The sequence below is a fragment of the Streptomyces sp. NPDC037126 genome, from assembly GCF_055605965.1.
In genome coordinates, this window is record NZ_JBVJTD010000035.1 from 1 (window position 1) to 54,320 (window position 54,320).

50 protein-coding genes are annotated in these 54,320 nt (G+C 72.4%); 19 read left to right on the top strand and 31 right to left on the bottom strand.

Translation table 11 applies throughout. From position 1 onward, the window contains the following. Nucleotides 1–526 precede the first annotated feature (526 nt). Nucleotides 527–1,552 carry a tryptophan--tRNA ligase gene (trpS, locus tag ACZ7FF_RS40475; RefSeq protein WP_470819177.1) on the top strand — a complete coding sequence of 342 codons (1,026 nt, stop codon included), beginning with the start codon at nucleotides 527–529 and terminating at the stop codon, nucleotides 1,550–1,552. 60 nt (nucleotides 1,553–1,612) lie between these two features. On the opposite strand, the gene proC is transcribed toward trpS, so the two are convergent. The 6 genes from proC to ACZ7FF_RS40505 form a co-directional block, all read right to left on the bottom strand. Then, nucleotides 1,613–2,425: a pyrroline-5-carboxylate reductase gene (proC, locus tag ACZ7FF_RS40480; RefSeq protein WP_470819180.1), complete on the bottom strand. Its 813-nt coding sequence runs from the start codon at nucleotides 2,423–2,425 to the stop codon at nucleotides 1,613–1,615. A 60-nt stretch (nucleotides 2,426–2,485) separates the two neighbouring features. Continuing rightward, nucleotides 2,486–3,280 (bottom strand): ABC transporter permease, encoded by a 795-nt coding sequence (locus tag ACZ7FF_RS40485; protein WP_470819182.1) that lies wholly within the window; start codon nucleotides 3,278–3,280, stop codon nucleotides 2,486–2,488. After that, complete coding sequence (locus tag ACZ7FF_RS40490; RefSeq protein WP_470819184.1) at nucleotides 3,277–4,077, bottom strand: ABC transporter ATP-binding protein; 801 nt, start codon at nucleotides 4,075–4,077, stop codon at nucleotides 3,277–3,279. Before ACZ7FF_RS40490 ends, ACZ7FF_RS40485 begins: the two co-directional genes overlap by 4 nt. A 104-nt stretch (nucleotides 4,078–4,181) precedes the next feature. Then, a complete protein-coding gene (locus ACZ7FF_RS40495) occupies nucleotides 4,182–4,979 on the bottom strand; it encodes a class I SAM-dependent methyltransferase (protein WP_470819186.1) in 798 nt (265 codons plus the stop codon). Between the two features lie 93 nt (nucleotides 4,980–5,072). Beyond that, entirely contained in the window at nucleotides 5,073–5,579 is a 507-nt protein-coding gene (locus tag ACZ7FF_RS40500) for an EamA/RhaT family transporter (RefSeq protein ID WP_470819188.1), read from the bottom strand. A gap of 44 nt (nucleotides 5,580–5,623) precedes the next feature. Beyond that, on the bottom strand, nucleotides 5,624–5,944 hold the full coding sequence (locus tag ACZ7FF_RS40505) for an SH3 domain-containing protein (protein WP_470819190.1): 321 nt from the start codon (nucleotides 5,942–5,944) through the stop codon (nucleotides 5,624–5,626). Between the two features lie 180 nt (nucleotides 5,945–6,124). Here ACZ7FF_RS40505 and ACZ7FF_RS40510 point away from each other — a divergent pair, with 180 nt between their 5' ends. Next, nucleotides 6,125–8,278, top strand: coding sequence for a serine/threonine-protein kinase (locus ACZ7FF_RS40510; protein ID WP_470819192.1), 2,154 nt, complete (start codon nucleotides 6,125–6,127; stop codon nucleotides 8,276–8,278). A 61-nt stretch (nucleotides 8,279–8,339) separates the two neighbouring features. On the opposite strand, the gene ilvD is transcribed toward ACZ7FF_RS40510, so the two are convergent. From ilvD to ACZ7FF_RS40530, 4 genes are all read right to left on the bottom strand, one after another. After that, nucleotides 8,340–10,193 carry a dihydroxy-acid dehydratase gene (gene ilvD / locus ACZ7FF_RS40515; RefSeq protein ID WP_470819194.1) on the bottom strand — a complete coding sequence of 618 codons (1,854 nt, stop codon included), beginning with the start codon at nucleotides 10,191–10,193 and terminating at the stop codon, nucleotides 8,340–8,342. A 189-nt stretch (nucleotides 10,194–10,382) separates the two neighbouring features. Further along, nucleotides 10,383–10,988: a TetR/AcrR family transcriptional regulator gene (locus tag ACZ7FF_RS40520; RefSeq protein ID WP_470819196.1), complete on the bottom strand. Its 606-nt coding sequence runs from the start codon at nucleotides 10,986–10,988 to the stop codon at nucleotides 10,383–10,385. After that, complete coding sequence (locus ACZ7FF_RS40525; protein ID WP_470819198.1) at nucleotides 10,985–11,797, bottom strand: sugar phosphate isomerase/epimerase family protein; 813 nt, start codon at nucleotides 11,795–11,797, stop codon at nucleotides 10,985–10,987. Before ACZ7FF_RS40525 ends, ACZ7FF_RS40520 begins: the two co-directional genes overlap by 4 nt. A gap of 123 nt (nucleotides 11,798–11,920) precedes the next feature. Continuing rightward, nucleotides 11,921–12,853, bottom strand: coding sequence for a Ppx/GppA family phosphatase (locus ACZ7FF_RS40530; RefSeq protein WP_470819200.1), 933 nt, complete (start codon nucleotides 12,851–12,853; stop codon nucleotides 11,921–11,923). 71 nt (nucleotides 12,854–12,924) lie between these two features. Between ACZ7FF_RS40530 and ACZ7FF_RS40535 the strand changes: the two genes are divergently transcribed. After that, nucleotides 12,925–13,773 (top strand): DUF3109 family protein, encoded by an 849-nt coding sequence (locus ACZ7FF_RS40535; RefSeq protein ID WP_470819202.1) that lies wholly within the window; start codon nucleotides 12,925–12,927, stop codon nucleotides 13,771–13,773. 35 nt (nucleotides 13,774–13,808) lie between these two features. On the opposite strand, the gene ACZ7FF_RS40540 is transcribed toward ACZ7FF_RS40535, so the two are convergent. Further along, nucleotides 13,809–15,488, bottom strand: coding sequence for a BACON domain-containing protein (locus ACZ7FF_RS40540; RefSeq protein WP_470819204.1), 1,680 nt, complete (start codon nucleotides 15,486–15,488; stop codon nucleotides 13,809–13,811). 196 nt (nucleotides 15,489–15,684) lie between these two features. On the opposite strand from ACZ7FF_RS40540, the gene radA reads away from it, so the two are divergent. Further along, nucleotides 15,685–17,094: a DNA repair protein RadA gene (radA, locus tag ACZ7FF_RS40545; protein ID WP_470819206.1), complete on the top strand. Its 1,410-nt coding sequence runs from the start codon at nucleotides 15,685–15,687 to the stop codon at nucleotides 17,092–17,094. An 80-nt stretch (nucleotides 17,095–17,174) separates the two neighbouring features. Beyond that, nucleotides 17,175–18,299: a DNA integrity scanning diadenylate cyclase DisA gene (disA, locus tag ACZ7FF_RS40550; RefSeq protein WP_470819207.1), complete on the top strand. Its 1,125-nt coding sequence runs from the start codon at nucleotides 17,175–17,177 to the stop codon at nucleotides 18,297–18,299. A 109-nt stretch (nucleotides 18,300–18,408) separates the two neighbouring features. On the opposite strand, the gene ACZ7FF_RS40555 is transcribed toward disA, so the two are convergent. Then, nucleotides 18,409–19,215 (bottom strand): hypothetical protein, encoded by an 807-nt coding sequence (locus tag ACZ7FF_RS40555; protein WP_470819209.1) that lies wholly within the window; start codon nucleotides 19,213–19,215, stop codon nucleotides 18,409–18,411. Between the two features lie 180 nt (nucleotides 19,216–19,395). Here ACZ7FF_RS40555 and ACZ7FF_RS40560 point away from each other — a divergent pair, with 180 nt between their 5' ends. The 5 genes from ACZ7FF_RS40560 (at nucleotide 19,396) to cseC (ending at nucleotide 23,828) form a co-directional block, all read left to right on the top strand. Further along, complete coding sequence (locus tag ACZ7FF_RS40560) at nucleotides 19,396–20,271, top strand: HhH-GPD family protein (RefSeq protein ID WP_470819211.1); 876 nt, start codon at nucleotides 19,396–19,398, stop codon at nucleotides 20,269–20,271. Nucleotides 20,272–20,554: 283 nt separating this feature from the next. Continuing rightward, complete coding sequence (locus tag ACZ7FF_RS40565; protein WP_067006350.1) at nucleotides 20,555–21,094, top strand: SigE family RNA polymerase sigma factor; 540 nt, start codon at nucleotides 20,555–20,557, stop codon at nucleotides 21,092–21,094. After that, nucleotides 21,082–21,738 (top strand): hypothetical protein, encoded by a 657-nt coding sequence (locus ACZ7FF_RS40570; protein WP_470819213.1) that lies wholly within the window; start codon nucleotides 21,082–21,084, stop codon nucleotides 21,736–21,738. The genes ACZ7FF_RS40565 and ACZ7FF_RS40570 overlap by 13 nt, the downstream gene beginning before the upstream one ends. A 34-nt stretch (nucleotides 21,739–21,772) precedes the next feature. Further along, nucleotides 21,773–22,477, top strand: coding sequence for a two-component system response regulator CseB (cseB, locus tag ACZ7FF_RS40575; protein ID WP_470819214.1), 705 nt, complete (start codon nucleotides 21,773–21,775; stop codon nucleotides 22,475–22,477). A 10-nt stretch (nucleotides 22,478–22,487) separates the two neighbouring features. Beyond that, nucleotides 22,488–23,828 (top strand): two-component system sensor histidine kinase CseC, encoded by a 1,341-nt coding sequence (gene cseC, locus ACZ7FF_RS40580; protein WP_470819216.1) that lies wholly within the window; start codon nucleotides 22,488–22,490, stop codon nucleotides 23,826–23,828. Between the two features lie 67 nt (nucleotides 23,829–23,895). Here cseC and ACZ7FF_RS40585 read toward each other — a convergent pair whose 3' ends face one another. The 3 genes from ACZ7FF_RS40585 to ACZ7FF_RS40595 all read right to left on the bottom strand — a co-directional run bounded on the left by ACZ7FF_RS40585 (nucleotide 23,896) and on the right by ACZ7FF_RS40595 (nucleotide 26,580). Next, entirely contained in the window at nucleotides 23,896–24,339 is a 444-nt protein-coding gene (locus ACZ7FF_RS40585; protein ID WP_470819218.1) for a VOC family protein, read from the bottom strand. Continuing rightward, the gene (locus ACZ7FF_RS40590; protein ID WP_470819220.1) at nucleotides 24,336–24,824 is read right to left on the bottom strand and encodes a helix-turn-helix transcriptional regulator; all 489 of its coding nucleotides are present in this window, start codon (nucleotides 24,822–24,824) and stop codon (nucleotides 24,336–24,338) included. The genes ACZ7FF_RS40585 and ACZ7FF_RS40590 overlap by 4 nt, the downstream gene beginning before the upstream one ends. Nucleotides 24,825–25,008: 184 nt before the next feature. Continuing rightward, complete coding sequence (locus tag ACZ7FF_RS40595) at nucleotides 25,009–26,580, bottom strand: MDR family MFS transporter (protein ID WP_470819222.1); 1,572 nt, start codon at nucleotides 26,578–26,580, stop codon at nucleotides 25,009–25,011. 157 nt (nucleotides 26,581–26,737) lie between these two features. Between ACZ7FF_RS40595 and ACZ7FF_RS40600 the strand changes: the two genes are divergently transcribed. From ACZ7FF_RS40600 to ACZ7FF_RS40610, 3 genes are all read left to right on the top strand, one after another. Then, on the top strand, nucleotides 26,738–27,337 hold the full coding sequence (locus tag ACZ7FF_RS40600; protein ID WP_470819223.1) for a TetR/AcrR family transcriptional regulator: 600 nt from the start codon (nucleotides 26,738–26,740) through the stop codon (nucleotides 27,335–27,337). A 210-nt stretch (nucleotides 27,338–27,547) separates the two neighbouring features. Beyond that, complete coding sequence (locus ACZ7FF_RS40605) at nucleotides 27,548–28,165, top strand: HAD family acid phosphatase (protein WP_470819225.1); 618 nt, start codon at nucleotides 27,548–27,550, stop codon at nucleotides 28,163–28,165. 72 nt (nucleotides 28,166–28,237) lie between these two features. Continuing rightward, nucleotides 28,238–31,276: an NACHT domain-containing protein gene (locus ACZ7FF_RS40610; RefSeq protein ID WP_470819227.1), complete on the top strand. Its 3,039-nt coding sequence runs from the start codon at nucleotides 28,238–28,240 to the stop codon at nucleotides 31,274–31,276. 65 nt (nucleotides 31,277–31,341) lie between these two features. Here the strand turns inward: ACZ7FF_RS40610 and ACZ7FF_RS40615 are convergent, their stop codons facing one another. Next, a complete protein-coding gene (locus tag ACZ7FF_RS40615) occupies nucleotides 31,342–33,867 on the bottom strand; it encodes an ATP-dependent Clp protease ATP-binding subunit (RefSeq protein WP_470819230.1) in 2,526 nt (841 codons plus the stop codon). 429 nt (nucleotides 33,868–34,296) lie between these two features. Between ACZ7FF_RS40615 and ACZ7FF_RS40620 the strand changes: the two genes are divergently transcribed. Next, on the top strand, nucleotides 34,297–34,941 hold the full coding sequence (locus ACZ7FF_RS40620) for an SCO3374 family protein (protein ID WP_470819232.1): 645 nt from the start codon (nucleotides 34,297–34,299) through the stop codon (nucleotides 34,939–34,941). A gap of 48 nt (nucleotides 34,942–34,989) precedes the next feature. Here the strand turns inward: ACZ7FF_RS40620 and ACZ7FF_RS40625 are convergent, their stop codons facing one another. From ACZ7FF_RS40625 to ACZ7FF_RS40670, 10 genes are all read right to left on the bottom strand, one after another. After that, a complete protein-coding gene (locus tag ACZ7FF_RS40625; RefSeq protein ID WP_030751806.1) occupies nucleotides 34,990–35,325 on the bottom strand; it encodes a histone-like nucleoid-structuring protein Lsr2 in 336 nt (111 codons plus the stop codon). Between the two features lie 203 nt (nucleotides 35,326–35,528). Next, nucleotides 35,529–36,062, bottom strand: coding sequence for an amino-acid N-acetyltransferase (locus ACZ7FF_RS40630; RefSeq protein WP_470819235.1), 534 nt, complete (start codon nucleotides 36,060–36,062; stop codon nucleotides 35,529–35,531). A 9-nt stretch (nucleotides 36,063–36,071) separates the two neighbouring features. After that, nucleotides 36,072–36,533, bottom strand: coding sequence for a BlaI/MecI/CopY family transcriptional regulator (locus ACZ7FF_RS40635; protein ID WP_470819237.1), 462 nt, complete (start codon nucleotides 36,531–36,533; stop codon nucleotides 36,072–36,074). 187 nt (nucleotides 36,534–36,720) lie between these two features. Then, nucleotides 36,721–36,900 carry a hypothetical protein gene (locus tag ACZ7FF_RS40640; RefSeq protein ID WP_470819239.1) on the bottom strand — a complete coding sequence of 60 codons (180 nt, stop codon included), beginning with the start codon at nucleotides 36,898–36,900 and terminating at the stop codon, nucleotides 36,721–36,723. 320 nt (nucleotides 36,901–37,220) lie between these two features. Continuing rightward, nucleotides 37,221–37,859 (bottom strand): hypothetical protein, encoded by a 639-nt coding sequence (locus ACZ7FF_RS40645; protein ID WP_470819270.1) that lies wholly within the window; start codon nucleotides 37,857–37,859, stop codon nucleotides 37,221–37,223. A 154-nt stretch (nucleotides 37,860–38,013) separates the two neighbouring features. Continuing rightward, a complete protein-coding gene (locus ACZ7FF_RS40650) occupies nucleotides 38,014–38,811 on the bottom strand; it encodes a type III pantothenate kinase (protein WP_470819241.1) in 798 nt (265 codons plus the stop codon). Nucleotides 38,812–38,816: 5 nt separating this feature from the next. Continuing rightward, a complete protein-coding gene (nadC, locus tag ACZ7FF_RS40655) occupies nucleotides 38,817–39,794 on the bottom strand; it encodes a carboxylating nicotinate-nucleotide diphosphorylase (RefSeq protein WP_470819243.1) in 978 nt (325 codons plus the stop codon). Nucleotides 39,795–39,822: 28 nt separating this feature from the next. Then, entirely contained in the window at nucleotides 39,823–41,532 is a 1,710-nt protein-coding gene (locus ACZ7FF_RS40660; protein WP_470819245.1) for an L-aspartate oxidase, read from the bottom strand. Then, on the bottom strand, nucleotides 41,529–42,521 hold the full coding sequence (gene panC, locus ACZ7FF_RS40665; RefSeq protein WP_470819247.1) for a pantoate--beta-alanine ligase: 993 nt from the start codon (nucleotides 42,519–42,521) through the stop codon (nucleotides 41,529–41,531). The genes ACZ7FF_RS40660 and panC overlap by 4 nt, the downstream gene beginning before the upstream one ends. Beyond that, nucleotides 42,518–43,465: a Rossmann-like and DUF2520 domain-containing protein gene (locus tag ACZ7FF_RS40670; protein ID WP_470819249.1), complete on the bottom strand. Its 948-nt coding sequence runs from the start codon at nucleotides 43,463–43,465 to the stop codon at nucleotides 42,518–42,520. Before ACZ7FF_RS40670 ends, panC begins: the two co-directional genes overlap by 4 nt. A gap of 185 nt (nucleotides 43,466–43,650) precedes the next feature. On the opposite strand from ACZ7FF_RS40670, the gene ACZ7FF_RS40675 reads away from it, so the two are divergent. Further along, a complete protein-coding gene (locus tag ACZ7FF_RS40675) occupies nucleotides 43,651–44,847 on the top strand; it encodes a threonine aldolase family protein (protein WP_470819251.1) in 1,197 nt (398 codons plus the stop codon). Nucleotides 44,848–44,974: 127 nt separating this feature from the next. On the opposite strand, the gene ACZ7FF_RS40680 is transcribed toward ACZ7FF_RS40675, so the two are convergent. Next, the gene (locus tag ACZ7FF_RS40680; RefSeq protein WP_470819253.1) at nucleotides 44,975–45,181 is read right to left on the bottom strand and encodes a hypothetical protein; all 207 of its coding nucleotides are present in this window, start codon (nucleotides 45,179–45,181) and stop codon (nucleotides 44,975–44,977) included. 175 nt (nucleotides 45,182–45,356) lie between these two features. Here ACZ7FF_RS40680 and ACZ7FF_RS40685 point away from each other — a divergent pair, with 175 nt between their 5' ends. Next, nucleotides 45,357–46,460, top strand: coding sequence for a DUF5937 family protein (locus tag ACZ7FF_RS40685; RefSeq protein WP_470819254.1), 1,104 nt, complete (start codon nucleotides 45,357–45,359; stop codon nucleotides 46,458–46,460). A 33-nt stretch (nucleotides 46,461–46,493) separates the two neighbouring features. On the opposite strand, the gene ACZ7FF_RS40690 is transcribed toward ACZ7FF_RS40685, so the two are convergent. Together ACZ7FF_RS40690 and ACZ7FF_RS40695 are read right to left on the bottom strand one after the other, a co-directional pair. Then, nucleotides 46,494–47,165 (bottom strand): response regulator, encoded by a 672-nt coding sequence (locus ACZ7FF_RS40690; RefSeq protein ID WP_470819256.1) that lies wholly within the window; start codon nucleotides 47,163–47,165, stop codon nucleotides 46,494–46,496. 101 nt (nucleotides 47,166–47,266) lie between these two features. Beyond that, nucleotides 47,267–48,472, bottom strand: coding sequence for a sensor histidine kinase (locus ACZ7FF_RS40695; RefSeq protein ID WP_470819258.1), 1,206 nt, complete (start codon nucleotides 48,470–48,472; stop codon nucleotides 47,267–47,269). A gap of 118 nt (nucleotides 48,473–48,590) precedes the next feature. Here ACZ7FF_RS40695 and ACZ7FF_RS40700 point away from each other — a divergent pair, with 118 nt between their 5' ends. After that, entirely contained in the window at nucleotides 48,591–49,622 is a 1,032-nt protein-coding gene (locus ACZ7FF_RS40700) for an SAM-dependent methyltransferase (protein WP_470819260.1), read from the top strand. A gap of 7 nt (nucleotides 49,623–49,629) precedes the next feature. Here the strand turns inward: ACZ7FF_RS40700 and ACZ7FF_RS40705 are convergent, their stop codons facing one another. Beyond that, on the bottom strand, nucleotides 49,630–50,781 hold the full coding sequence (locus tag ACZ7FF_RS40705; protein ID WP_470819262.1) for an NADH-quinone oxidoreductase subunit D: 1,152 nt from the start codon (nucleotides 50,779–50,781) through the stop codon (nucleotides 49,630–49,632). A 31-nt stretch (nucleotides 50,782–50,812) separates the two neighbouring features. Here ACZ7FF_RS40705 and ACZ7FF_RS40710 point away from each other — a divergent pair, with 31 nt between their 5' ends. Together ACZ7FF_RS40710 and ACZ7FF_RS40715 are read left to right on the top strand one after the other, a co-directional pair. Continuing rightward, complete coding sequence (locus ACZ7FF_RS40710) at nucleotides 50,813–51,316, top strand: PH domain-containing protein (RefSeq protein WP_470819264.1); 504 nt, start codon at nucleotides 50,813–50,815, stop codon at nucleotides 51,314–51,316. Continuing rightward, entirely contained in the window at nucleotides 51,313–52,674 is a 1,362-nt protein-coding gene (locus ACZ7FF_RS40715; protein ID WP_470819266.1) for a PH domain-containing protein, read from the top strand. Before ACZ7FF_RS40710 ends, ACZ7FF_RS40715 begins: the two co-directional genes overlap by 4 nt. A gap of 75 nt (nucleotides 52,675–52,749) precedes the next feature. Here ACZ7FF_RS40715 and ACZ7FF_RS40720 read toward each other — a convergent pair whose 3' ends face one another. Continuing rightward, nucleotides 52,750–54,114, bottom strand: a complete 1,365-nt coding sequence (locus ACZ7FF_RS40720) for a hypothetical protein (RefSeq protein WP_470819268.1) — start codon at nucleotides 54,112–54,114, stop codon at nucleotides 52,750–52,752. Between the last annotated feature and the right edge of the window lie 206 nt (nucleotides 54,115–54,320).

Genomic DNA, 54,320 nt, shown 5'->3' on the forward strand with positions numbered 1-54,320 from the left:
TTCCGCTTCCGCGTTTCCCTTTCCGGCGGTTCCGACTCTATCAGATCCTTTCGGGCCTGACCCCCAGTCAGCGGGGCTTGTCCTCCCGGCCGTTGGGCCGTTCCGACGAGTGAGACTTTAGCGGATTCCCGGCTCCCGAGCTAATCGGGGGCCCGCGTCCTTTCGAACACGGATTCCTCATTTCGCGAATACGCACGCCAAAGCATTCGGCGCCGAAGCGTCGATGACGGGTACTTGCGGAATGGCTGTCCGGGGACCGACCGGGGTCGGCGCTCACGTCGGACAACTCGGAGAACTTTACGGATCACGTGGGGGCGTGTCAACTCGGCGGACGGGCGCCCTCGGGAGGCCTAGTCTGACTCCCGTGACCACGCGTACGTGCACCCGGTTCTGGTGGGCCGCCTGACGGCGGCCGCGCTCACGTACGCACTCAACGGCCGCCGCTTCGGCGGCCGTTCTCGTATCTCCTCCAGGACTCCGGGGGCCGGCCGCAGGGCGGCGGTCCCGATCAGGAGGTGGAGTGGAGATGACGCGGGTCTTCAGCGGGATCAAGCCGAGCGGGCACCTGACGCTGGGGAACTACCTGGGAGCCATGCGGCGCTGGGCCGAGGTGGACCAGCACCGGGCGGACGCGCTGTTCTGCGTGGTGGATCTGCACGCGCTGACCGTGGACCACGATCCGGCGCGGGTGCGCAGGCTCAGCCGGCAGACGGCGACGCTGCTGCTGGCCTCGGGGCTCGATCCGGACGTGTGCACCGTGTTCCTGCAGAGCCATGTGGACGAGCACACGAGGCTGTCGTACCTGCTGGAGTGCGTGGCGACCGACGGCGAGACGCGGCGCATGAGCCAGTACCGGGAGAAGTCCGGGCGGGAACGGGAGCGCGGCGGAAGCGCCCGGCTGTCGCTGTTGACGTATCCGGTGCTGATGGCGGCGGACATCCTGGCGTACGGCACGGACGAGGTGCCGGTCGGCGACGACCAGGTGCAGCACGTGGAGCTGGCGCGGGACCTGGCGGTGCGGTTCAACCGGCGGTACGGGCACACCTTCACGGTGCCGAAAGCCACCCGTCCGGACGTGGCCGCCCGGGTGATGGACCTGCGGGACCCGACGTCGAGTATGGGGAAGTCGTACGGCTCGGGGCCGGGGACCGTCTGTCTGCTGGACGAGCCGGAGATCGTGCGCGTGAAGGTGATGGGGGCCGTCACCGACGGCGGCCACGACGTCGTCCTCGACCGGGAGGAGCGCCCGGGGCTGGCGAACCTGCTGGAGATTCTCGCAGCGTGCACGGGCGGGAACCCTGAGTCACTGGCGGACGTTTACGAGTCGTACGGCGCTTTGAAGAGGGACACCACGGAAGCCGTGGTGGAGGTGCTCAGGCCGCTACGGGCACGGCACCGGGAGCTGTGCGCCGATCCGGCGTATGTGGAGGGGGTGCTGCGAGATGGTGCGGAGAGGGCGCGGGCGATGGCCAGGCCGGTCGTGGATACCGCATATAGAGGCATCGGGCTGCTGCCGCCCGTGGCGGCGGGCGCGCTGAGCGCGGCCCGGTAGGCGTTTCCTCGCCGGGGCGGCCCTTCGGCCGAGCGCGGCCGCCCCCGCCTCGGTTCCGGTTCAGTCCTTCTTGCCGGTGGCCAGTTCGCGGCTGCGGTCGCGGGCGGCTTCGAGGGCGGCGATGAGGGCGGCTCGTACGCCGTGGTTCTCCAGTTCGCGGATGGCGTTGATCGTCGTACCGGCCGGGGAGGTGACGTTCTCGCGCAGCTTGACGGGGTGCTCCCCGCTGTCCCGGAGCATCACGGCGGCGCCGATGGCGGACTGGACGATCAGCTCGTGGGCCTTGTCGCGGGGCAGGCCGAGCAGGATGCCGGCGTCGGTCATGGCCTCGACCAGGTAGAAGAAGTACGCCGGGCCGGAGCCGGACAGGGCGGTGCAGGCGTCCTGCTGGCTCTCGGGGACGCGGAGGGTCTTGCCGACGGCGCCGAAGATCTCCTCGGCGTGGGTGAGGTGCTGGGCGGTGGCATGGCTGCCGGCGGAGATGACCGACATGGCCTCGTCGACGAGGGCGGGGGTGTTGGTCATGACCCGGACGACCGGGGTGCCCGCGGCGAGGCGCTCCTCGAAGAAGGAGGTGGGGATACCGGCGGCTCCGCTGATGACCAGGCGGTCGTTGGGGACGTGCGGGGCCAGTTCGTCCAGGAGGGTGCCCATGTCCTGCGGCTTGACCGTGAGGATCAGGGTGTCGGCGGTCTTGGCGGCCTCGGTGTTGGTGACCGGGGTGACTCCGTGGCGGGCGCGGAGTTCTTCGGCGCGCTCGGGGCGGCGGGCGGTGACCAACAGGTCGGCGGGGGCCCAGCCGGCCCGGATCATTCCGCTGAGCAGGGCTTCGCCGATCTTGCCTGTGCCGAGGACTGCGACTTTCTGGCTCATGCGGTTCATCCTTGCACCGCCGCGGAGGTGCCCGCGCGGGTTGTCCGGTGGGCGGAACGCCTACGGCGTACGGCGGCGCAGGGTGGCCGCGCCCAGGGCCAGCACGAGCACCCCGCAGCCGGCCACGATCAGGACGTCCCTCACGAACGTGGCCGTCATGTCCGTGTGGTGGAGGACCTGGTTCATGCCGTCGACGGCGTACGACATGGGCAGGACGTCGGAGACGGCCTCCAGGACGGGGTGCATGGTGGAGCGGGCGGTGAACAGGCCGCAGAGGAGGAGCTGGGGGAAGATCACCGCCGGCATGAACTGGACCGCCTGGAACTCCGAGGCCGCGAAGGCCGAGACGAACAGACCGAGGGCCGTGCCGAGCAGGGCGTCGAGGAGGGCGACGAGGAGGAGCAGCCAGGGGGAGCCGGTGACGTCGAGGCCGAGGAGCCAGACCGCGAGGCCGGTGGCGAGGGCCGACTGGACGATGGCGAGGGCGCCGAAGGCGAGGGCGTAGCCGCCGATGAGGTCGGCCTTGCCGAGGGGCATGGCGAGGAGGCGTTCGAGGGTGCCGGAGGTGCGTTCGCGCAGTGTGGCGATGGAGGTGACCAGGAACATCGTGATCAGCGGGAAGATCCCGAGCAGGGAGGCGCCGATGTTGTCGAAGGTGCGGGGGCTGGCGTCGAAGACGTAGCGCAGGAGGACCAGCATCAGGCACGGAACGAGGATCATCAGCGCGATGGTGCGCGGGTCGTGACGCAGCTGGCGCAGCACGCGGGCGGCCGTGGCGGTGGTGCGGGCGGCGTTGAACACGCCGGCGGGTGCGGCGGCCGGCGGGGGTACGGGCGCGGGGGCGGTGGTGCTCATCGGGTGCTCTCCTTGGTGCGGCCCGCCTCGGCGGCCTGGTCGACGAGGTGCAGGAAGGCGGCCTCGACGGTGTCGGTGCCGGTGTCGGCGCGCAGGGCGTCGGGGGTGTCGTCGGCGAGGATCTCGCCCTCGCGCATGAGGAGGAGGCGGTGGCAGCGCTCGGCCTCGTCCATGACGTGGGAGGAGACGAGGAGGGTGGCACCGCGGGTGGCGGCGAGGTCGTGGAAGAGGCTCCACAGGTCGCGGCGCAGGACCGGGTCGAGGCCGACGGTGGGCTCGTCGAGGACGAGGAGTTCGGGTGTGCCGAGGAGGGCGACGGCGAGGGAGACGCGGCTGCGCTGGCCGCCGGAGAGGTTGCCGGCGAGGGCGTCGGCATGGCTGGTGAGGTCGACGTCGGCGATGACGCGGGCGACGTGGTCGTGGCGGCGTTCGGCGGCGGCTCGGCCGGGGTCGAGGATGCCGGCGAAGTAGTCGAGGTTCTGGCGGACGGTCAGGTCGTCGTAGACGGAGGGTGCCTGGGTGACGTAGCCGATGCGGGTGCGCAGGGTGGGGTGGCCGGCCGGGTGGCCGAGGACGTCGAGGGTGCCGGTGACCTTGGCCTGGGTGCCGACGATGGATCGCATGAGGGTCGACTTGCCGCATCCGGAGGGGCCGAGCAGGCCGGTGATCTGGCCGCGCGGGACGGTGAAGGAGAGGTGGTGCAGGACGGTGCGGGGGCCGCGGACGACGGTGAGGTCTTCGGCGTGGACGGCGGGGGCGGGTGCCGGGTGGGGCGGGTCCGGCGAGTAATTCATCATGCGATGAATAATGTTCCGGGGTGGGGCAGCCGTCAAGGGGCGGCGTGGAAGAGCGGCGGCCGGGACGGCACCCGACCGCCGCTGCCGGCGGAACACCGCGTGGTTCAGGACTTGGTGGCGACGAGCAGGAGCACGTCGTACGTCTCCTCGACGATGCCGTCGGGGAACACCTTGAGCAGCTGGGCGCGCTCCTCCTCCAGGAAGGCGGTCCTGCGCTCCTCGGGCAGGACGAGCAGGAACGAGTGGCTGCCGATGTTGGCGAGGTGGATGTCGACCGGGACGCGGCGGCTCCATCGGACCTCGCGGCGGGTGAAGTCGAGGCGGCCGCTGGGATCGGCCCGCTGGGTGCGCTCGCCCGCCTTGCTCTGTTCGGCGGCGAGGTCGATGCCGACGAAGCGGGCGGCGCGGCCCGCGGCCTCCGCGATCCACTCGACGTCGAGGGCGTCGGTGTTCCACCACAGCGCCAGCGAGCCGCCGGGCCGCAGCACGCGCAGCGCCTCCGGCACCGCGAGCGCGGTGTCGGTCCAGTGCCAGGCCTGGGCGTAGGTGAGGAAGTCGGCGCGGGAGTCGGCCACGGGGAGGGCGTTGCCGTTGCCGCGCACCAGCGGGATGTGCGGCAGCGTCCGGCGGAACTCGGCGGCCATGCCCTCGCCCGGTTCGACCGCGAGGACGTCGGCGCCGCGGGAGTGCAGCAGGGCGGTGGCGATTCCGGTGCCGGCGCCGACGTCCACGACCCGGGCGCCGGACAGGGACCGGCCGGCCACTTCCTCGACGGTGTCGAAGAGGGCGGGCGGGTAGGAGGGCCGGTTCGCCGCGTACTGGGCGGCGGCGGAGTTGAAGGAGTGCGCACGGGCGGCGTGCGCGGCGATCCGGGGGTCGGTGGGCGGCTGCGTGGTCGTCATGCGCCCATGGTGGGCGGCGGGCGGCGGATCGGACAGCGACTTACGGGCGGGCTCCGGCCAGGGACATCGCTTTTCGGCCGACCGCCCCTCTTCCTAGCGGCGGCGCTTCTTCTTGGCGGGGTTGCCCGTGCGGCGGGTGTTGCGGGACTCGTACTCCGCGCGGGCCTTCTCGTACTCCTCGCGGTGCAGCCGCTCGCCCGGGGCCTCGGTGAGGGAGCGGACGAAGTAGGCGAGGAGGGAGCCCACGAAGCCGATGGCGAGCAGGCCGCGCAGGGAGGCCTGGCGCTGGGGGTCGGGGCGCTTGGCGAATCCGCCCCAGGTGTTGCTGAAGGCGAGCGCGGTGCAGACCGCGAACATGACGACGACCAGCCCGGTCACGAACATGCCCGTCTCGGCGATCCGGATGCCCTGGTAGGCGAAGCGCAGGACCAGGCAGGAGGCGGCGGCCGCGGCGAGGGAGCCGGCGGCGGCCGCGGCGCGGCGGGCCGCGTACCCGTGGTCGTGGTGCACCCAGGACGTGCCGAAGAAGCGCAGGGGCTCGGGGCGGGGGCCGCCCGCCGAGCCCGCCGGGGTGTCCGGGCTGCCGGTTTCGTCGCTCACGGGACGATTATGGCTCCCGGGCCGGGGCGGGCCGCCGGTCGGGGTCAGCCGCAGCGCGGGGCGACGTAGCCGTCGCTGCCGGTCTGCACGTAGGCGTCGGAGACGTACTCGCCGTTGCTGATGTTGTCCCAGATGTTCGAGCTGCCGTACGGGCCGGTGACCGTGGTGCCCGGCGACTGGCAGTAGATGTGGACCTTGGCCCCCTCGGGCAGGACGCGGACGAGGTTGTAGCCGGTGCCGGGGCCGCTGCGGACGTTCAGGCGGACGCCCGGGGCCACCGAGTAGTAGCGCAGGGCATCCGTCGTGGCCGCCGCCGTCGCGGTGGCCGCCGTGTCCCCGGTCTCTTCGACGCGCTCGACAGACATCGAGTGCCTCCCCCCGTTGTTCCCATGGCTCTCATGGGTCCCGTTGATTCCCGTGCCCCGCGCGGCGAAACACTCGTGCGCGACTCGCACGCAGACGCTAGCAAGCCGCCTCGGTCTCGTACGAGTCATCGACTAGGCTCCGTGCGTCGCGCGCGCGGACGAACAGCACGGGGGTGGTCCATGGCGCCACAGCGCAACACCGGAGCGGGCGCGGAAGCGGAACTTCCCGAGTACGCCGGTCACTACCGCCTGGAGTCATGCCTGGGGGCCGGTGGCATGGGGGTCGTGCACCTCGCCCGCAGCACCTCCGGGATGAAGCTCGCGGTGAAGGTCGTGCACGCCGAGTTCGCCCGGGATCCCGAGTTCAGGGGCCGGTTCCGGCAGGAGGTGGCCGCCGCCCGGAGGGTGAGCGGTGCCTTCACCGCGCCGGTCGTGGATGCCGACCCGGATGCCGAGCGGCCCTGGATGGCCACGCTGTTCATCCCCGGTCCGACCCTCTCCGAACAGGTGAAGCGGAACGGGCCGATGGCGCCTGCCCAGTTGCGGCGGCTGATGGCCGGGCTCGCGGAGGCGCTGCGCGACATCCACCGGGTGGGGGTCGTGCACCGGGACCTCAAGCCGAGCAACGTACTGCTCGCCGAGGACGGCCCGAAGGTGATCGACTTCGGCATCTCCCGGCCGAAGGACAGTGAACTGCGCACCGAGACGGGGAAGTTGATCGGCACTCCGCCGTTCATGGCGCCCGAGCAGTTCCGGCGCCCGAGGGAGGTCGGGCCGGCGGCGGACATCTTCGCCCTCGGTTCGGTGCTGGTGCACGCGGCGACCGGGCGGGGTCCGTTCGACTCGGACAGCCCCTACGTCGTCGCCTATCAGGTGGTGCACGACGAGCCGGATCTGACGGGCGTGCCGGAGGGCCTGGCGCCGCTGGTGCTGCGCTGCCTCGCCAAGGAGCCCGAGGAGCGGCCGACCCCCGACGAGTTGATGCACGAACTGCGCTCGGTGGCGGCCTCGTACGACACCCAGGCGTTCATACCGGCGCAGCGGACGAGCGAGGGCGGTACCGGCCGGGGTACGCAGACCGATCCCCCGCAGGACGGTTCCGCGCACGAGGTTCCGTCCCAGGGCGGTCCCGCGCGGGACGCGGAGCGGTCCGATGGGTGGCGGCGCGGGCGGGTCGCGGCGCTGGTGGCCGCCTCGGCGGCGGGACTGGCCGTGGTCGGTGCCCTGGCCGCGGTGGGGCTGTTCGACGGCCCCCGGCCGGCCCCCCGGGGCGAGCGGCCGCGGACCGTGTCCGCCGCGTTCGGCTCCTGGAGCGCCGGTCCGGTCGGGACGGGCAGGGGGATGCCGCAGTGCTCCTACGGTGCGGGGAAGTTGCTGTGCGCCCGGCCCGGCGTGGTCTTCGCCCTGTCCGCCGCCGACGGCACCCTGCTGTGGCGGCGGTCCGTCGCCACCCGGACCACGAGCGGGCCGCCGGTACTCTCCGGCGGTCTCGTGCAGCCGTACACGAGCGGCGGTTCGCGGCTGGCGGCCCTCGATCCCGCTTCCGGCAAGGAGGTCTGGCAGCGGCGTCTGCCCGAGGACACCACGATCCACTACGCGGGCGGCACGGCTCTGCTCACGCGTCCCGACGGGACGGTCAGCGGTGTGGACGCGGCGACCGGGAGGACGGCGTGGCAGCGCGCCTTCCCCGGTCAGGGCGCTCCGGCCTTCGTGTCGTTCGCCGGGGACTCCTCGGCGTACACGGCCCGTACCTCCGTCGACGGTTCGAGCACCCGGCTGACGGCGGTGGATCCGCGAACGGGCCGGGTGCGCTGGGACGCCGGGCTGACCGGGACGCTCACTCCGTTCGGCGCGCAGGGCGGCGCGGTGTACCTCCTCGCCGTCGACAGCGTCTACGGCACCACGAAGGAGGTCGTCCGCTACACCCCCGCCTCGAAGGAGACGCGCCGGGTGAGGCTGCCCGTCGCGCTCGACGACGCACAGGCGAGCGTGCGCGGGCACCTCGTCCACCTGCTGGGCACCGGTGGCTCCCTGGTCGCGGTCGACATGGACGCGCGCAGACCGCTGTGGCGCCTGGAGACGTCCGTGAGCCGTGGTTCGGCGCCGGTCGCGGACGGTACCCATGTGTACGTCACCGCGGGCGACGGGCGGCTGCTCGCCGTGGACGAACGCCGAGGGACGCTCGTCGGGCAGACCCGCGCCCGGATGGGGGCGAACGCGTCCCAGGTCGTGGGGGCGCCGGCCGAGCCGGTGGTCGTCGGCGGCCATGTCCTGGCCACGGCGCCCGACGGCACCGTCTTCGCCCTCGACGGGCGTGATCCCGCGGCCTGGTGAGACGGCGAAGGGGCCGCCCCCGGCGGGGGCGGCCCCTTCGGGGTCTTCGGGGTGGGAGCGGTCAGCCCAGCCTGCTCACGTCGCGGACCGCGCCCTTGTCGGCGCTGGTGGCCATGGCCGCGTAGGCACGGAGGGCGGCCGAGACCTTGCGGTCGCGGTTACCCGGGGCGAAGACGCCGTTCAGCGCCTCCTCGCGGCGGGCCAGCTCGGCCTCGTCGACGAGCAGTTCGATCGCACGGTTGGGGATGTCGATGCGGATGCGGTCGCCGTCCCGGACGAGGGCGATGGTGCCGCCGGAGGCCGCCTCGGGGGAGGCGTGGCCGATGGACAGCCCGGAGGTGCCGCCGGAGAAGCGGCCGTCGGTGATCAGGGCGCAGGTCTTGCCGAGGCCGCGGCCCTTCAGGTACGAGGTCGGGTAGAGCATCTCCTGCATGCCGGGCCCGCCCTTGGGGCCCTCGTAGCGGATGACGACGACGTCGCCGTCCTTGACCTCGTGGGTGAGAATCCGCTGGACGGCCTCCTCCTGGGACTCGCAGACCACCGCCGGGCCCTCGAAGGTCCAGATGGACTCGTCCACACCGGCCGTCTTGACCACACAGCCGTCGACGGCCAGGTTGCCCTTCAGCACGGCGAGGCCGCCGTCCTTGGAGTACGCGTGCTCGGCGGAGCGGATGCAGCCGCCCTCGGCGTCGTCGTCCAGGGCCTCCCAGCGCTCGGACTGGGAGAAGGCCTCGGCGGAGCGCTTGCAGCCGGGGGCCGCGTGCCACAGCTCGACGGCCTCGGCGGAGGGCGAGCCGCCGCGCACGTCCCAGGTCTTCAGCCAGTCGGCCAGGGACGGGCTGTGGACGGCGTGGACGTCCTCGTTGAGCAGGCCCGCGCGGTGCAGCTCGCCGAGCAGGGCGGGGATGCCGCCCGCGCGGTGCACGTCCTCCATGTAGTACGTGCGGTTCTTCGCGACGTTCGGGGCGACCTTGGCGAGGCAGGGGACGCGACGGGAGACGGCGTCGATCTGCTCCAGGCCGAAGGGGACGCCCGCCTCCTGGGCGGCGGCGAGCAGGTGCAGGATCGTGTTGGTGGAGCCGCCCATCGCGATGTCCAGGGCCATCGCGTTCTCGAAGGCCTGGAAGGTGGCGATGTTGAGCGGCAGGGCCGACTCGTCGTCCTGCTCGTAGTAGCGGCGGGTGAGGTCCATGACCGTGCGGGCCGCGTCCTCGTAGAGCCGGCGGCGAGCGGTGTGGGTGGCGAGGACCGAGCCGTTGCCGGGCAGGGACAGGCCGATCGCCTCGGTGAGGCAGTTCATCGAGTTGGCGGTGAACATGCCGGAACAGCTGCCGCAGGTCGGGCAGGCGTTCTCCTCGATGCGCAGGATGTCCTCGTCGGAGATCTTGTCGTTCACCGCGTCGGAGATCGCGTCGACCAGGTCGAGGGTGCGGACCGTGCCGTCGACGAGCGTGGCGCGGCCGGACTCCATGGGGCCGCCGGAGACGAAGACCGTCGGGATGTTCAGGCGCAGGGCCGCCAGCAGCATGCCCGGGGTGATCTTGTCGCAGTTGGAGATGCAGACCAGCGCGTCGGCGCAGTGCGCCTCGACCATGTACTCCACCGAGTCCGCGATCAGGTCGCGGGAGGGCAGGGAGTACAGCATGCCGCCGTGGCCCATGGCGATGCCGTCGTCGACCGCGATGGTGTTGAACTCGCGCGGGATGCCGCCGGCCTCCCTGATCGCCTCGCTGACGATCCGGCCGACCGGCTGGAGGTGGGTGTGGCCGGGCACGAATTCGGTGAAGGAGTTCGCGACCGCGATGATCGGCTTCCGGCCGATGTCCGCACCGGGTACACCGGAGGCACGCATAAGGGCGCGGGCGCCCGCCATGTTGCGGCCGTGGGTGACTGTGCGGGACCTCAGCTCGGGCATCGTCGCTCGCTCCTTCAATGACCTTCTGGCGATGAGTCCAGGTGGTTCTGACTCCCTCCGAGACTACGCCGCCGCTCCAAGGACTGGACACGGTTGTCCGGAATGCGGGATGCGCGTTTCACCCCCAGGGGTTCCGGCGCCGGTGGGCGGCCGTGTCCGGGGTGGTGCCACGGCACCGGCCGGCCGGGCTCAGGGAGCCGTCAGGTGGTGCTGCACCACCGGCGCCACCCGCGCGATGATCTGCTCCAGGTCCGCCGAGGCCACCGGCTCCAGCCTGATCACGTACCGGAGCATCGCCGTGCCCACCACCTGGGCGGCGGCCAGCGCGGCGCGCAGCTCCGGGTCCGGCAGGTCCAGCTGGGCGGCGATGCGGCGCATCAGCTGGGCGGCGATCAGCCGGCGCAGGACGGCGGCGGCGGCCTCGTTGTTCAGCGCCGAGCGGACGATGGCCAGCAGCGGCGTACGGGTCGTGGGGTTCTCCCAGACTCCGAAGATGAACCGGGTCAGCCGCTCCCCCACCCCGTCCAGGGGGCCCTCGGCGACGGCGTTCGGCGCGTTCAGCGCGGGGGCGAAGGCGACCGCCACGGCGGCTTCGAAGATCTGTTCCTTGGTGCCGAAGTAGTGGTGGACGAGGGCGGAGTCCACCCCGGCCGCCTTGGCGATCCCGCGGACGGACGTCTTGTCGTACCCGCGCTCCGAGAACTCCGCGCGGGCCGCCGTGAGGATGCGGTCCCGGGTGTCGCCGGACTCGGTGCGCGGCGGCCGGCCCCGCCGGCGCGCCGTGGTCTCGTTCATCGCCGGGGCACCCGCACCGCGGCGGCCAGGTGCTTGCGGGTGAAGGCCAGGGCCTCGGCGAGGTCCGCCTCGCGCTCGGCGCCGGACATCGCACGCCGGGTGTTGACCTCGATGACGACGTGGCCGTCGAACCCGGTCACCGCGAGCCGCTCCAGCACCTCGGCACAGGGCTGGGTGCCGCGGCCGGGCACCAGGTGCTCGTCCTTGGCCGAGCCGCGCCCGTCGGCCAGGTGGACGTGGCCGAGCCGGTCGCCCATGCGGCCGATCATGTCCAGGGCGTCGGAGCGGGCGGTCGCCGTGTGGCTGAGGTCGATCGTGAAGTGCCGGTAGTCGTCGTTGGTGACGTCCCAGTCCGGGGCGTAGGCGAGCATCTCGCGGTCCCGGTAGCGCCACGGGTACATGTTCTCGACGGCGAACCGCACGTCCGTCTCGTCCGCCATCCGCCAGACGCCGTCGACGAAGTCGCGGGCGTACTGCCGCTGCCAGCGGAACGGCGGGTGCACGACGACGGTGGAGGCGCCCAGCTTCTCCGCGGCGGCCTTGGCCCGCTGGAGCTTGACCCAGGGGTCCGTGGACCAGACCCGCTGGGTGATCAGCAGACAGGGGGCGTGCACGGCCAGGATCGGGATGCCGTGGTAGTCCGACAGGCGGCGCAGCGCCTCGATGTCCTGGCTGACCGGGTCGGTCCACACCATGACCTCGACGCCGTCGTAGCCGAGGCGTGCGGCGATCTCGAAGGCCGTCGCCGTCGACTCCGGATACACGGAGGCTGTCGACAGCGCGACGGGGACGTCCCTGGGTTCAGCCACGGATGCCACCTTAAGGGGTTCCGTCGTGCGGGTGTTGGGTGTCCGTTCGCCGTTGTGAGGTTTGCCATTCAGGCGGGCGCGGGTGCGCCGCGGTCTCCCACGCGCCTCCCGGCGGCCCCGGAATCAGGCGCTCCCCATGTGGTCGAGGCGCCTGAGGATCACGCCCTCGCGCAGGGCCCATGGGCATATCTCCAGGTTCTCCACGCCGAAGAGGTCCATCGCGCCCTCGGCGACCAGGGCGCCCGCGAGGAGCTGGCCCGCCCGGCCGTCCGAGACCCCGGGGAGTTCCGCGCGCTGCTCCTCCGTCATGCCGGCCAGCCGCGGGACCCACGCCTCCAGGGACTCGCGCTTGAGCTCGCGCTGGACGTAGAGGCCCTCGGCGCTGCGGGCGGCGCCGGCGATGCGGGCCAGCTGCTTGAAGGTCTTGGAGGTGGCGACGACGTGGTCGGGGGCGCCGAAGCGGCTGAATTCGCCGACCGTGCGGGCGATCTCCGTGCGGACGTGACGGCGCAGGGAGCGCACGTCCTCCGGCCCGGGCGGGTCGCCGGGCAGCCAGCCCGCGGTGAGCCGGCCGGCGCCGAGCGGCAGCGAGACGGCCGCGTCCGGCTCCTCGTCGATGCCGAAGGCTATCTCCAGGGAGCCGCCGCCGATGTCCAGGACCAGCAGCTTCCCGGCGGACCAGCCGAACCAGCGGCGGACGGCGAGGAAGGTGAGACGGGCCTCCTCGGCGCCGGTGAGCACCTGGAGCCGTACGCCGGTCTCGTCGGCCACGCGCGCGAGGACGTCGTCGGCGTTGCTCGCCTCGCGGACGGCCGAGGTCGCGAACGGCAGCAGGTCCTCGACGCCCTTGTCCTCGGCGGCCTGGAGGGCGTCCCGGACGACACCGGCCAGCTTCTCGATCCCGTCGTCGCCGATGGCACCGCTGCCGTCGAGGAGCTGGGCGAGCCGCAGGTCGGCCTTGTGCGAATGTGCGGGCAGCGGGCGCGCGCCGGGGTGGGCGTCCACCACCAGCAGATGCACCGTGTTCGAACCCACGTCCAGGACACCGAGTCTCATATACGGAACGCTACTGCCAGATCGTCCGTCCTCGGTCCCCGCGGCGGGCCCTGGCCACTTACCCTGGACGGGTGCCAAAGACGAAAAAGGCGAAGAGCGACAAATCCTCCAAGGGTTCGAAGGGTTCTTCGCAGGCGAAGGCGTCCCCGTCCAGGAAGGCCCCGAAGGTGAGCGACGAGAAGGGGCTCGACTTCGCGCGCGCCTGGGTGGAGTTTCCGGATCCGGCGGACGACGAGCAGGTCTTCCGCTGCGATCTGACATGGCTGACCTCTCGCTGGAACTGCATCTTCGGCAGCGGCTGCCAGGGCATCCAGGCGGGCCGCGCGGACGACGGCTGCTGCACGCTGGGGGCCCACTTCTCCGACGAGGACGACGAGAAGCGGGTCGCCGGGCACGTGGCGCGGCTCACCCCGGAGATCTGGCAGAACCACGACGAGGGCGTGCGGAGCGGCTGGGTCGCCGAGGACGAGGAGGGCTCCCGGCAGACGCGGCCCTTCCAGGGCTCGTGCATCTTCCAGAACCGGCCCGGCTTCGCGGGCGGCGCGGGCTGCTCGCTGCACATCCTCGCCCTGAAGGAGGGCCGGGAGCCGCTGGAGACCAAGCCGGACGTGTGCTGGCAGCTGCCGGTCCGGCGGACGTACGACTGGATCGACCGGCCGGACGACACCCGGGTGCTGCAGGTCTCCATCGGCGAGTACGACCGCCGGGGTTGGGGTCCGGGCGGCCACGACCTGCACTGGTGGTGCACCTCGGCGACCTCGGCGCACGGCGCGGGCGACCCGGTGTACGTCTCCTACCGTGCCGAACTGACCGAGCTGATGGGCAAGGCCGGTTACGACCGGCTGGTCGAGCTGTGCGAACAGCGCCTGGCCTCGCAGCTGCCCCTGGTCGCACCGCACCCGGCGGATCCCGCGCCGTAGCCCCTGGTCCCCGTGCACCCGGCCGCCCGGCTCCCTCAGCCGTCCGCCGGGCTCGGGGTCCCGTGGTCGGACGGGGCCGGCGACGGGGTCGCCGGGTCGGACGGGGTCGGGTCGGGCGTGTCGGACGGCGGGTCCGTGGCAGGCGGCGGCTCGCTGCTCGGCGGGTCGGTGGAAGGCGTGCCGGACGGTGTCGGGTCGGGGCCCGCGCTCGACGGCGGGGGCGAGGGCCGGGTGGGGGCGGTGCCGTAGCCGTCGATGGTGACCACGGCTCCGGCCGGGGCGATCGCGATCTGTGCGTGCCAGTGACCGGAGGGCTCGCGCAGATGGTCGACGTACACCTTGATCGTCGCCTTCTCGCCGGGCCGCAGGGTCCCGGAGGACCGGCTGAGGTAGAGCCAGCCCGTCGTGGTGGCGGCGGACCAGCGCACCGGCGCGGAGCCGGAGGCGCTGAGCGTGATCAGGGTGGTGTCGCCGTCGTTGGCCGCGCCGACCGTGAGGTGGCCGGCGGCCTTGTCGCCGGCTCCGGCGACGCTGACGACCTCCACGGAGACGTCCGGTCTGCCGCCCCTGCCGAGCCGGGTGCCGGGCTTCAGTCTGGCGTTCCCCGCGTTCTCGTAGCCGCCGGCGGTGTCGCCGCCGATCGCGTCGGGGCCCTGGGCCTCCCGTGCGGTGGCGGAGCGGCCGCCCTCCTCCCCGGCGGGCCCGCCCCGGTAGGCGGCCCAGAGGGCCAGCACGGGGGCGGCGACGACCGTGGCGACGACCGTCGTGGTGACGGCACGCGCGCGAAGACGGTCGCGGCGGGCCGCCCGGTCCTTGGGATCCATCGGGAAGCCGCGCCGGTCGAAGCGGGGTACCTCGGCGCCACGTGCGCGCGAGTGGTGCGCGAGGGCCATGTGCAGGGCCGCGCGGGGCGCCTCCAGGACGGGCAGCTCCGCGGGGGTGACCGTGGCGCCGGGCCAGCGGCCGGGGACGGCGCGCTCGGCGGTACGGCGGCAGCGCGGGCAGTCGTCGACGTGCCGGACCAGCTCGCGGCGCAGGGTGGTGCTGAGGACCATCCGGCTGTCGCCGGTGAGGTGGGCCACGCTCGGGCAACCGCCGGTCTCCACCACCGCGAGGGCGGCGCGGGTGCGCTCGACCTCGCAGGCGGCCGCGGCGAGCAGCTCGCGGGCGGCGGCCGGTCCCATGCCGAGGACGGCGGCGACCTCCTGGGGGGCCAGGTGGTGGCGGACGGCGAGTTCCAGGGCCTCGCGCTGCTCGGGTGTGGTGCCGGCCGCCTCCGGCCAGGCGAGCAGGGCCAGTTCGCGGCGCCGCTGCTCCTGGACCTCCGGGGCGACGGGCGGTTCGTGGGTCTCCCCGGCGGCTCCTGTGCGGCCCGTCGCGTGGGTGGCCTGAGGTTTCTGCTTGGCCTCGGCCAGCTTGCGCAGACACGCCCAGCGGGTCAGCGCGTACAGCCAGGCCCTGCGGTCGGCGGCGGCCTCGGGGACGCGGTGCGCGCGCCGCTCGGCGAGCGCGAGGACGTCGCCGACGGCGGCGGTGGCCGCTTCGTGGTCGCACAGCACGGACAGGCAGTAGGTGAACAGACCGTCCAGGTACGGCTCGTATCGCGCCGGCGGCCGCTGCGCCAGGGTGCGCGCGGCGGCGCGGTCGCGCGCCTCGCGGTGCGCCCGGTGCGCGCCTGGGGTGCGGGTGGTGGTCTCCGGACTGGTGCTCATCACCCGTGCGACCGTAGGCGGCCCTGAAGTGGCCCTTAAGGAACCTTGAGCACTTTTAATCCGTACGGGTGAAACGATCCCTCATAAGGGGACAGGAGGCCTTCGTTCCGCGGCCGGAACCCGCTGCGCATGGCCGATACCGGTCCGCCCACACGCGGCCCCCGCCGGTGTTGTCAGTGCCGCGGGCTACGGTTTCCGCATGGCTGCCCGTACCAAGACCACCAAGGACCGACCGTCGTACCGCTGCACCGAGTGCGGCTGGCAGACGGCCAAGTGGCTCGGCCGCTGCCCCGAGTGCCAGGCCTGGGGCACGGTCGAGGAGTACGGCGCGCCCGCGGTGCGGACGACGGCACCGGGCCGGGTCACCAGCTCCGCGGTGCCCATCGGGCAGGTCGACGGCCGGCAGGCCACCGCCCGCTCGAGCGGCGTGCCCGAGCTGGACCGGGTGCTCGGCGGTGGCCTCGTGCCGGGCGCGGTGGTGCTGCTCGCGGGCGAGCCGGGCGTCGGCAAGTCCACCCTGCTGCTGGACGTGGCCGCCAAGTCGGCGAGCGAGGCGCACCGCACCCTCTATGTGACGGGTGAGGAGTCGGCGAGCCAGGTGCGGCTGCGCGCGGACCGCATCGGCGCCCTGCACGACGATCTGTACCTGGCCGCCGAGACCGATCTGTCCGCCGTCCTCGGGCACTTGGACGAGGTCAAGCCGTCCCTGCTGATCCTCGACTCGGTGCAGACGGTGGCGTCCCCGGAGATCGAGGGCGCCCCCGGCGGCATGGCCCAGGTCCGCGAGGTGGCCGGGGCGCTGATCAGGGCGTCCAAGGAGCGGGGCATGTCCACGCTCCTCGTGGGCCATGTCACCAAGGACGGCGCGATCGCGGGCCCCCGCCTCCTGGAGCACCTGGTGGACGTCGTCCTGCACTTCGAGGGCGACCGGCACGCGCGCCTGCGCCTGGTGCGGGGCGTGAAGAACCGCTACGGCGCCACGGACGAGGTCGGCTGCTTCGAGCTGCACGACGAGGGCATCACCGGCCTCGCCGACCCCAGCGGCCTCTTCCTGACCCGGCGCGACGAGCCGGTGCCGGGCACGTGCCTCACCGTCACCCTGGAGGGCCGCCGCCCGCTGGTGGCCGAGGTGCAGGCGCTGACCGTCGACTCCCAGATCCCCTCCCCGCGCCGCACGACGTCGGGCCTGGAGACGTCCCGGGTGTCGATGATGCTGGCCGTCCTGGAGCAGCGGGGCAGGATCAGCGCGCTCGGCAAGCGGGACATCTACTCGGCGACGGTCGGCGGTGTGAAGCTCTCCGAGCCGGCCGCCGACCTGGCGATCGCCCTCGCGCTCGCCTCCGCGGCCAGCGACACCCCGCTGCCGAAGAACCTGGTGGCCATCGGCGAGGTCGGCCTGGCCGGCGAGGTGAGACGGGTCACGGGTGTGCAGCGCAGGCTCGCCGAGGCGCACCGGCTGGGCTTCACGCACGCGCTCGTACCGACCGATCCGGGCAAGGTCCCGCCCGGCATGAAGGTCCTGGAAGTCGCCGACATGGGGGACGCGCTGCGGGTGCTGCCGCGCTCCCGGCGCCGAGAGGCCCCACAGGAGGCGGAGCAGCGCCGGTAGACTTTGCCCAGGTCTCGCCCGTCCGTACGAACAGAGTGCGGGAACGGGAGCGCGTCAGAACCTGCGACCGGAGGAGTGCAGTGGCAGCCAACGACCGGGCAGCAGCTCCCGGAAAGTCTGGTGGGAGTGCCGGTTCCGATCGCCTGATGCGCGCCTCGCTGAGTGCCGTGGCACCCGGTACGGCACTGCGGGACGGCCTCGAGCGCGTGCTGCGCGGCAACACCGGCGGCCTCATCGTCCTCGGCTCCGACAAGACGGTCGAGGCGATGTGCACGGGCGGCTTCGTCCTGGACGTCGAGTTCACCGCCACCCGGCTGCGGGAGCTGTGCAAGCTGGACGGCGGCATCGTGCTGTCGTCGGACCTGTCGAAGATCCTGCGCGCCGGCGTCCAGCTGGTCCCGGACCCGACCATCCCCACGGAGGAGACGGGCACCCGGCACCGCACGGCGGACCGGGTGAGCAAGCAGGTCGGCTTCCCCGTCGTGTCGGTCTCCCAGTCGATGCGCCTGATCGCCCTGTACGTGGACGGTCAGCGCCGCGTCCTGGAGGACTCGGCGGCGATCCTCTCCCGCGCGAACCAGGCGCTGGCCACCCTGGAGCGCTACAAGCTCCGGCTGGACGAGGTCGCGGGCACGCTGTCGGCGCTGGAGATCGAGGACCTGGTGACGGTGCGGGACGTGTCCGCCGTCGCCCAGCGTCTGGAGATGGTCCGCCGCATCGCCACCGAAATCGCCGAATACGTGGTCGAACTGGGCACGGACGGCCGGCTTCTCGCGCTTCAGCTGGAGGAGTTGATCGCCGGCGTCGAGCCCGACCGCGAGCTGGTGGTCCGGGACTACGTCCCCGAGCCCACGGCGAAGCGCTCCCGCACCGTCGACGAGGCCCTGTCCGAGCTGGACGCCCTGTCCCACGCCGAGCTGCTCGAAATGGGCACGGTGGCGCGGGCGCTGGGCTACACCGGTTCGCCCGAGACCCTCGACTCCGCGGTGTCCCCGCGGGGCTTCCGCCTGCTGGCGAAGGTGCCGCGGCTTCCGGGCGCGATCATCGACCGCCTGGTGGAGCACTTCGGCGGCCTGCAGAAGCTGCTGGCAGCGAGCGTCGACGACCTGCAGACGGTGGACGGCGTCGGCGAGGCCCGGGCGAGGAGCGTGCGCGAGGGGCTGTCGCGGCTGGCGGAGTCGTCCATCCTGGAGCGGTACGTCTGAGCTCCGGCCGGGCACATCACCGTCCGGCCACGCCGGGTGCACCACCGTCCGGCCACCGTCGGGCGCATCGCCGGCCTTCGGTCCCCGCGCCCCTGGCGGGGCGTGGCCGCTAGTCCGCGGACAGCACGAACGACGCCTGGACCTTGCCGAAGCCGGGCGCCTTCGCCTCCAGGAGGTACGTTCCGGGCTTGGCCGAGCCCGCCGGCGGGGTCGCGCACTGCGCCGCACTGGGACTGCGGTCCCACTTCACGGTGTACGTGATGCTTTTGCCCGCCGGCACCCGGAACAGCAGGCTCCCCGCGCCCTTGGGGCAGTCGGACGACGACCAGAAGGTCTTGTCGCCGTCGGCCGGCGTGATGGTCAAGACCGCGTTCTTCGGACCGAGATCGACCTTGCAGTCGCCGGACGAGCTGTTCTTCGCGACGAGTTCGAAGGCGGGCGTCTGGTCCGGCGAGTAGGAGTTGTGCAGGCTGCGCAGGCTCAACGACAGCGCTCCGGACGTGCAGTTGGGCAGGGTGGAGGACGCCGGGAGCGCGTCCCCCGTGACGACGCCGCCGCCACCGGAGGCAGAACCGGATCCGGAGCCGTCACCCGAGCCGGAGGAACCGCCCCCCGAGCCGTCCGAACCGCCCCCGTCGCCGGAACCGCTCCCGCCGGAGTCGCCGCCGCCCGACTCGTCACGACCGCCCGGGTGTTGGCTGTACGCGGGCCCCGACTCGGACGGCCCCGGGGTGATGGTGTGCGCGGGATTCTTGCCGTTGGACTCGTCGGAGCCCTTCTTGCCGCCCCCGCCGCCGGACGTGACGATCCACGTGGTCAGTAGCGCCAGCACGGCGACCACCGACACCAGTACGACCCTCCGTCGCCAGTAGATGGAGGAGGGAAGCGGCCCGACCGGATTGCGCAGAGATCCCACGGACCGAACTGTACGAGAGATCGGCGCGCTCCCTTGCGTCACCCGCCGCGCGCGCACCAACTTTTCCGGATCATCATCCCGGCAACTGCCTTCATGGGCAGGGCTCTTCGCATTCCGCCACGCACGGTGACCACGCCATCACCCACGACGCCCGCCGATGCGTGGCAGGATCGGAAGGCCATGACTGAGAAGCTCCACGCCCCCGTGATCGCCTGGTTCGACATCCACGCCCGCGACCTCCCCTGGCGCCGCCCGGAGGCGGGCGCGTGGGGCGTGATGGTCAGCGAGTTCATGCTCCAGCAGACACCGGTGAACCGGGTGCTGCCCGTGTACGAGCAGTGGCTCGCCCGCTGGCCGCGCCCCGCCGACCTCGCGAAGGAGGCCCCGGGCGAGGCGGTGCGCGCCTGGGGCCGGCTCGGCTACCCGCGTCGCGCCCTGCGGCTGCACGGCGCCGCGGTCGCCATAACGGAACGGCACGGCGGGGACGTGCCGACGGACCACGCGCAGCTGCTGGCGCTGCCCGGCATCGGCGAGTACACGGCCGCCGCGGTGGCCTCCTTCGCGTACGGGCAGCGGCACCCGGTGCTGGACACGAATGTTCGCCGGGTCCTGGCGCGGGCGGTGACGGGAGTGCAGTACCCGCCGAACGCGACCACGGCGGCCGAGCGGCGCCTGGCGCGTGAGCTGCTGCCGCAGGACGAGGGGACGGCCGCCCGGTGGGCCGCCGCCTCCATGGAGCTGGGCGCTCTGGTGTGCACGGCGAAGAACGAGGGGTGCCCGCGGTGCCCGATCGCCGCCCGGTGCGCCTGGCGGCTGGCGGGCAAGCCGGAGCACCAGGGGCCGCCGCGGCGCGGGCAGACGTACGCCGGTACGGACCGGCAGGTGCGCGGCAAGCTGCTCGCCGTGCTGCGGGAGGCGCACACACCGGTGCCGCAGGCGCTGCTCGACCGGGTGTGGCACGAGCCGGTGCAGCGCGCCCGCGCGCTCGACGGGCTCGTCGCGGACGGTCTGGTGGAGCCGCTGCCGGACGGTCTGTACCGGCTGCCGCTGAGCTGACGCACAGCCAAGTCACAGCCTCCGCACCCCTGTTACGAGAACTTCGGCCCCAGGAATCGGCAACAAACCCCTTATAAAGGGACATTACGGCACGTCTTCTTACCCCGATCCCGCGGCCGTTACACAACCGACGGATAGCCGATTGCTAGCCGAAGGCTGGTCCGCACAGCGCCGTGACAACCACTCCGTAGCTTCTTTTCCGTGCCCGGCAGACCACGGGGACAGCGGAACAGCGGGACTTCTGGCGAAAGCCGAAGCAAACGGGGAACGGAGGCGGTTGATCATGGCGCAGGGCGAGGTGCTCGAATTCGAGGAGTACGTCCGCACCCGGCAGGACGCGCTGCTGCGCAGTGCGCGTCGGCTGGTACCGGACCCCGTCGACGCCCAGGATCTGCTGCAGACCGCGCTCGTGCGGACGTACGGCCGCTGGGAGGGCATCGCCGACAAGCGGCTCGCGGACGCCTATCTGCGCCGGGTGATGATCAACACCCGGACCGAGTGGTGGCGGGCCCGCAAGCTGGAGGAGGTCCCGACCGAGCAGTTGCCGGACGCGTCCGTGGACGACTCCACCGAGCAGCACGCCGACCGGGCCCTGCTGATGGACATCATGAAAGTCCTCGCACCGAAGCAGCGCAGTGTCGTGGTGCTGCGACACTGGGAGCAGATGTCCACGGAAGAGACGGCCGCCGCCCTCGGCATGTCGGCCGGTACGGTCAAGAGCACGCTGCACCGGGCGCTCGCCCGGCTCCGCGAGGAGCTGGAGGCCCGCGATCTGGACGCACGCGCGCTGGAGCGTGAGGAGCGGGAGCGTTGCGCGGCCTGACCGGGCCCGGGTCCGAAGGGACCCGCGGTGGTTCTCTGGCGGTGATCGCGGCGGTGGCCTCGATCGCCGCCCTCGGCCTTTTCGTCGCCGCGTGCGGCACGGGCGGCATGGGCGCCCGGGACGAGGGTCCGGCACACGCGTCGGCCGTGGCGGGCGCCGCCGTCGCCTCCCCGGCTCCGAGCGCGACCGGCCGGTACCGGCGAGTGGACGCCGTGGCTCTGCTCAAGCAGGACCCCGCCGTCTCCGGCACGGTCAAGCGCGAGCTGAAGCCGTGCAGCGGCAACGAGTACCCGGTCGACGTCTCGTACGGCGACCTGACCGGAGCGCCGGTGGACGACGTCGTCGTCAACGTCCTGACGTGCACCGACGCCGTCGGTATCGGCTCGTACGTGTACCGGGACGAGGCCGGCACGTTCAAGAACGTGTTCAAGACCGAGGAGAGCCCGGTCTACGCGGAGATCGACCAGGGCCAGCTGTCGGTGACGAAGCAGTTCTACGAGAAGGGCGACCCCATCTCCAACCCGTCCGGGGAGATCGTGACGCCCTACACGTGGAAGGCGGGACGGTTCACCCCCGGTCAGAGCGTTCGCAACGTGTACAGCAAGACTGCCGGAGAGGGCGCGACAGCGCCGCCCGACAACTGAGACCCCCCCCATCACAAGGACAGAGAGCACCGGGATGGCAGACCAGACCCACGTCCTGTTCGTCGAGGACGACGACGTCATCCGCGAGGCCACCCAGCTCGCGCTGGAGCGGGACGGCTTCGCGGTCACCGCCATGCCCGACGGCCTCTCGGGCCTGGAGGCGTTCCGGGCGGACCGGCCGGACATCGCGCTGCTGGACGTGATGGTGCCGGGCCTGGACGGGGTCAGTCTGTGCCGCCGGATCCGGGACGAGTCGACCGTGCCGGTGATCATGCTGTCGGCGCGCGCCGACTCCATCGACGTCGTCCTCGGCCTGGAAGCGGGCGCCGACGACTATGTGACCAAGCCGTTCGACGGTGCGGTGCTGGTCGCCCGGATCCGGGCGGTGCTGCGCCGCTTCGGGCACGCCGGCGGGTCCGCCCACCCGGACGAGACGCCGTCCGGGGTGAACGGCGGCACCCTGACCTTCGGCGACCTGGAGGTCGACACCGAGGGCATGGAGGTGCACCGGGCCGGGCAGCCGGTGGCACTCACCCCGACCGAGATGCGGCTGCTCCTCGAGTTCTCCTCCGCGCCGGGCACCGTGCTCTCCCGTGACAAGCTGCTGGAGCGCGTGTGGGACTACGGCTGGGGCGGGGACACCCGGGTCGTCGACGTGCATGTGCAGCGGCTGCGGCAGAAGATCGGCCAGGACCGGATCGAGACGGTCCGCGGCTTCGGCTACAAGTTGAAGGCCTGAGCGGGGCGGCATGCGGGGGATCTTTCGGCACCCGGCCCGGCGCATGGAGCGCGTGGGCCTGCACACCGGGCTCAGATGGAAGCTCAGCGCGGCGATCGCGCTGGTGGCCGGGCTCGTGGCGATCGCGCTGAGCCTGGTCGTGCACAACGCGGCCCGGGTCTCGATGCTGGACAACGCACGCGACCTCGCCAACGAGCGGGTGCAGCTCGCCCAGGGTTACTACGAGCGGTACCGGCGCTCGAACTTTCCCGACATCAAGATCGACGACCCCGGGCTGCCGCGCGCGATCCGGGAGAAGGTCGAGGACGGCCGCCGGGCCAGCGACGTCTCGGACCGCGGCGGGGGGCCGCCGGACATCTGGGCGGCCGTACCGGCCAAGGACGGGCATGTGCTGTCCCTGCACAGCCGCCTGCCCGACCGCTCCATGGACGTGATGAAGGACCTCGACCAGGCCCTGGTCATCGGCTCCATCGCGGTCGTCTTCGTCGGCAGCGCGCTCGGCGTGCTGATCGGCGGGCAGCTGTCCGGGCGGCTGCGCAAGGCAGCGGCCGCCGCCAACCAGGTCGCCAACGGCGAGACCGACGTCCGGGTGCGGGACGCCATCGGCGGTGTCGTACGGGACGAGACCGACGATCTCGCGCGCGCCGTGGACGCCATGGCGGACGCGCTCCAGCAGCGCCTGGAGGCCGAGCGGCGGGTGACCGCCGACATCGCGCACGAGCTGCGTACCCCGGTGACCGGTCTGCTGACGGCCGCCGAGCTCCTGCCGCCGGGCCGGCCCACCGAGCTGGTCCTGGACCGGGCCAAGGCGATGCGGACGCTGGTCGAGGACGTGCTGGAGGTGGCCCGTCTGGACGGCGCCTCGGAGCGGGCGGAGCTGCAGGACATCATGCTGGGCGAGTTCGTCGCCCGCCGGGTCGCCGTCAAGGACCCGGACGTGCTCGTACGGGTGGTGCACGAGTCGGAGGTCACCACCGACCCCCGGCGGCTGGAGCGGGTGCTGTTCAACCTGCTCGCCAACGCCGCCCGGCACGGCCGGCCGCCGATCGAGGTGACCGTGGAGGGCCGGGTCATCCGGGTCCGCGACCACGGCCCCGGCTTCCCCGAGGAACTGCTCGCCGAGGGCCCGAGCCGCTTCCGTACCGGCAGCATGGACCGTGCCGGCCAGGGCCACGGCCTGGGCCTGACCATCGCGGCCGGCCAGGCCCGTGTGCTCGGCGCCCGCCTGACCTTCCGCAACGTCCGCCCCGTCGGCGTCCCCGAGCACATCCCGGCCGAGGGCGCGGTGGCCGTGCTGTGGCTCCCGGAGCACGCCCCGACCGCCACCGGCAGCTACCCGATGCTGCCCTGAGCCGGGCGGCACGGGCCGAGGGCGCCCACCGGCCGGGGCCGGGGCCGGCGCCCGGGACGCCGTCCGCTCAGGCCCAGTCCTTGTCCATGTCCAGGTCGCCCTCGCGCCGCTGGGTGAAGGAGAACCAGTTGCCGGAGTCGTCGCGGAACAGCGCCTCCGTGCCGTAGGGGCGCTCCTGCGGCTCCTGGAGGAACTCCACCCCGCGCTCCTTGAGCCGCTTGTAGTCGCCGTGGATGTCGTCGGTGGCCAGTACCCCGGCGCCGAGCGCCCCCTTGGCGACGAGCTTCTTCATCATCTCCGCGGACTCGGCGTCCATCGCGGGCGGCCCCGGCACCATGAGCGTCAGCTCGACGCCGGGCTGGTCGGGCGCGCCAACGGTCAGCCAGCGCATTCCACCCTCCCCCATGGTCATGTCCGTACGGACCTCCAGGCCCAGCTTCTCGGTGTAGAACTCCTTGGCCCGGTCCTGGTCGAGGACCCAGACGGTGGTGATGGCGAGTCCCTTGATCATGGCTCTGCTCTCCTGTCGGCGGCGTCGTGGGGTGGGAGGGATTCCCGTTCGTCACCGTAGGCAGGGCTTGCCCCGGCCCGCTTCTCGAATGTTGCGGTCCTGAAGCCGCCCGCCCAGAGCATGGCGTAGCAACCGGGTATGAGGGAGGCTCCGCGGCGCACGTGCTTCGCCCGGTACTCGCTCGGGGCGAGTCCGGTGCGGGCCTTGAAGCGGGCGGAGAAGGTGCCGAGGCTGCTGAAGCCGACGAGGGTGCAGATCTCGGTCACCGTGAGATCGGCGCTGCGCAGCATCTCCTCGGCCCGCTCGATCCGCCGGTGGGTGAGGTACCGGCCGGGCGTCTCGCCGTAGACGTCCTTGAAGGCGCGCAGGAAGTGGTACCGCGAGTACCCGGCGCACGCGGCCACCGCGTCCAGGTCGAGCCCGGGGTCGGCCCAGTCCCGGTCCATGGCGTCCTTGGCCAGCCGCAGACGGCGGATCTTCTCCATGGGGCCGATGGTGGCACGCGGCACTGACAGTCGTCCCCGAGGAGCCGGGCCGGCGCGGCCCCGGCAAAGGCGAAGGCCCCCGGGGCGGACACCCACCGGGGACCTTCGGTCCAGGGACTGTTCGGTTTGGGACCACTCGGCCGAGGAACCGCTCCCGTTCGGGGAGAGGTCGGCTCGGGAGTGCTCAGACCGCCTCGACGATCGGCGCCGGAGCCGCGTCCGCACCGTCGGCCGGGGCCTTCTGCGGACCGCCCTTCAGCGGCACCTCCTTGACGAACAGCGAGGCGATCAGGACCAGCACCGCGATCACCGAGCCCAGCAGGAACGCCGAGTGCGTACCGGCGGACACCGCGTGCTGGTAGGCCTCGCGGGCCACCGCCGGCAGCTTCTCCAGGCTCTTCGCGTCCAGCTGCGCGGACTTCTCGGTGATGCCCTTGCCCAGCGCGCCGGCCCGCTCGGACATGACGTCCTTGACCCGGTTGTTGAACAGCGCGCCCATGATGGCGACACCGAACGAGGAGCCGAGCGTACGGAACAGCGTCGTGGACGAGGACGCGACGCCCATGTCCTTCATCTCCACGCTGTTCTGCGCCACCAGCATGGTGATCTGCATCAGGCAGCCCATGCCGAGGCCCAGCACGGCCATGTAGACGCCCGAGGTGAAGCGGGTCGTGTCGGTGTCCATGAGCGACAGCAGGTACAGGCCGACGATCATGAGCGCGCCGCCGACGATCGGGAAGGCCTTGTAGCGGCCGGTGTTGGTGGTGACCCGCCCGGCGACCATGGAGGTCACGAGCATCGCGCCGAGCATCGGCAGCAGCAGCAGACCGGAGTTGGTCGCGGACGCGCCCTGCACCGACTGCTGGTACAGCGGCAGGAACAGCGTCGCACCGAACATCACGAAGCCGGTGATGAAGCCGATCACGGACATCAGGGTGAAGTTGCGGCTGCGGAAGATGCGCAGCGGCAGCACCGGATCTGCGGCCCTGGTCTGCCAGAACACGAACCCGACCAGCGCGACGACACCGATGGCGATCAGTTCCATGATCCGCGCGGAGGTCCACGCGTACTCGCTGCCGCCCCAGGTGGTGACCAGCACGATCGAGGTGATGCCGACGGTCAGCAGCGTCACGCCCAGGTAGTCGATGCCCGCCTTGGACCGCTTCTTCGGCAGGTGCAGCACCGCGGTGACCAGCACCAGGGCGACCGCGCCGAGCGGCAGGTTGATGTAGAAGGACCAGCGCCAGCCCCAGTTGTCGGTGATGGTGCCGCCGACCAGCGGACCGCCGATCATCGCCAGCGCCATCACGCCGGCCATCATGCCCTGGTACTTGCCCCGCTCCCGCGGCGGCACGAGGTCGCCGATGATCGCCATGACGCCGACCATCAGACCGCCGGCGCCGAGGCCCTGCACGGCACGGAAGCCGATCAGCTCACCCATGTTCTGGGCCATGCCGCTGAGCGCGGAGCCGACCAGGAAGATCACGATCGAGCTGAGGAAGGCGCCCTTGCGCCCGTACATGTCACCGAGCTTGCCCCAGATCGGGGTCGAGGCCGCAGTCGCCAGGGTGTAGCCGGTGACCACCCAGGACAGGTGTTCCAGGCCGCCCAGTTCGCCCACGATCGTCGGCATCGCCGTGCCCACGATCATGTTGTCGAGCATGGCCAGCATCATCGCGATCATGAGCGCGAGCAGGACCACGCGCACGCTCTTCGGTTGTTTGCCCTCCTGGGCGCTTTCCACTGTGTCCGCCATCTCTTCCCACTCCCCCTGCGGAAGCTACTTACTTGCCGCCCGGCTAGTTACTACACTGGGTAAGGTAGCCCCGCTACTAGCCGGGCGTCAAGTAAGTTTGACCGAGGGCCTAGCCGGTCGGCAAGCAAGTTTCCGCGGGAGCGCGAGGAGTACGAGGATGGACGTCACCATGGACGGCACCAAGCAGCAGCGCCGCGGCAACACCCGCCAGCGCATCCAGGACGTCGCGCTCGAACTCTTCGCGGAGCAGGGCTACGAGAAGACCTCCCTGCGCGAGATCGCCGAGCGTCTCGACGTCACGAAGGCGGCTCTGTACTACCACTTCAAGACGAAGGAAGAGATCATCGTCAGCCTCTTCGAGGACCTGACGAAACCGATCGAGGACCTGATCGAGTGGGGGCGCAGCCAGCCGCACACCCTGGAGACCAAGCAGGAGATCGTGCGGCGCTACAGCGCGGCCCTCGCCGGCGCCGAACCGCTCTTCCGCTTCATGCAGGAGAACCAGGCGACGGTGCGGGAACTGCGCATCGGCGACACCTTCAAGGACCGGATGAAGGGCCTGCGGGACATCCTCATCGATCCGGAGTCCGACCTCGTCGACCAGGTGCGTTCGGTCAGCGCGATGTTCACGCTGCACGCGGGGATGTTCGTGATGCAGGACCTGGAGGGCGACCCCGAGAAGAAGCGCGACGCCGTCCTCGAGGTCGCCCTGGGCCTGATCACCCAGGCCCACGAGCACGCCCACAGGGCGGACTAGCCGGACCTTCACCTACCCGCGGAGAGCGTGGACGTACGGGACGTCGACGCTCCCCCAGGACCGCCCGACTTGCGGGCCCGGGCACAAATGTGACGCACACCTCTGTACGCCTACCGTTCAGTAACCCTACGGTTCCCCTCGCGCCACCCTCACCACAGATCATGCACCTGCCATATCCGGCACGCGTTGGACGTGAGAGGACCCCCACCGATGACCAGTCGCCCCTGGGCGCGCCGCATATCCGTGACCACCGTCTCCGTGGCCGCCCTGGCCGCGCTGGCCGCCCCGGCCCACGCCGCGGACGCCACGGCCACCACGAGCAGTTCCGCCGCCAAGGTCGACTACGCGACCTGGCAGAAGGACTGCCAGGGAGTCATGGACCAGGCCCTGCCGTACCTGAAGGACCGCATCGCCGCCGCCCGGCCCGGCGAGAAGCAGGCCATCGTCTTCGACATCGACAACACCACGCTGGAGACCGACTTCGGCTTCCACTACCCCCAGCCGGCCAACAAGCCGGTGCTGAACGTCGCCAAGTACGCCCAGGAGCACGGCGTCTCGCTCTTCTTCGTCACCGCCCGCCCGGGCATCATCGAGGCGCCCACCGAGTGGAACCTCGACTACGACGGCTACGACGTCTCCGGCCTCTACGTCCGCGGCTTCTTCGACCTCTTCAAGGACGTCGCCGCGTACAAGACCGCCCAGCGCGTCGACATCGAGAACAGGGGCTACACGATCATCGCGAACATCGGCAACAGCGCCACCGACCTCTCCGGCGGCCACGCCGACAAGACGTTCAAACTGCCGGACTACAACGGCCAGTTGTCGTGACCCCGGCCTGATCCACCCGGCTAGGCTCCATCCGCAGGGTGTTCTGCGGTCGTACGACCACGGGGGTGGCGGATGGAGCCGACGGTACTGGGCAGCAAGCTGGCCTCCAGTGTGATCGGGCCACTGGTGAAGAAGCTGTTCGTCCAGGACGGCCCGGGGGCGGGGCTGGTCGACAAGCCGGTCCGGCTGTCCGCGCTCGTGTCCTTCCGGGGCGAGAAGCGGGCTCTGGGCGAGAAGGACGTCCACCGGCTGGCCGAGCGGATCGTGGCGCAGTCGGTGGAGTCCCCGGGGGAGGCCCCGTTCCCCGCCGACGAGCGGGCAGCCGTCGCCGGCGCCCTCGCCCGCAGGCTGCTGGCCCTCGGCGACCTGGAGATGGACGACGTACAGGCCGTGCGGCTCGGCCACCGCGAACTGGCCGAGAAGCTGCACCACGGCTCGGCCGCCTCCGACGGCCTCTCCGCGGACGCCTCCTTCTTCCTCGACTCGGCGACGGAGTGGGCCTGTCTGCAGATCCTGGAGTTCTTCACCCGGCGCTCCACCTTCGTCGCCCGGACCCTGGTCGAACACAGCCGCGCGCAGGCGGAACTCGTCGCCAGGGTCGACGAGCTGATCGCCCGCACCCCGCGCCCCGGCGCCGCCGACACGGCCTTCGAGCGCCGCTACCTGCCGTACGTCGCCGACCGGCACAACCACATCACCATCTACGGCGTCGACCTGCGCGACTCCCCCGACCGCTGGCCCCTCGAAGTGGCCTATCTGAGCCTGGAGGCGACCGCGGTCGAGGACCTTCGGCCGGACCCGGCGCCGGGCGAGCGCCCGACGGGCGGGACCGGCCGGCTGCGGGCCGAGGAGGCGCTGCTCACCGACTCCCGCGTGCTGCTGCGCGGTGACGCCGGCTCCGGCAAGACGACGCTGGTGCAGTGGCTGGCGGTGACGGCGGCCCAGGACGGCCACCGCATCCCCTACGTGCTCCCGCTGCGCACCCTGATCCGCTCGGGCCCCCTCCCTGGCCCGGCCGACTTCCTCAAGGCGGTGAGCTGCCCGCTGACCCCGCCGGACGGCTGGACCGACCGCGTGCTGACGGCCGGCCGCGGCCTGGTCCTGGTGGACGGCCTGGACGAGATCCCGGCCGCCGACCGCCACCGCACCCGCGACTGGCTGCGCTCCCTGCTCCAGGCCTACCCCGGCAACCGCTGGCTGCTGACCTCCCGCCCGACCGCCGTACGCCCCGACTGGCTGGCCCAGGAAGGCTTCCGCGAACTGACCCTGGCGCCGATGCACCGCTCGGAGGTCACGACGTTCGTGGGGCGCTGGCACGCGGCCGCACGCGCCCCGGAGTACGAGGGCCCGCTGCTGGACTCCCTGCGCACCAAACGCGACCTGGCCCGGCTCGCCACCAACCCCCTGATGTGCGGGCTGGTCTGCGCCCTGCACCGCGAACGCCGCGGCTACCTCCCGACCGGCCGCAAGGAGCTGTACGACGCCGCCCTCACGATGCTGCTCGCGCGCCGGGACCGGGAGCGCGGCATGGACATCGAGCTGAGCGAGGAGGCGCAGCTGGAGCTGCTGCAGCGGCTGGCGTACGCGCTGGTGCTGAGCGGCCGTACGGAGATGGACGCGGGCACGGCCGAGGGCATCGTGGAGCGGTGCCTGCCGGCGGTCGCGTCGGCGCAGGGGGACTCGGGAGCGGTGCTGCGGGCACTCCTGCTCCGCAGCGGCCTGCTCCGTCAACCGGCCGACGGCGTCGTCGACTTCGTCCACCGCACCTTCCAGGACTACCTGGGCGCACGGTACGCGGTGGAGGAGGGCCACCTCGACGTGCTGCTCAGCCACGCGTACGACGCCCAGTGGGAGGACGTCGTACGCATGGCGGTGGCCCACGCCCGGCCACGCGAACGCGTCTTCGTGCTACGGCAGTTGCTGTCGGGTGACACCCCGCGACTGACTCTGCTGGCGCTGGCGTGCCTGGAGCACGCGACCGCGCTGGACCCGGCGGTCCGGGCGGAGGTGGAGGCCCGCGCGGCCGCGTTGATCCCGCCGCGCACGACGGACGACGCACGCGCACTGGCCGAGGCCGGTCCCCTGGTCCTCGAACTGCTGCCGGGCCCGGAGGGGCTGACCGCGGCGCAGGCCCACGGAGTGACGGTCACCGCCTCGCTCCTCGGCTCGGACGAACCCGACGGGGCGCTGGCGGTGCTGCGACGCTTCCGTGACCACCCGGACCTGGACGTGCGCCGGCAACTGGTGGGGACGTGGGGCCGGTTCGACGCCGGGGTGTATGCCACCGAGGTGCTGGAGCACGTGGAGCGGACCGACCTCGTGCTGAGCTGCGAGACAGCCGAACAGCGCGACACCATGGCGCTGATGCGCCCCTGGCAGAGCCTCCTCCTCGAAGGGCCGCACCGGATCGAGGACATCGTGGCCGCCACACCCGATCCCGGGGCGGTGACCTCACTCGCCTTGCGTGGCGATCCCCTCCTCGCCGACGTGGGCGAGATCGCCGCCTTCAGCTCGCTCGATCATCTGTGGCTGACGGACTGCCCGGCGCTGCAGAGTCTGGCGCGGCTGTCCACGCTGCCCCTCGAATTCCTCGGCATCGAGGGGGGCATCGCCGTGAACGGACTGCGTTCGCTGCGCTCGCTCCACCGCCTCTCGGTGAACCAGGAACTGCACGCCTTCGACCTCACCGATGTGCTCCCGGTCGGTTCGCCGCTGGAATTCCTCCATCTCGGCCGCAACAGCACCGACGGCACCGGACTGTGCGGGCTGCAGCACTGGACGACGCTGCGCAGGCTGAGCCTCGGACCGCTGACGGCACCATTGACAGCCACGGACTGGGAGGCGGTCGCCGAGCTGCCCGAACTCGTCCGGCTACTTCTGGATGCGGCCGTGATCCGGGAGCGGCGGCTGTGTTTCGACCTGACGCCCGAGCTGCCCGGCCTGGAAGTGCTGCAGGTCTCCGGGATGGCCGGGCATGAGGACCTGTCCCCCTTCGTTCCTCGACTGCCGGGACTGCGCAAGCTGATCCTGGCCGGCCGGCCCGGTTCCGCTCTTTCGGCCTCCGTGTACGCCGGTCTCTTCCCCGGCGTGGAGATCGTCCTGGTGGGCTGACATGCCGAAGGGGCCGGTGCCCGAAGGCACCGGCCCCTTTTCGGCTCGGTCGGAACGCCGAAGGCTTACGCCTCCTTGCTCAGGTTCGGACCCGCTCCACCGGCCGCCTGCTCGATCGGCGGGACGTCCGGCAGGGCCGACTTCTCCTCACCGCGGAAGGTGAAGGTCTGGGACTCGCCCTCGCCCTCGGTGTCCACGACCACGATGTGACCGGGGCGCAGCTCGCCGAAGAGGATCTTCTCCGAGAGCGTGTCCTCGACCTCGCGCTGGATCGTCCGGCGCAGCGGCCGGGCGCCCAGGACCGGGTCGTAACCCTTCTTCGCCAGCAGCTCCTTGCCGGACTGGGAGAGCTCGATGCCCATGTCCCGGTCCTTCAGGCGCTCGTCCACCTTGCTGATCATCAGGTCGACGATCCGCAGGATGTCCTGCTGGGTCAGCTGCGGGAAGACGACCACGTCGTCGACACGGTTGAGGAACTCGGGCCGGAAGTGCTGCTTCAGCTCGTCCTGGACCTTGTTCTTCATGCGCTCGTAGTTGGTCTTCGTGTCACCCGAGGCCGCGAAGCCCAGGTTGAAGCCCTTGGAGATGTCCCGGGTGCCGAGGTTGGTCGTCATGATGATGACCGTGTTCTTGAAGTCCACGACCCGGCCCTGGGAGTCGGTCAGGCGACCGTCCTCCAGGATCTGCAGCAGCGAGTTGAAGATGTCCGGGTGCGCCTTCTCGACCTCGTCGAAGAGGACGACGGAGAACGGCTTGCGGCGGACCTTCTCGGTCAGCTGGCCGCCCTCCTCGTAGCCCACGTAGCCGGGGGGCGAACCGAAGAGACGCGACACCGTGTGCTTCTCGCTGAACTCCGACATGTCGAGGGAGATCAGCGCGTCCTCGTCACCGAAGAGGAACTCGGCGAGCGCCTTGGACAGCTCGGTCTTACCGACACCGGACGGGCCGGCGAAGATGAACGAACCACCGGGACGCTTCGGGTCCTTCAGACCGGCACGCGTACGGCGGATCGCCTTCGACAGCGCCTTGACGGCGTCGACCTGGCCGATGACCCGCTTGTGCAGCTCCTCCTCCATGCGGAGCAGGCGGCTGGACTCCTCCTCGGTCAGCTTGAAGACCGGGATGCCGGTGGCCGTGGCGAGGACCTCGGCGATCAGCTCGCCGTCGACCTCGGCGACGACGTCCATGTCGCCGGCCTTCCACTCCTTCTCCCGCTTGGCCTTGGCGGCCAGGAGCTGCTTCTCCTTGTCGCGCAGGGAGGCGGCCTTCTCGAAGTCCTGCGAGTCGATCGCGGACTCCTTGTCCCGGCGGACGGCGGCGATCTTCTCGTCGAACTCGCGCAGGTCCGGCGGAGCGGTCATCCGGCGGATGCGCATCCGGGAACCGGCCTCGTCGATCAGGTCGATCGCCTTGTCCGGCAGGAAGCGGTCGGAGATGTAGCGGTCGGCCAGGGTGGCGGCCTGGACCAGAGCCTCGTCGGTGATCGAGACGCGGTGGTGCGCCTCGTACCGGTCGCGCAGGCCCTTGAGGATCTCGATCGTGTGCGGCAGGGACGGCTCGGCGACCTGGATGGGCTGGAAGCGGCGCTCCAGGGCCGCGTCCTTCTCCAGGTGCTTGCGGTACTCGTCCAGCGTGGTGGCGCCGATGGTCTGCAGCTCACCGCGGGCCAGCATCGGCTTCAGGATCGAGGCGGCGTCGATGGCGCCCTCGGCGGCACCCGCACCGACCAGCGTGTGCAGCTCGTCGATGAACAGGATGATGTCGCCGCGGGTGCGGATCTCCTTGAGGACCTTCTTCAGGCGCTCCTCGAAGTCACCGCGGTAGCGGGAACCGGCGACCAGGGCACCGAGGTCCAGGGTGTAGAGGTGCTTGTCCTTGAGGGTCTCGGGCACCTCGCCCTTGACGATGGCCTGGGCGAGGCCCTCGACGACGGCGGTCTTGCCGACGCCGGGCTCACCGATCAGCACCGGGTTGTTCTTGGTACGGCGGGACAGCACCTGCATGACCCGCTCGATCTCCTTCTCGCGCCCGATCACCGGGTCGAGCTTGGACTCGCGGGCGGCCTGGGTGAGGTTCCGGCCGAACTGGTCCAGGACGAGCGAGGTCGAGGGGGTGCCCTCGGCCGGGCCGCCGGCGGTGGCGGTCTCCTTGCCCTGGTAACCGGAGAGCAGCTGGATGACCTGCTGCCGCACCCGGTTGAGGTCTGCGCCCAGCTTGACCAGGACCTGGGCGGCGACACCCTCGCCCTCACGGATCAGGCCGAGCAGGATGTGCTCCGTGCCGATGTAGTTGTGGCCCAGCTGAAGAGCCTCGCGGAGCGACAGCTCCAGGACCTTCTTGGCACGGGGGGTGAAGGGAATGTGGCCGGACGGGGCCTGCTGGCCCTGGCCGATGATCTCCTCCACCTGCTGGCGGACCGCCTCAAGCGAAATGCCGAGGCTCTCCAGGGCCTTAGCGGCGACACCTTCACCCTCGTGGATGAGACCCAGGAGGATGTGCTCGGTGCCGATGTAGTTGTGGTTGAGCATCCGGGCTTCTTCCTGAGCCAGGACGACAACCCGCCGCGCGCGGTCGGTGAACCTCTCGAACATCGTTAATCGCTCCTCAGAGCGGTCAGGCAGTGGGGGGAACTTCCCCTCCCTGTCCTTCCGCAGCTTAGTCCCGCAAGCGGGGACCGCTCATTCCAACTGCCGACACCGTCCTTGGCCTCCTGACCCCGAACGCCGACATCTGCTCCAACCCGATGGTGCGAGACGATGTTCCCGCAGGCCAGGCAGTTACCCCACTCGCCGCTACGCCGATGGCGAACGTGAGACGGCCTGTCCCGCGCGTCGCCCCCTCCCACTAGGCATGTCTTACCCGCAGGCACTGACACTCCATGCCGCGTGCACCGGTTCCCTCCGCTATGGGCGAACAACCCCGCACTCCCCGTACCCCCACGCGCCCCCTTTTCCGGCACTCTGTGCGATCGACAGCGGACCCAGCGTAACTTGAGGGTCCTCCCGCCGGTTGCACTTGGCATGGTTGGCTCGGTATCCACCACTTCCACGGTCCCCCTTCCCCGCCGGTCCGTCGATCCGGGCGGGCCACAGACCCGCCGCACACCGTCCGGACCACGGTCGTGGGCCCGGCACTGGTACGAGAACGATCTGGGCTGGGCGACAGTGCCCGGACGGCCGCTGCGCCTGCTCACAGGGGTGCGGTTCGACGTCCTGGACGTGCCGGCCGAGGCGGGCGCGGGGGCGCTGCGGCATCTCGCGCCGGGCTCTCCGGTGGCGCTTCGGGGCGACCGGATGGAGCTGCTGGTGGCCGCGGGCAGCGCGGAGGAGCTTCCGGGGCTGCTGGAATGGCTGGAGTGGGGCGCCGTCACCCTGGACCTGCGGGCGCTGGGGGCGGGCGGCGCCATCGAGGCCCCGCTCATGCCGGGGACGCCGCCCGCGCGGGCAGGGTCCTTGCAGGGGGCCGCCGTGTGGCTGCGGCCCCCCGGGCCGGGGCGCGAGGCCGAGTCCTCGCTGCCGGCGATGCCGGCCGTGGGGCGCGAGGGGAGCGCCCCCGATCTCGTACGACTGATGGACACGGTGGCAGCACGATGTCACCGGGTCCGGCTTGGGCGCGCTTGTGCCGGGCCGCCCGTTCGCCGGCGGAATCGGCCGCCGGTCTCGTAGTGGGCCGTGTGGGAATCAGCCGCCGGCCATCTCGTGGCCGTGCGGGAATCAGCCGTTGGCCTTCTCGTACGCCTCACGGATGGACGCGGGAACACGGCCGCGGTCGTTGACCTCGTAACCGTTCTCCTTCGCCCAGGCGCGGATCGCCGCGGTGTCCTGGTTGCCGCCGGAAGCGGCACGGGCCTTTCCGCGCCCACCCGAAGCACGGCCACCGGTACGCCGGCCGCCCTTCACATAAGGGTCGAGAAGGCCACGCAGCTTGTCCGCATTGGCAGTGGTGAGATCGATCTCGTACGTCTTGCCGTCCAGCGCGAACGTCACGGTCTCGTCCGCCTCGCCGCCGTCGAGGTCGTCGACAAGAAGGACCTGAACCTTCTGTGCCACCGGATTTCCTTTCATCGATAACGTTGTGGGTCAGGGGTGTGCGGCGTCCGCCGTTTCGCCGCCCCTGTTATATGCAGTACTGCAGTACGTCGGAAAGCAAACCGCTTTTGCCGGAAAAACACAAACCCCTGGGAGTCCCACAGCGGACGGCCCCCGTCCGGAAAGCTGCGCGTTTCGGACATAGGGCACCTGGGCAATGACGATCACAGATGCAGAAGCATCCGGCTGTTGCCCAAGGTGTTCGGTTTCACTCGTTCGAGACCCAGGAACTCCGCGACGCCCTCGTCATAGGAACGCAACAGCTCCGCGTACACATCGGTGTCGACCGGTGTCTCGCCGATCTCCACGAAGCCGTGCTTCCCGAAGAAGTCCACTTCGAAGGTCAGGCAGAAAACCCGGCGAACGCCGAGCCAGCGCGCGGTCTGCAGCAACTTCTCCAGCAACTGATGGCCGACACCCGCCCCCTTGAGGCCGGGCTTCACCGCCAGAGTGCGGACTTCCGCGAGGTCCTCCCACATGACGTGCAGCGCGCCGCAGCCGACCACCTCGGCGTTGTCGTCGCGTTCCGCGACCCAGAACTCCTGGATGTCCTCGTAAAGCATGACCGTGGCTTTGTCGAGCAGGATGCGGTCGCGGACGTAGGCGTCGAGGAGGTCGCGAACGGCCGGGACATCGCTGGTCCGGGCCCGGCGGACGGTAAGGGCTTTTGCGGAGACTTCGGGACGCTCTGCTGACATGAGCGGACGCTATCGCCCGGCGGCGCCCTCTGCCGAGCCGGGGTTCTCCTCCCGCGGAGCCTGTGCGGCTTCCCGTTCCCCCTCTTCGGGGGCTTCCCCAGGGCGGGCCTCGGGGGCTTGGGGCGCTTCCGGGGCTTCTTGGGTTTCCGGTCCCTGGACGATGCGTACGGCATCCCTGAGGGCCTGGCGCTGTTCCTCGCTCATCATCCCGAAGAAGGCGACGAGAGCGGCGGCCGGGTTGTCGCTCTGCGACCAGGCGTCGTTCATGAGGGCGGCGGCGTACGCGGCGCGCGTCGACACGGCCTCATATCGATAGGCCCGTCCCTCCGCCTCGCGGCGCACCCAGCCCTTCTGATGGAGATTGTCCAAAACGGTCATCACGGTGGTGTACGCGATGGTGCGTTCCTGCTGGAGGTCTTCCAGGACTTCTCGAACGGTCACCGGGCGGTTCCACTTCCACACCCGCGTCATGACCGCGTCTTCGAGTTCTCCCAATGGGCGAGGCACAACTCAGAACAATAGTGGGAGATCCCGACAATGGCGTGCCGGACGTGCGCCAAGGCTACAAACAGGAACAAAAAGGGCGTACGGCTCGGAAGGCACCGCAGGGGTGCGGGAGTCGTACGCCCTGGTCCGGCGTCGAGCGGCAGGCGTGTGCTCAGGCGTCGCCGGCGGCGGGGGCCTGACCCACGCTCTCCGCGCGCGCGAGGGCGGCGTCGACGGCCGCATCCTCCTTGGCCTTGGCGGCGCCGCCCTGGGTCTTCACGATCACCCTGACCACACCGATGAAGAACACGGCCATGACGACCGGGGGCACGAGCGCGGAGACGTAGTCCATGCCCTCCAGGGTAGCCAGGCGGGAACGGGCGAAAGGGGCGGGGTGGGCGAACCGCCCCCACCCCGTCGAGGGACCTTCGGCACACTCGCCTTGACCTGCGCGAAAGCCCCACCGCCCGACACGCCGACGCCCCCGCGGCGGACGGGAACATCGCTTGCCCGGGTCCCCAGGGGCAGCCGAAGGCGGACGGCGCGGCGGCGCCGAGGGGCGGCCGATGGGGGCGGGGTCGGGCCCTTGCGGGGCGAGGTCGGCCCCATGGGGGGCGCGGTCGGGGGGGGGCGGGGGGCCGTGGGGGCGCGTCGTGACCCTGGGATGCGGGGTCAGCCGACCGCGAGTTGGCGCGGGGGCGCCGGGGGCTTGCGGCGCGGGAAGACCTCGCCGGGCGTGGGGACGGGCCGTTTCGGCGCGGCGGGCTCCGGTTCGGGGGCGGGGCGCTCGGCAGGGGCCGGGCCGGGCTTCGGAGCGGGCTTCTGCGCGGGTTTCTCCGCGTCCCTGGACTCCGGCGCCCGGACCTCGCCCGCGCCGCCCGCAAGGGCCGTCAGGCGCGTTCGGGCGGGCGGTACGGCGGGCGCCGGGACCTTGCGCGCGCCCTGGGCGAAACGCGCCCGCACATCCTGCTCGGCCAGCGCCTGGCAGCGGTCCAGGAGCGCCGCCGCGGCGGCGCTCCCGCGCAGCGCCCGCAGCGCGGCGAGGTCGTCCGGCGTCGGCCGGTGCCCGGCGCCCAGCGCCTCCTCCAGCAGGGCGAAATAGCCGGCCGCGGTACCCGGGAGCGCGGCCCGGTACCGGCCGAGATCCGCCACCAGGAAGGCGCGCAGTCTCGCCCCCTCGCACATCGCCTCGTCGAGCGACTCGGCGAGCCGGAAGCAGTCCTTGACGTCCTCGGCGGACGCCTGGCCGGGGTGAAGGGCGAGGGCGAGGGCGCGGCGGAGCACTCGCAGCTCCTCCACGCCGAACGCCATGCCGCCGCGGGATCCGTATGGCGTGGGCATGCGGGCGACGCTACCGCTAATCGGACAAAAGTGACGAATCGGGAAGTTGTGTCGCCGCGTGTCGCTGCCGGTTTCCCTCGACCGGGGTCACGGGCCTGGTCGGCGCCCGCGGGGCGCCGGACCGTCACAGCCGCGACACGTTCCGTTCGTACACCAGGCGCAGCCCGATCAGGGTGAGCCACGGCTGGTGCTCGTCGATCACCGAGGACTCCCCCAGCACCATCGGCGCGAGCCCGCCCGTGGCGATCACCGTCACGTCGTCCGGATCGTCGGCCAGCTCACGCGCCATACGGCTGACGACCCCGTCGACTTGTCCGGCGAACCCGTAGACGATGCCCGCCTGCATGGCCTCGACGGTGTTCTTGCCGATCACGCTGCGCGGCCTGGCCACCTCGATCTTCCGCAGCTGCGCGCCCTTCACGCCGAGCGCCTCCACGGAGATCTCGATACCCGGCGCGATGACCCCGCCGACGTACTCCCCGCGCGCGGAGATCGCGTCGAACGTGGTCGCCGTGCCGAAGTCCACGACGATCGCCGGGCCGCCGTACATGTCGACGGCCGCGACCGCGTTGATGATGCGGTCCGCGCCGACCTCCTTGGGGTTGTCGGTGAGGATCGGCACGCCCGTCTTCACGCCCGGCTCCACCAGGACCGCCGGCACGTCCCCGTAGTAGCGGCGGGTGACCTCACGCAGCTCGTGCAGGACCGACGGGACGGTGGCGCAGATCGCGATGCCGTCGATGCCGTCCCCCAGCTCGTCGCCGAGCAGCGGGTGCATGCCCATCAGGCCCTGGAGCAGCACGGCCAGTTCGTCGGCCGTGCGGCGGGCGTCGGTGGAGATGCGCCAGTGCTCGACGATGTCCTCGCCGTCGAACAGGCCGAGGACGGTGTGCGTGTTGCCGACGTCGATGGTGAGCAGCATGGCCGTTACTCCGCCTCGCGCAGGTCCAGGCCGATGTCCAGGCTCGGCGAGGAGTGGGTGAGCGCGCCGACCGCCAGGAAGTCCACGCCGGTCTCGGCGTACGCGCGCGCGTTGTCGAGCGTCAGCCGGCCGGAGGCCTCCAGCAGCGCCCGGCCGCCGGCGATGCCCACGGCCTCCGCGCACTCACCGGGCGTGAAGTTGTCCAGCAGGATCAGGTCGGCGCCCGCGTCGACCACCTCGCGCAGCTGGTGCAGGGTGTCGACCTCGACCTCGATCGGCACGTCCGGGAAGGACTCCCGTACGGCCTTGAAGGCCTGCGCCACGCCACCGGCGGCGACCACGTGGTTGTCCTTGACCAGGGCCGCGTCGGAGAGCGACATGCGGTGGTTGACGCCCCCGCCGCAGCGGACGGCGAACTTCTCCAGCGACCGCAGGCCCGGCGTCGTCTTGCGGGTGTCGCGGACCTGCGTGGGGGTGCCCTCCAGAGCGTCCGCCCACGCGCGCGTGGCGGTCGCGATGCCGGACAGGCGGCACAGGATGTTCAGCGCGCTGCGCTCGGCGGTGAGCAGGTCGCGCGTGCGCGTGGTGACCGACAGCAGCTTCTGCCCGGCCTCGACGAGGTCTCCGTCCTCGACGTGCCGCTCGACCTCGAACTCGTCCGTGCAGACCACGGAGAGCACGGCCTCGGCGACACGGAGGCCGGCGGCGACGCCCCCCTCGCGCGCGGTGAAGTCGGCGGTGGCCACCGCCTCCTCGGGGATCGTCGACACGGTGGTCACGTCCACGCCGCCGGCCAGGTCCTCCTGGATGGCGACGTTGGCGATGTCCTCGACCTCGACCGGGTCGAGACCGGCAGCGGCCAGCAGCTCGGCGAGCGCGGGGTCCAGCCCGCACTCCAGATACTCCTCGTCGCCGTCCGCGCCGCACGCGCAGCCGTCGCCGCAGCCGCCGGTCGGGGCGAGAGGAAGGTCGTCGGTGCTCACGTCTGTCACTGCTCCTGGGCGCTGGGTGTTACCGGATAGGGGGGAAGTCTGCGGTGTCGGTCGTGCGCACGGCCAGCGACCGGTCCGGATTGAGCCGTACGACGATGTGCCGCCGCCAGTTCGCGTCGTCGCGCTCGGCGTGGTCCTCGCGCCAGTGGCAGCCGCGGGTCTCCTCGCGCAGCCGGGCGGCGGCGACCAGGACACGGCCCACGCACAGGAGGTTGGTGGCCTCCCAGGTGTCGACGCCGGGCTCGGCGGTCTTGCCGTTCTCGGCCAGCGCGTCGCGGGCCTCGGTGTGCAGCCGCTGGAGCTGGTCCGCGGCCGTCTCCAGAGACTCCGCCGAGCGCAGGACGCCGGCGCCCCCGGTCATGATCCGCTGGATGGCGAAACGCGCCTCTGGGGCGAGCAGCGGGTGCGCGGGCTTGTCCGGGTGCGGCACCGGTGCGGGCACGCGCGCGTGGAGGCCGTCCGAGGCGTGGGCCGCGGCGATGTCGACGGCGATCCGCTCGGCGTAGACGAGGCCTTCGAGGAGCGAGTTTGAGGCGAGCCGGTTGGCGCCGTGCACGCCGGTGCAGGCGACCTCCCCGCACGCGTACAGACCGGGCACCGTCGTCCGGCCCCGGGCGTCGGTACGGACGCCGCCGGAGGCGTAGTGGGCGGCCGGGGCGATCGGGATGGGCTCGGTGACCGGGTCGATGCCGTTGGCGCGGCAGGCGGCCAGGATGGTCGGGAAGCGGTTCTCCCACATCTCGGTGCCGAAGTGCCGGGCGTCGAGGAACATGTGCTCGGCGTCCAGCTCCTGCATGCGCCGCATGATGCCCTTGGCGACGACGTCCCGGGGCGCGAGCTCGGCCAGTTCGTGCTGCCCGACCATGAAGCGCACGCCGTCGCCGTCGACCAGGTACGCGCCCTCGCCGCGCACCGCCTCGGAGACGAGCGGCTGCTGGCCCTCCGCGTCCGCGCCGAGGAACAGCACGGTGGGGTGGAACTGCACGAACTCCAGGTCGCTGACCTCGGCGCCCGCGCGCAGCGCCAGCGCCACGCCGTCGCCGGTCGAGACGGAGGGGTTGGTGGTCGCGGAGAACACCTGGCCCATGCCGCCGGTCGCGAGGACCACCGCGGGGGCGTGCACGGCGCCCACGCCGTCGTGCTGGCCCTCGCCCATCACGTGCAGCGTGACGCCGGCGGTGCGGCCCTCGGCGTCGGTGAGCAGGTCGAGCACGAGCGCGTTCTCGATGGTGCGCACCCCGCGCGCGTGGACGGCTTCCACGAGCGCCCGGGAGACCTCCGCGCCGGTCGCGTCGCCGCCCGCGTGCGCGATCCGCCGGCGGTGGTGACCGCCCTCGCGGGTGAGGTGGATGTCGCCCTCGTCGTCGGTGTCGAAGTGGGCGCCGGTGGAGATCAGCCGCCGCACCGCGTCGGGGCCCTCGGTGACGAGGATCCGCACGGCCTCCTCGTCGCACAGGCCCACGCCGGCCACCAGGGTGTCGTCGAGGTGCTGTTCGGGGGTGTCGCCCTCGCCCAGGGCGGCGGCGATGCCGCCCTGCGCCCAGCGCGTGGAGCCGTCGTCCAGGCGGGCCTTGGTGACGACGACCGTCGTCAGGCCCGCGGCCTCGCAGCGCAGCGCCGCGGTCAGACCGGCCACCCCGGAGCCGACGACGACCACGTCCGCCGAGATGCTCCAGCCGGGGGCCGGGGCGTGCAGTCGTATGCCTGTACTGGTGCCTGTGCTGGTCACGAGGCGGCTCCGAAGGTGAGAGGAAGGTTGTCGATCAGCCGGGTCGAGCCGACCCGGGCGGCGACGGCGAGGACGGCCTCGCCGGTGAAGCCGTCGCCGATCTCCGTGAAGTCGGACGGGTCGACGAGCGCGAGGTAGTCCAGTTCCAGCGGCGGTTCGAAGCGGGCGGCCTCGTCCAGGGCCTGGCGGGCGGCCGCCCGTACGGCCGCCGGGCCGCCGGGGGACGCGGTGGCCACCGCGTGCGCGTCGGCCGCCGCGCGGGACTCCCCTATGGCGCTCAGCGCCTCGGCACGCGCGTGCGTGGCGGGCACTTCGCGCGCCCGCGCGCGCAGCGCCTCCTGCGCGGCGTGCCGGTCGCGGCCCGCGAACAGCGCGCGGGACAGCGCGAGGGCGGTGGCACGCTCGGCGGGCGAGAGGTAGCGGTTGCGGCTGGAGAGGGCGAGCCCGTCCTCCTCGCGCACGGTCGGCACGGCGACGATGTCGACACCGAAGTTCAGGTCCCGCACCATGCGCCGGATCAGGGCCAGCTGCTGGGCGTCCTTCTGACCGTAGAGGGCCACGTCGGGGCGGGTGAGGTGCAGCAGCTTGGCGACGACGGTGAGCATGCCGTCGAAGTGCCCGGGCCGCGAGGCGCCCTCCAGGCGTTCGCCCATGGGGCCCGCCGTGATGCGCACCTGGGGTTCGCCGCCCGGATAGACCTCGTCGACGGAGGGCGCGAACAGGGCGTCGGCGCCCGCCTGTTCGGCGAGCTTCAGGTCGGCGTCCAGGGTGCGCGGGTAGCGGTCCAGGTCCTCGCCCGCGCCGAACTGCAGCGGATTGACGAAGACGGTGACGACGACCTCGCCGTCGGGCCCGGCGATCTCGCGGGCCGCGCGGACGAGGGTGGCGTGGCCCTCGTGCAGGGCTCCCATGGTCATCACGACGGCGCGGCGGCCCTGGCGTACGCGCGCGTGCAGCTCTTCCGCGGTGCTCAGCAGGGCGGTGGTCATCGGTCCTTCCCCTCCGTGCCGTCGGTGCCGTTCGTGCCGCCGATCCCGTCGGCGAGCACGCCGAGCAGGTCCTCCGCGAGTTCCGGCTTCAGCAGCCCGTGCGCGAGGGCCCGGTCGGCCGTCGCGCGGGCCATCGCCAGATAGCCCGCGACGGTCTGCGGGGCGTGCCTGCGCAGCTCGCCGATGTGCGCGGCGACCGTGCCGGCGTCCCCGCGCGCGACGGGCCCGGTGAGGGCCGCGTCACCGGAGCGCAGAGCGTTGTCCAGGGCGGCGCCGAGCAGCGGGCCGAGCATCCGGTCGGGGGCCTCGACGCCGGCCGTGCGCAGCAGGTCCATGGACTGCGCGACCAGCGTGACCAGGTGGTTGGCGCCCAGGGCGAGGGCCGCGTGGTAGAGCGGGCGGTTCTCCTCGCTGATCCACTCGGGCTCGCCGCCCATCTCGATCACCAGGGCCTGGGCGGCGAGCCGCAGTTCCTCGGGCGCGGTGACGCCGAAGGAGCAGCCCGCCAGGCGCTGGACGTCCACCGGGGTGCCGGTGAAGGTCATCGCCGGGTGCAGGGCCAGCGGCAGCGCGCCCGCGCGCAGGGCGGGTTCGAGGACCTTCGTGCCGTACCGGCCGGAGGTGTGCACGAGCAGCTGTCCCGGCCGGACCGCGCCGGTCTCGGCGAGCCCGGAGACCAGTCCGGGCAGGACGTCGTCGGGAACGGTGAGCAGCACCAGGTCGGCGCGCTCCAGGACCTCGGCGGGCGGCGCCATCGGCACGTCCGGGAGCATGGTCTCGGCACGGCGCCGGGAGGCGTCGGACACACCGGAGACCGCCACCGGGCGGTGCCCGGCGAGCTGGAGGGACGCGGCCAGCGCGGGGCCCACCCGGCCGGCGCCGACGACACCGACGGTGAGCCGCGCGGGGCGGTCCCTGAGGTCTTGCTGATGGACTGTACTCACGCGACGGCGGCCTTCCCGTTCCAGTCCGCTCTGGGTACCGGACGATTTCTCGTCATGTTAACGCTATCTCGGTCCGGCGCCGACCGGTTGTCCACAGGCTGTGGGTTACGCCACGCCTTCGTCGCCGCCGCGCCACCCGGAATATCCGGTGCCGCGCGCGGGCCCGGCACGGCATCATCCCGGGCATGACCGACATGGCTGGGCAGGGCCCGGAGCACGAGACCGAACAGGGCGGGGAACCGTCGGCACAGGAGGGGCTGCGGGAGCGGCGCGCGGCCGCCCAGCGGCGGGCACGGCGCACGCTGTCCCGGGCCGGCTGGGGCGGCACCATCCGCGAACGCCTGGCGCATCTGACCGAGGCGGCGCCCGGGGTCCACGACCTGGACGAGCCGGCCGACGTCTACGGCAACCGGATCGTGGCCGCGCTGGAGGAGCGGGTCGCGGGCCTGCTCGGCACGGAGGCCGCCGCGTTCTTCCCGACGGGCACGATGGCCCAGCAGGTGGCTCTGCGCTGCTGGGCGGGCCGCACCGGCGACCCGACGGTTGCCCTGCACGCCCTGTCCCATCCCGAGATGCACGAGCGGAACGCCTTCAGCCAGGTCAGCGGCCTGCGCCCGGTGAAGGTGGGCAGCGGTCCCCGGCTGCCCACGGCCGCAGAGATACGCGACTTCGAGGAGCCCTTCGGGGCGCTGATGCTGGAACTTCCCCTGAGGGACGCCGGTTTCGTGCTGCCCACCTGGCAGGAACTGACCGAGGTCGTCGAGGCCGCACGGGAGCGCGACGCGGTGGTCCACTTCGACGGCGCGCGCCTGTGGGAGTGCACGGAGCACTTCGAGCGGCCCCTCGATGAGATCGCGGGCCTCGCCGACAGCGTCTACGTGTCGTTCTACAAGTCCCTCGGCGGCTTCGGGGGCGCCGCGCTCGCCGGCCCGAGGACGCTGATGGAGGAGGCGAAGACCTGGCGGCACCGGTACGGCGGGATGATCTTCCAGCAGTTCCCGACGGTGCTGTCGGCGCTCGTCGGGCTCGACCAGGAGCTGCCCCGGCTGCCCGAGTACGTGCGCCACGCGCGCGTGGTGGCCGCCGCGCTGCGCGAGGGGCTCGCCGAGGCCGGGGTGGCGTGGGCGCGCGTGCACCCCGAGGTGCCGCACACCCACGAGTTCCAGGTCTGGCTGCCGTACGAGCCGGACGTGGTGGGCGAGGCGGCCGTCCGCCAGGCCGAGGAGACCTCGGTGATGCTCTTCTCGAACGGCTGGACCGAGCAGGGGCCCGGCCTGTCGTACACGGAGGTCGTCATCCGTGCCGCCGGCCTGGAGTGGACCGCCGACGACGTCCGCGCCGCCGTGCGGCACTTCGTGGACCGCCTGCCCGGCAAGGTCTGAGCCCGGCGCCCGAGGCACCGTACGGCCACCCGCCCGGCAAGGTCTGAGCCCGGCGCCCGAGGCTTCCCGCGCGCCTGCTCGGCCGAGGCGCGCGGCTTCGTGCGCCCGACCGCCGGACGCGGCCGGGCTACAGCGCGCGCGTGCGGAGCCGGCGGGCCAGGGCGAGCCGGAGGCGGCCCCGGGCCGGGCGACCGGCGACGACCGCGCGGAAGCGCCGGTAGTCGCGCAACTCCCGCAGGGCGGCGAGGTCGTGACGGCCCGGCGCGGGCGGCTGCGGCTCGCCGTGCACGCGGGCGCGGTGGCTGTCGAGGAGGTACTGCTGCGTGATGCTCATGACGGATCGGCCTTCTGGGGGCGTGGGCTTCTCACCGACGGCTCGGTGAGAGACCGGGCTCCGCGGCCGGCCCGGTGCCCTCACCCTGCTCGCGGCCCCGGACGGATGTCCCGCGGATTGACGGCTGCCGTCAATCCGCGGGGCGCTGTCAGTGGGCCGGTGCACGATGGAGGGCATGAGCGTGACCATCGACATCACCGGGCTCCCGCCGGAGCGGGTCTCCGTCGTGCCCTCGCCACTGGCGGAGCTGGGGATGGCCCTTCACGCGCTCAGCGAGCCCGGCCACCACCCCGACCTGCAGGGCTGGGCGACCGCCGCCTCGGCCCGGCTGGACGCCCGGCTGGCCGACCGGCTGTGCGAGGCCGACTTCCTGTGGCGCACGACGTTCTCGGACGTCTTCGCCCCGTTCGCCGGGCTCCCGGGCCGGCGCGCGCTGCCGGGCGCCACGCTCGCCGAGGAACTGGACCAGCTCGACGAACTGACGGACGGGCAGTTCGTCCACGCGGCCCTGGAGTTCACCTGCCAGCTGCGCTACGACGTCCGCGAGCGCGGCCCGCTCGACGACCCGGAGCTGCGCCGGCGCTCCCTGGAGCTGGCCGCCGCGCGCGGCGCCGTGCAGGAGCGGTTCACGCGCCGGCTGCTGGAGGATCCGCCCGTCGTCCGGGCCTGGTTCCGGGAGCTGATGCTCGACTGCGACGAGGCCTTCTTCGCCGACACCTGGGCCCGAGTCCAGCCCCAGCTCGCCGCGGACGCCCGGCACAGGACGGAACTGCTGCGCCGCAAGGGCCTCCCCGAAGCGCTCAGGTCCCTCTCGGGCGCCGTCTCGGTGGACGAGGAGGCCGCGCTCGTCACCGTCGACAAGCTGCTGGTGGGCCACGCCGCGACGGGCGACGGCGGGCTGGTCCTGGTGCCCACCGGTCTCGGCCGGCCGCATCTGATGGTCCTGCACCGGTTCGGCTGGCAGCCCTCGATCACCTACCCGGTGAGCGGCTCCCGTCCTCAGGCCCCGTCCGTCGACCAGCTCACGCGCCGCCTGGAGGCGCTGGCCCACCCGGTGCGGATGCGGCTGTGCCGGCACCTGGCGCGCGCCCCGCACACCACGGGCGAACTGGCCGACGCGCACGGCATGTCGGCGCCCGAGATATCCCGGCACCTCGCGGTGCTGAGGAAGGCGGGCCTGATCACCGGCTGCCGCCGCGGCCGGTACGTCCAGCACCAGCTGGACCTCTCCGCGGTGGCCCGGCTGGGCAGCGACTTCATCGAGGGCGTCCTGCGCTGAAGCCGCCCCGTGTGCCCGCCGGCGCGGGGGGTCTCAGCCCTGGCCACCCGCGCGGACCAGGCCGGTCTCGTAGGCCAAGACCACCACCTGCACGCGGTCGCGCAGGCCGAGCTTCGTCAGGATGCGGCCCACGTGGGTCTTCACGGTCGCCTCGGACAGCACCAGCCGCCCCGCGATCTCGCCGTTGGACAGGCCCTGCGCGACCAGCACCATCACCTCGCGCTCACGGTCGGTGAGCCGCTCCAGCTCCTTGTGCCGGGGCTCCTTGCCGCTGGACGGCAGCATCGGCGCGAAGCGGTCGAGCAGACGCCGGGTGGTGGAGGGCGCCACCACGGCGTCGCCGCTGTGCACGGCGCGGATGGCGGCCAGCAGCTCCCCCGGCGGCACGTCCTTGAGCATGAAACCGGAGGCGCCCGCCTTCAGCCCGGAGAAGGCGTACTCGTCCAGGTCGAACGTGGTCAGGATCAGCACCTTGGGCGCACCCGGCTCCGCGCAGATCCGCCGGGTGGTCTCGACACCGTCGAGCTTCGGCATGCGGACGTCCATCAGGACGACGTCGACGGCGGTGGCGCTCAGCACCTGGAGGGCCTCGACGCCGTCGCCCGCCTCCGCGACGACCTCCATGTCCGGCTGGGCGGCGAGCACCATCCGGAACCCGGTGCGCAGCAGCACCTGGTCGTCGACGAGCATCACGCGGATCGTCATCGGGTCCTCTTCCGTCCGTTCGGTTGTCCGGTGCCGGCGGCGGCCGTCGTGGGCCGCCGCCGGCCGGGTGTGACAGGTGTCAGTACGGGGTGTGCGGGGCGTCAGTGCGCCGGTTTGAGCGGCAACAGGACGCTGATGCGGAATCCTCCGCCCGGACGCGGGCCGGCGTCCAGCGTGCCGCCGACCATGCCGACGCGCTCGCGCATGCCGATCAGGCCGTGCCCCTGCCCGTCGGCGCCGCCCTCCTCGTACAGCTCGTGCGGGGCGCCCTTGCCGTCGTCCTCCACGAGCAGGCCGAGCCCGTCGTCGAAGTAGACCAGCCGGACGCTCGCCCCCGCGTTGGGCCCGCCGTGCTTGCGGGTGTTGGTGAGCGCCTCCTGCACGATCCGGTACGCGGTCAGCTCCACCCCGCTGGGCAGCGGGCGCGCGGTGCCCTCGACCTTGAAGTCGACGGGCAGTCCGGAGGTGCGGCACTGCTCGATCAGCTCGTCGATCTGCTCGACGTCGGGCTGCGGATTGTATTCCCCGCCCTCCTGGTGCTCCCCGGTGCGCAGCACGCCCAGCAGGCGGCGCATCTCGGCGAGGGCCTGCCTGCCGGTCGAGGAGATCGTCTCCAGGGCCTTCTTGGCCTGGTCGGGGGCGGCGTCGAGGACATAGGCGGCGCCGTCGGCCTGCACCACCATCACCGACACGTTGTGCGCGACGACGTCGTGCAGCTCGCGTGCGATACGGGCGCGCTCGGCGGCGACCGCGACCTTCGACTGCGCCTCGCGCTCCTTCTCCAGCCGGGCCGCGCGCTCCTCCAGCTGGGCGAAGTAGGCACGGCGGGTGCGCATGGAGTCGCCGAGCACCCAGGCGAGCGCGAAGGGCACCGTCTGGAAGACCACGATGGCGATCTGCCCGAGGAAGCCGGTGTGCTGGGCCGGCCAGCGGGTCTGGGCGAGGGCCGCCGCGAAGAAGCTCACCGTGAGGGCGAGCCGGGAGGCCCAGCGCGCGCCCATCGTCGCCACGGTGTAGGTGATCACCAGCATGGCGAAGTCGGCGACGGTCGTCTCCACGTCCAGCACCAGCTGCGCGAGCCCGGTGGCGAGCGCGAGCAGCAGCATGGCCTCCGGGAACCGGCGGCGCAGCGCGACGACGACGCACAGCACCGCCGACACGGCGATCCCCGCGGCGAGCGATCCGTGGTGGTCGGGCGCCCCGCTGAGATTGACCACGCTCACGCAGGACAGCCCGAACAGGACGACGGCCCAGAAGGAGTCGACCCAGGTCGGGTGTCGGCGGAGGAAGTCATAGAGGCGCTGCACGTAACCCAGAGTAGGGAAACCGGATGCGTGCAGGGGTCAACCGGAGGACCGATCCGCGCCCGGCGGACGTACTCCGCAAGGTGGAGGGCGTGATCAGCTGTGCGCCTAGTCTGGTCCCGTGGCGGATGAGACGAGGGCGGCCGGCTCAGGCGAGGAGCGCGGCTGGCGCGCGGCCACCGAGGCGGCGCTGTACGGCCCCGGCGGCTTCTATCTGCGCCCGGAGGGTCCGGCCGGTCACTTCCGTACGTCCGTGCACGCCTCGGCGCTGTTCGCACGGTCCGTGGCCCTGCTGCTGTGCCGGGTCGACGAGGCTCTCGGGCGGCCCCCGGTGCTGGACTTCGTCGACATGGGCGCCGGGCGGGGCGAGCTGGCCGCCGGTGTGCTGGCCGCCCTGCCGGCCGGCGTGGCCGCACGCGCGCGCGTGCACGCCGTCGAGCTCGCCGGCCGCCCGGCGGGCCTGGACGAGCGGATCACCTGGTCGAACCGGCCCCCGGAGGCGGTCACCGGGCTGCTGTTCGCCAACGAATGGCTGGACAACGTGCCCGTGGACGTCGTCGAGGTGGACTCCGCGGGCCTGCCCCGGGTCGTGCTCGTCGCGAAGGACGGCTCCGAGCGGCTCGGGGAGCCCGTGACGGGCCCGGCGGCGCGCTGGCTCGCCCGGTGGTGGCCGCTGCCGGCCGAGGAGGGACCGCGGGCGGAGATCGGGCTGCCCCGGGACGAGGCGTGGGCGTCGGCGGTGCGCCGGGTGGTGCGGGGGCTGGCGGTGGCCGTGGACTACGCGCACACCGTGGACACCCGCCCGCCGTTCGGCACGCTCACCGGCTTCCGCGAGGGCCGCGAGACGGCCCCCGTCCCGGACGGCTCCTGCGACATCACGTCCCACGTGGCCCTGGACGCATGCGCGGCGGCCTGCACGGCGGACGCCTCCCCGGACACGGCCGGCGTGCGCCTGCTCACGCAGCGGGCCGCTCTGCGGGCCCTCGGCGTCACCGGTGAACGCCCCCCGCTGGCGCTGGCCTCGACGGATCCCGCCGCCTACGTGCGTGCCCTCGCGGGCGCGGGCGAGGCCGCCGAGCTCACCGCGCCGGGCGGTCTCGGCGACTTCGGCTGGCTGCTGCGGCCGGTCGGGATCGCGGACCCGCTCGCCTGAGGCGGGCCTACTTGTCGATGTCGCCGACCACGAAGAACATCGACCCCAGGATCGCCACCATGTCCGCCACCAGCGTCCCGGGCAGCAGCTCGGTCAGCGCCTGGATGTTGTTGTACGACGCCGAGCGCAGCTTGAGCCGGTACGGCGTCTTCTCACCCTTGCTGACCAGGTAGTAGCCGTTGATGCCGAGCGGGTTCTCGGTCCAGGCGTACGTGTGGCCCTCGGGGGCCTTCAGCACCTTCGGCAGACGCTGGTTGATCGGTCCGGGCGGCAGCTCGGCGAGCCGGTCCAGACAGGCGTCGGCGAGGTCCAGCGCGTTGTGGGTCTGCTCCAGGAGGACCTCGAAGCGGGCCAGGCAGTCGCCCTCGCTCCGGGTGACGACCTTCAGCGTGTCCTGGAGCTCGCCGTAGGCCAGGTAGGGCTCGTCGCGGCGCAGGTCGAAGTCGACGCCCGCCGCGCGCGCGATGGGCCCGCTCACTCCGTAGGCGTGCACGATCCCCGGTGTGAGTGTCCCCACGCCACGCGTGCGTCCCCGGAAGATCTCGTTGCCGAGCACCAGGTCGTCGAAGACGTCCGTGCGCGAGCGCACGGCGGCGACAGCGGCACGCGCGCGTGCCGTCCATCCGGCGGGCAGGTCCTCCTTGAGGCCGCCGACGCGGTTGAACATGTAGTGCATGCGCCCGCCGGAGACCTCCTCCATGACGTTCTGCAGCACCTCGCGCTCGCGGAACGCGTAGAACACCGGGGTGATCCCGCCCAGCTCCAGCGGATACGAGCCGAGGAACATCAGGTGGTTCAGCACCCGGTTCAGCTCGGCGAGCAGCGTGCGCGTCCACACCGCCCGGCCGGGGACCTCCATGCCGAGCATCCGCTCCACGGCGAGGACCACACCCAGCTCGTTCGAGAACGCCGACAGCCAGTCGTGGCGGTTGGCGAGCATGATGATCTGCCGGTAGTCGCGCGCCTCGAAGAGCTTCTCGGCACCCCGGTGCATGTAGCCGATCACGGGCTCGGCGTGCACGATGCGCTCACCGTCCAGCACGAGCCTGAGCCGCAGCACGCCGTGCGTGGACGGGTGCTGAGGGCCGATGTTGAGCACCATGTCGGTGCTTTCCGCGGCGCCGCCGATCCCGACCGTGGTCTCCGTCGTAGGAGTCATGGCCCCAGTTTCCCCTACGTACGCTGGCCCCATGGAGACGGGGAGCCCGGAAGCGACCGGGACACCGGGGGACGAGACGATCTGGCGGGGGCTGCCGCCCGGGCTGTTGCGGCTGCGCCGGACGCTGCTGGTGACGGGGACGGGAGTGCTCGCGGCCGCGGTCGCGCTGCTCCTGGGCCTGCTGGCGGGGCCCGCATGGGCGGCCTTCGCGCTGCTCCCCGTGGCGTGCGCCGCGTGGTGCTGGAGGCTGCTGGGGCGCAACTGGCGCTCGTGGCGGTACGCCGAGCGCGCCGACGACCTGCTGATCAGCCGCGGCGTCATGTGGCACGAGGAGACCGTGGTGCCGTACGGGCGGATGCAGCTGGTGGAGGTCACCTCGGGCCCCGTGGAGCGGCGCTTCGGGCTGGCCACCGTTCAGCTGCACACGGCGGCCGCCGCGACCGACGCGACGATCCCGGGCCTGGACCCGGCCGAGGCGGAGCGGCTGCGCGACCGGCTCACCGAGCTGGGCGAGGCCCGTTCGGCGGGCCTGTGACGGCCTCGGACGCCGGCGACGGCATACCGCGGCGCCCGCCGACCGCCGAACGCCGGCTGCACCCGGTGACGCCCTTCCGCCGGGCGTGGGCGCCGGTCGCCGTGCTCGCCGGATGGGCGGCGCACGACCCGAACGGGACGCAGGAGCAGCTGACGAGGCTGACCGGCGCCATGCTCCTGCTGGGACTCGCGGTGCTGGTGCCGGTGGCCGGCCTGTACGGTTTCCTGTCCTGGTGGTGCACGCACTTCGCGGTCACCGACACCGAACTGCGCATCCGCAGCGGGCTGCTGTTCCGGCGCTCCGCGCACATCCGGCTGGAGCGCATCCAGGCCGTGGACGTCTCCCGTCCCCTCCTCGCGCGCGTGGCGGGCGTCGCGAAGCTGCGGATCGACGTCGTGGGCGCCGACAAGAAGGACGAGCTGGCCTTCCTCGGCGAGCAGGAGGCACGCGCCCTGCGGGCGGAGCTGCTGGCGCGCGCGGCGGGCTTCACACCCGAGACGGCGCGGGAAGTGGGCGAGGCGCCGGCGCGGCAGTTGCTGCGCGTGCCCCCGCGCGCGCTGGTGTGCTCCCTGCTGCTGACCGGCGCCACCTGGGGCTCGCTGTGCGCCGCGCTCGTCGTGCCGACCGTGCTGTGGTTCGCCACCCACAACCTGTGGACGGTCGTCGGCACCGCGCTGCCGCTGGCCGGCGCGGCCGGCGCGCGCAGCGCGGGACGGTTCGTCACCGAGTTCGACTGGACGCTGAGCACGTCCCCCGACGGGCTGCGCATCGACCACGGGCTGCTCGACCGCGCGCACGAGACCGTGCCGCCCGGCCGGATACAGACCGTGCGGATCGTCGAGCCGGTGCTCTGGCGGCTGTGGAGGTCCCCGGGCCCGGAGGGGAGCGGGCGGGGCTGGGTGCGGGTGGAGCTGGACGTGGCCGGGTCCGCCAACTCCGTGCTGGTACCGGTCGCCCCGCGCGCGGTCGCCGAGTCGCTCGTCGCACGCGTGCTGCCCGGGGTGACGGTGCCTCAGGAACCGGCACGGCCGCCGCGTCGGGCCCGCTGGTGCCTCCCGGTGTGGTGGCGGGGACACCGCCTCGCCGTCGACGACAGGGTGTTCGCCGCCCGGCGGGGCCTGCTGCGCCGCAGGCTCTCGCTGGTCCCGCACGCCAAGGTGCAGAGCGTACGGCTCACCCAGGGGCCCTGGAAGCGCTGCTGGGGCCTCGCCGACGTCCACGTGGACACCGGCGCCGACAAGACCGTCACGGTCCGCCTGCGGGACGCCGTGGCGGCCGGGCGGCTCCTGCACGAGCAGGCGGAGCGGTCCCGTACCGGCCGCAGGGACGCCGGCCCGGACCGCTGGATGACCGGCTGACCCCGGCCGGTACGACACGGAGGCCCGGTTCCCCCGCGGGGGAACCGGGCCCGGTGTACGGCGCCTGGCGCCGGTTCAGGACGCGGCGCTGCGCAGCCCCTGGATGTCGATCTGCTCCGTCTCGTCGTGCGCGGTCAGGTCGATGACCTGGCCGACACCGCGCGAGCGGGCGTCGGCGGGCTTGAACTCCGCCTCGGCCTCCGCCTTGTGCACGGCCAGGGCCTCCTCGCCGACGACGTCGGCGAGGTCCTCGTTCTGCACGGAGTCCAGTGCGGTCCTCGGCTCTTCCTTCTGGGTGCCGAAGAAGTCGAAGCCGCCCTCGACCATCGGGCGCCGCGTGGGCGCGGCCGGTACGACGGCCACGGCGGTCGGCACCGTGAAGTGCCCCGCGGGCGGCTGTCCCGCGGGCTTGGCGTGCTCGGCCGGGGTCGTCGAGGCGGTGTCCACGCGCGCGTGCACGTCGGGGGCCTCGGACCGGTCCGCCGCCGCGGCTTCCTCGCCCGCCTCGTCGTCCATGGCGTCGGCGACGTTCTCGGCGCCCTCACGGGCGTCGGTGCCCTCGGCGTCCGTTCCGGACGGCACGGCCGCCTCGCTCCGGGCGGTCACGACCTCCTCGGCGCCTTCTCCTTTGGCATCGGGCCCGGCCTCGGTCCCGTCCGGCTCGTCCTCGGACACGGCGTCCTCGGCACCGGCGCCCTCGGGCTCGTCGTCCTCGGGCGACTCGGCGTTCTCCGGATCGGCGTCGGCGTCAGGGGCCGCGTCCGCGTCGGAGGGAGCGTCCCGGTCGAACCGGGCCAGGGCGGTCAGAGCACGCCCGTACAGCTCGGAGCCCTCCGAGGAGAACACGGCGTGCGCCTTGGGCTCGTCGGCCGAGGCCTCCTCGGAAGCCTCGGTGTCGGCGGTCTCCGCGGCCGGCTCGACCGGCTCTGTCGGCTCCGGTTCGGCGCTCCGGGCGGGCGGCAGCGCGGGCGCGGACGACGGCACGGTCGCCTCGATCTCCAGCAGCCGGCGGCCCTCCAGGGCGCTCGCGCGCTCGGTCTCCGCGGTGGCGTAACGGCGCAGCAGGGCGGCGTGCTCGTTGCGCAGGCCGGCCAGCTCCTTGCGCTTGGCGCGCAGCCGCTGCTCCAGCTTGGCGCGCAGCTCGCGGGACTCCTCGAGGTCGGTCTCCAGTTCGGCGACCCGCTCCTCGAAGCGCCATTCGTCACCCGCACGCGCGCGCGTGAGGTCGGCGACCTGCTTGCCCGCGTGGATGTCCCAGCGGCGCATCACGAACGCGCCGGCGAGCGCCGTCACGGCGGCGGCCCCGGCCAGGGCCCGCAACACCATGGCCTCGGAGAACACCCAGGGACCCAGCGCGCAGACGACGGAGACACCGGCGATCGCCGAGGGAGGCAACAGCCGGTGCAGAGGGGGTGAATGGCGGTGGCGTCCACGTGGCATGGCCAGAAACTTACCGCGCGTAGGCGAATCGCGGACCCCCGCCCCGTAAAAACACAGCCATCCCGTTGGCTTCACGGAGCGTCAGGCCCGGTCGGTTCAGTGGGCGACCAACCGTGAGCTGAGCCACTGGAGCGCTCCCGGGATCTCCCGCTTCCAGGTGTTGAAGTTGTGGCCGCCGCTGGGAAGGATGATCGACGAAATCCTGG

What these genes read in the sequence shown, in the direction of transcription:
- trpS (WP_470819177.1), top strand. Translation starts at nt 527, where the DNA reads ATGACGCGGGTCTTCAGCGGGATCAAGCCGAGCGGGCACCTGACGCTG.
- proC (WP_470819180.1), bottom strand. Translation starts at nt 2,425, where the DNA reads ATGAGCCAGAAAGTCGCAGTCCTCGGCACAGGCAAGATCGGCGAAGCC.
- ACZ7FF_RS40485 (WP_470819182.1), bottom strand. Translation starts at nt 3,280, where the DNA reads ATGAGCACCACCGCCCCCGCGCCCGTACCCCCGCCGGCCGCCGCACCC.
- ACZ7FF_RS40490 (WP_470819184.1), bottom strand. Translation starts at nt 4,077, where the DNA reads ATGATGAATTACTCGCCGGACCCGCCCCACCCGGCACCCGCCCCCGCC.
- ACZ7FF_RS40495 (WP_470819186.1), bottom strand. Translation starts at nt 4,979, where the DNA reads ATGACGACCACGCAGCCGCCCACCGACCCCCGGATCGCCGCGCACGCC.
- ACZ7FF_RS40505 (WP_470819190.1), bottom strand. Translation starts at nt 5,944, where the DNA reads ATGTCTGTCGAGCGCGTCGAAGAGACCGGGGACACGGCGGCCACCGCG.
- ACZ7FF_RS40510 (WP_470819192.1), top strand. Translation starts at nt 6,125, where the DNA reads ATGGCGCCACAGCGCAACACCGGAGCGGGCGCGGAAGCGGAACTTCCC.
- ilvD (WP_470819194.1), bottom strand. Translation starts at nt 10,193, where the DNA reads ATGCCCGAGCTGAGGTCCCGCACAGTCACCCACGGCCGCAACATGGCG.
- ACZ7FF_RS40520 (WP_470819196.1), bottom strand. Translation starts at nt 10,988, where the DNA reads ATGAACGAGACCACGGCGCGCCGGCGGGGCCGGCCGCCGCGCACCGAG.
- ACZ7FF_RS40530 (WP_470819200.1), bottom strand. Translation starts at nt 12,853, where the DNA reads ATGAGACTCGGTGTCCTGGACGTGGGTTCGAACACGGTGCATCTGCTG.
- radA (WP_470819206.1), top strand. Translation starts at nt 15,685, where the DNA reads ATGGCTGCCCGTACCAAGACCACCAAGGACCGACCGTCGTACCGCTGC.
- ACZ7FF_RS40560 (WP_470819211.1), top strand. Translation starts at nt 19,396, where the DNA reads ATGACTGAGAAGCTCCACGCCCCCGTGATCGCCTGGTTCGACATCCAC.
- ACZ7FF_RS40565 (WP_067006350.1), top strand. Translation starts at nt 20,555, where the DNA reads ATGGCGCAGGGCGAGGTGCTCGAATTCGAGGAGTACGTCCGCACCCGG.
- cseB (WP_470819214.1), top strand. Translation starts at nt 21,773, where the DNA reads ATGGCAGACCAGACCCACGTCCTGTTCGTCGAGGACGACGACGTCATC.
- cseC (WP_470819216.1), top strand. Translation starts at nt 22,488, where the DNA reads ATGCGGGGGATCTTTCGGCACCCGGCCCGGCGCATGGAGCGCGTGGGC.
- ACZ7FF_RS40585 (WP_470819218.1), bottom strand. Translation starts at nt 24,339, where the DNA reads ATGATCAAGGGACTCGCCATCACCACCGTCTGGGTCCTCGACCAGGAC.
- ACZ7FF_RS40590 (WP_470819220.1), bottom strand. Translation starts at nt 24,824, where the DNA reads ATGGAGAAGATCCGCCGTCTGCGGCTGGCCAAGGACGCCATGGACCGG.
- ACZ7FF_RS40595 (WP_470819222.1), bottom strand. Translation starts at nt 26,580, where the DNA reads ATGGCGGACACAGTGGAAAGCGCCCAGGAGGGCAAACAACCGAAGAGC.
- ACZ7FF_RS40600 (WP_470819223.1), top strand. Translation starts at nt 26,738, where the DNA reads ATGGACGTCACCATGGACGGCACCAAGCAGCAGCGCCGCGGCAACACC.
- ACZ7FF_RS40605 (WP_470819225.1), top strand. Translation starts at nt 27,548, where the DNA reads ATGACCAGTCGCCCCTGGGCGCGCCGCATATCCGTGACCACCGTCTCC.
- ACZ7FF_RS40610 (WP_470819227.1), top strand. Translation starts at nt 28,238, where the DNA reads ATGGAGCCGACGGTACTGGGCAGCAAGCTGGCCTCCAGTGTGATCGGG.
- ACZ7FF_RS40615 (WP_470819230.1), bottom strand. Translation starts at nt 33,867, where the DNA reads ATGTTCGAGAGGTTCACCGACCGCGCGCGGCGGGTTGTCGTCCTGGCT.
- ACZ7FF_RS40620 (WP_470819232.1), top strand. Translation starts at nt 34,297, where the DNA reads ATGGTTGGCTCGGTATCCACCACTTCCACGGTCCCCCTTCCCCGCCGG.
- ACZ7FF_RS40630 (WP_470819235.1), bottom strand. Translation starts at nt 36,062, where the DNA reads ATGTCAGCAGAGCGTCCCGAAGTCTCCGCAAAAGCCCTTACCGTCCGC.
- ACZ7FF_RS40635 (WP_470819237.1), bottom strand. Translation starts at nt 36,533, where the DNA reads ATGACGCGGGTGTGGAAGTGGAACCGCCCGGTGACCGTTCGAGAAGTC.
- ACZ7FF_RS40640 (WP_470819239.1), bottom strand. Translation starts at nt 36,900, where the DNA reads ATGGACTACGTCTCCGCGCTCGTGCCCCCGGTCGTCATGGCCGTGTTC.
- ACZ7FF_RS40645 (WP_470819270.1), bottom strand. Translation starts at nt 37,859, where the DNA reads ATGGCGTTCGGCGTGGAGGAGCTGCGAGTGCTCCGCCGCGCCCTCGCC.
- ACZ7FF_RS40650 (WP_470819241.1), bottom strand. Translation starts at nt 38,811, where the DNA reads ATGCTGCTCACCATCGACGTCGGCAACACGCACACCGTCCTCGGCCTG.
- panC (WP_470819247.1), bottom strand. Translation starts at nt 42,521, where the DNA reads ATGACCACCGCCCTGCTGAGCACCGCGGAAGAGCTGCACGCGCGCGTA.
- ACZ7FF_RS40675 (WP_470819251.1), top strand. Translation starts at nt 43,651, where the DNA reads ATGACCGACATGGCTGGGCAGGGCCCGGAGCACGAGACCGAACAGGGC.
- ACZ7FF_RS40680 (WP_470819253.1), bottom strand. Translation starts at nt 45,181, where the DNA reads ATGAGCATCACGCAGCAGTACCTCCTCGACAGCCACCGCGCCCGCGTG.
- ACZ7FF_RS40685 (WP_470819254.1), top strand. Translation starts at nt 45,357, where the DNA reads ATGAGCGTGACCATCGACATCACCGGGCTCCCGCCGGAGCGGGTCTCC.
- ACZ7FF_RS40690 (WP_470819256.1), bottom strand. Translation starts at nt 47,165, where the DNA reads ATGACGATCCGCGTGATGCTCGTCGACGACCAGGTGCTGCTGCGCACC.
- ACZ7FF_RS40705 (WP_470819262.1), bottom strand. Translation starts at nt 50,781, where the DNA reads ATGACTCCTACGACGGAGACCACGGTCGGGATCGGCGGCGCCGCGGAA.
- ACZ7FF_RS40710 (WP_470819264.1), top strand. Translation starts at nt 50,813, where the DNA reads ATGGAGACGGGGAGCCCGGAAGCGACCGGGACACCGGGGGACGAGACG.
- ACZ7FF_RS40720 (WP_470819268.1), bottom strand. Translation starts at nt 54,114, where the DNA reads ATGCCACGTGGACGCCACCGCCATTCACCCCCTCTGCACCGGCTGTTG.